Here is a 57,671-nt window from a genome sequence, read left to right on the forward strand (position 1 = left end):
GGACCTTCAATCTTCAAGTTGGTTATGAGGAAGCTGACGGTGAAGTCATTGAATTTACAAATGAAGCTAAAATGATTACAGGGGATGAAAACATTTTATTTGCTGATTTGGCTGTTCAATGGCGAATTACGGATCCAGAACTTTATTTGTATAGTACAGAAGATCCGCAGCAAATTCTCCATAATGCAACATCTGCTTCATTGCGTGGAGTCATTGGTAGCTCAAATATTGACGATGCTTTGACGGATCAAAGACCAGAAATTGAAGCAAAGGTATTTGAAAACTTAGTCGCGTTACTTGAAGTCTATCAAATTGGAGTTAGTATCCAAGACGTAAAGTTACAGGATGTTGAATTACCGACAGAAGAAGTTCGTCGTGCGTTTACGGAAGTAACAGATGCACGCGAAGAACGATTGACAAAAATAAACGAAGCAAATAAATATCGAAATCAAGAAATTAATGTAGCAGAAGGGGAGATAGACGCGATTATGTCTCGAGCTGAAGGGACGAGAACGGAGCGAGTCGAGCGTTCACGTGGTGATGTTGCCAAATTTGATGCACTATATGACGAATATTTAGTTAGCCCTGAAGTGACGCGCCAACGTCTTGTTCTCGAAACTCTAGAGAGTGTGTTACCTTCCACAGAAATCTATATTATGGATAGTAATAATGATACGGTGAGCTACTTACCTATTCGTCCGCTTGAGAGAAGACCAGAAGCGGCGGCAGAAGGAGGGAGTAACTAATGAGTGACGAAAATATTGTTGATTTAAATGAACGTCGTCCTAGTGAAGATTGGCGAAAATATATGAAGCTAGCAGCTATAGCCGTTATTTTAATAGCGATTATTGCCACGATTATGAGTAATCTCTTTATTGTGGAGCAGGGCGAGTATAAAGTCGTTCGTCAGTTTGGGGAGGTTGTACGTATTGAAGATGAGCCAGGTCTTAGCTACAAGATACCATTTATTCAATCGGTTACAACGTTGCCAAAATATCAAATGGTTTATGATATTCCACCAGCTGAAATAAATACAAGAGATAAAAAACGAATGTTGGCAGATCACTATGCTGTTTGGAGAGTTGATGATCCACAAATGATGATTGCCAATGCTCGGACAATTCAACAGGCAGAAGCCATTATGGGAGAGCTTATTTTCTCAGCTATCCGTGCGGAACTAGGTCAACTTGATTTTGACGAAATTATTAATGAAGAAATGACGCCAACTCGTGGGAGCTTTAACGAGCTTGTTCTTGAACGGGTAAACGAGGCGCTTGAACGAAATCAATATGGTGTTCTCTTAACTGATGTTCGGATGAAACGTACTGATTTACCTGAGGCCAATGAACAAGCGGTTTATCGCCGAATGATTTCTGAGCGTCAATCAACAGCTCAAGAATATTTATCACAAGGGGATGCAGAAGCTAATCGTATACGAGCTAATACGGATCGAGAAGTACAGGAAATGATTGCAACAGCGACAGCGGATGCAAATGAAGTGATTGGTGAAGGGGAAGCGGAGGCTGCGCGTATTTACAATGACGCATTTGGACGTGATCCTGAATTTTATCAGCTTTATCGTACTCTTGAATCGTATGAGCAAACGATTGGTGATGAGACAGTAATCGTATTACCTTCTGATTCGCCATATGCTCGAATTTTGATGGGTTATATTGATTAGATAGAGTGCTTGTGCCGAGATGATTCTCGGCTTTTTCTCATTTTTACCTGGCTATGCTACAATAAACATTAAGAACATATTGTATGAAGAGAGGGGTATTTCCGTTGAAAAAGCTTGTATTAATAGATGGAAATAGTATTGCTTATCGCGCATTTTTTGCCTTACCATTATTAAATAATGAAAAAGGTGTCTATACGAACGCAGTATATGGTTTTACGACAATGTTGTTGAAAATTATTGAAGAGGAAAAGCCAACCCATATGCTTGTTGCCTTTGATGCTGGGAAAACGACTTTTCGTCATAAAACGTACGGGGAATATAAAGGCGGTCGACAGAAAACACCGCCCGAGCTATCTGAGCAGTTTCCACTTGTTCGTGAGCTTCTTGACGCTTTTGGGATCGCACGATATGAAGCAGAAAATTATGAAGCAGATGATATCATTGGAACTCTTGCTAAGGAAGCAGCTGAAAAAGAGTGGGAAGTGAAAGTATTTTCAGGTGATAAGGACTTGCTTCAACTTGTGTCTCCCCGTGTCACGGTCGCTTTGACGAAAAAAGGAATTACAACAGTTGAGCAATATGATGAAGCTTTGATTGATGAAAAGTACGGGATTACCCCAAAGCAAATCATTGATATGAAAGGTTTAATGGGAGATAGCTCAGATAATATTCCTGGTGTACCTGGTATTGGTGAAAAAACAGCGTTAAAACTATTGAAGGAATTTGGCTCCGTCGAACAAGTATTAAAGTCAATTGATCAAATTTCCGGAAAAAAAATGAAGGAAAAATTAGAAGAAAATCAAGAGCAGGCAATAATGAGTAAAGAGCTTGCAACGATTTTCCTTGAGGTTCCTCTTGAGAAGTCGCTTGATGAACTGGTTTTTGGTGAATACGATTCAAAGAAGATCGTATCGTTTTTAAAAGAACTGGAATTTTCTTCACTTATCTCGAAGTTTGACCAAGATGGAGAGGCTACTGAAGAAAAAGAGTTGGATAAGATTTCATATGAGATCGTCGAAACGATTGAAGAGTCGCATCTCGCTAACCCTTCTGCTTTAATTGTCGAAGTGTTGAGTGAGAATTATCACCAAGCAAATATTGAAGGTATTGCCATTGTCAATGAGAATGGTCATTATTTTATTCCGACAGAGCAAGCGCTAGATTCACAGGTATTTATTCAGTGGGCCAAGAATGAATCGGCAAAGAAGTGGGTCTTTGATGCCAAACGTGCAGTCGTTGCTCTTGGCTGGCGTGATGTCTTGCTTGACGGGATTGATTTTGATGTGCAAATGGCTTCTTACTTGCTTGATCCCTCTCTCTCTTCTCATGAAATGAGTGATGTTGCTAAACGTAAAGGCAAGGGGCAAGTTCAAGAAGATGAAGTTGTATACGGAAAAGGCGCAAAGCAACGAATTCCAGAACTTGATAAGCTAGCAGAACATTTAGTTCGGAAGGCAGATGCGCTTTATCAACTCAAGCCAGTGCTTGAAAAAGAGCTGCAGGAAAATGAGCAGGGAAAGCTTTATCGTGAGCTGGAAATGCCGCTTTCAGTTGTTCTTGGTCGGATGGAAACAACAGGGGTGAAGGTCGACAAAGAGCAGCTTGAGCAAATGGGTGAGGACCTTGAAGGTAGATTAAAAGATCTTGAAGCAAAAATTCATGAGCTAGCAGGTGAAAATTTTAATATTAACTCACCGAAGCAGCTTGGAGAAATTCTATTTGAAAAGCTTGAGCTTCCGCCAATCAAAAAAACAAAAACAGGTTATTCAACCTCAGCTGATGTGCTCGAAAAGTTAGCGGGAGAGCACGAAATTATTGAACATATTCTTCACTATAGACAATTAGGAAAATTAAATTCAACTTATATTGAAGGTTTGTTGAAAGTAACTAAGAAGGAAACAAATAAAATTCATACTCGCTATAATCAAGCATTGACACAAACAGGTCGTTTGAGCTCTACGGATCCTAACCTACAAAATATTCCGATACGTTTAGAAGAAGGTCGGAAAATCCGCAAAGCCTTTGTACCGTCTGAAGAAGGCTGGAAGATGGTTGCAGCTGATTATTCGCAAATTGAATTACGTGTACTTGCTCATATAGCTGGAGATGAAAAACTGATTGAAGCTTTCAAGAATGATATGGACATTCATACGAAAACAGCGATGGATGTATTCCATGTGAAAGAAGAAGAAGTCACTTCAAATATGCGTCGAAGCGCCAAAGCTGTAAATTTTGGAATTGTTTATGGAATCAGTGATTATGGGCTTTCACAAAGCTTAGGCATTACAAGGAAAGAAGCGGCTTTATTTATTGAACGATACTTTGAGAGCTATCCAAAAGTAAAAGAATATATGGATAATATTGTAGATGAAGCAAGAGAGAAAGGATATGTCTCCACACTTTTGCAACGTAGAAGGTATTTACCAGACCTAACAAGTAGCAACTTTAACAAACGAAGCTTTGCAGAACGTACGGCAATGAATACACCGATACAAGGAACAGCCGCTGATATTATTAAAAAAGCGATGGTCGTAATGGCGAATGAATTAGAAAGTAAGCAATTAAAAAGCAGAATGCTCTTACAAGTTCATGATGAATTGATTTTTGAAGTACCTGAAGAAGAGCTTGAGCAAATGATTAAGCTCGTTCCTGAGGTTATGGAAAAAGCTATGGAGTTGGAAGTACCATTAAAAGCGGATGTCTCTTCAGGGGATACTTGGTACGATGCAAAGTAAGGAGAGAAAGAGAAATGCCAGAATTACCAGAGGTTGAAACAGTTAAACGAACGTTAGAGGTGCTTGTTCTTCATAAAACAATTGCTGCTGTTGAAGTAAGATGGGCCAATATGATTAAGCAGCCAGATGATATCGAGCAATTTAAGGATGCGTTAATTGGTCAAACGATCCATGAATTAAAGCGAAGAGGGAAATTTTTAATCTTTGTGCTAGATGATGTGACGATGGTGTCTCATTTAAGAATGGAAGGTAGATACGGGCTTTATCAAGCAGGAGACGAACTCGCTCCTCATACTCATGTCATTTTCACTTTCACTGATCAAACTCAATTACGTTATCAGGATGTAAGGAAATTTGGAACGTTTCACATTTATAGTAAGGGAACAGAGGAAGAGACACTTCCTCTTTCACAACTAGGAGTTGAACCATTCTCTGCTGACTTTTCGATCGATCTTCTTCGTGAAGCTTTTAAAAAAACAACGCGCAATGTGAAGGTTGTGTTATTAGATCAGAAAACGGTTGTCGGCCTTGGGAATATTTATGTGGATGAAGCTTTGTTTCGGTCAGGTATTCATCCACAAAGAGCTGCATCCTCGCTTACTGATGAAGAATTGACTCGTTTACACGAAGAGATTGTTTCAACTTTACAGGAGGCAGTTGATGTAGGTGGAAGCTCTATTAAATCCTATGTGAATGGTCAAGGTGAGATGGGGATGTTTCAACAACAACTTCAAGTGTACGGACGAAAAGAAGAGCCTTGCCATAAGTGCGGCACATTCATTACAAAGACAGTTGTGGGCGGAAGAGGTACACACTTCTGCTATAACTGTCAGAAATAATGTACATCGGATAAGCCCGAGCCATATACTAACGTATCGTTTGAATGGAAGGGGCTTATCACTATGATTGAGATTTTCTCCTTATTGGCACTTGCACTTGCTGTTAGCTTGGATAGCTTTGGGGTCGGACTTACGTATGGATTACGGAAAATGAAGCTGCCTCTGCGATCTTTATTCTTTATTGCAGGATGCTCTGCAATCTCTATTCTTATTGCTATGTTGTTCGGTACAATGATCCAAGCCTACTTATCACCGCGTGTAGCCGAATCTCTTGGAGGAATAATTCTTATTTTAATCGGTGCATGGGCTCTGTATCAGGTGTTTCGGCCAGCTAAAAGTACAGAGAAGACAAGAGAAGATGAAGTCATCCTTAATTTTGAAATTAAAATGTTTGGTGTTGTCATTCGAATTTTACGAAAACCGATGGTCGCAGATATTGATAATTCAGGGACGATTACAGGTCGAGAAGCAATCTTCCTTGGCATTGCCTTATCTTTGGATGCATTTGGAGCTGGAATTGGAGCTGCCTTAATTGGATTTTCACCAGTTGGAATGGCGATAAGTGTTGCGGTAATGAGTGCTTTGTTTGTCACACTCGGAATGAAAAGCGGATTTCGTTTTTCTGATTCAGAATGGGTGAAGAAATGTTCTTTTATTCCAGGCTTGTTACTTATCATACTTGGTGTGTGGAGTTTGTAGGAGGAGGGTAAGATGTTTATCGGGTTAACTGGTGGTATTGCTAGTGGAAAATCAACGGTCAGCAACATGATTAGAGAAAAGAACATTCCAATCATTGATGCAGATGAAGTGGCTCGCGAAGTTGTTGAGCCAGGCACAGCGACACTTCAAGCAATTAGCGAGCAGTTTGGTTCCTCTGTCTTAAATGAGGATGGGACGCTCGCCAGAAAAAAGCTGGGCACGATTATTTTTCGAGATCCATCACAAAGGGATATTCTTAATCAAATTGTTCATCCAGCAGTTCGGAAGCGTATGAATGCGCTAAAGGAGCATTATGTGGCAAATGGCGCCAAAACAATTGTTTATGATATCCCGCTTTTATATGAGAGCAACCTTTTTCACTTAGTTGATAAAGTGTTACTCGTTTATGTAGATGAAGAGACTCAATTATCTCGACTAATGGAACGTGATCAAGCAGGAAAAGAAGACGCTAAACAACGAATCGCTTCGCAAATGCCGCTCGCTAAAAAACGTGAGAGAGCTGACGCAGTTATTGACAACTCAGGGACAAAAGAAGAAACAAAAGCACAATTAGATGCAATCTTAGATAAATGGTTGAAAGAATCCTGCTGACAATAAGTAGGGTTCTTTTTTATCCATCATAATCAAAATTTTTTTATTTTTTATTAGAAAATAATGTATTCAATAATTAAATGTGATATACTAATTACAAGAAAAAAGATATAAAGTATAGCTTATTTCTGAGAGGAGTCGTTCTGATGAAGGCAAAAGTAGCGATAAATGGATTTGGTCGTATTGGACGAATGGTATTTCGTAAGGCGATGCAGGACAGAGATGTGGAGGTTGTCGCTATTAATGCCAGTTACCCTGCGGAAACATTGGCTCATTTAATTAAGTATGACAGTATACATGGGACGTATGATTTAGAGGTTGAAGTGAAAGGTCAGTCATTACTAGTTGGTGGGCAAGAAGTCCTTCTTTACCAATCACGTGATCCACGTGAGCTTCCGTGGTCTGACCTTGGCGTTGATATTGTCATTGAAGCAACAGGGAAATTTAAAACAAAGGAAACAGCTAATTATCACATTGAAGCTGGGGCAAAGAAAGTTCTTATCACTGCACCAGGTAAGGAAGAGGATATTACGATTGTCATGGGTGTAAATGATGGCGATTACAATCATGAAGTTCATCATATTATTTCAAATGCTTCGTGTACGACAAATTGCTTGGCACCTGTTGCAAAAGTGCTTGATGAGGCGTTTGGAATTGAAAGTGGTTTAATGACAACTGTTCATTCTTATACAAATGATCAGAAAAATATTGATAATCCGCATAAGGATTTGCGACGTGCACGAGCCTGCGGACAATCAATCATTCCGACATCTACTGGTGCCGCGAAAGCGCTCGCAAAAGTCTTGCCGCGTCTTGAAGGTAAGTTAAATGGAATGGCTCTTCGTGTACCAACGCCGAATGTATCACTCGTTGATTTAGTCGTTAATGTTGACGTTGATGTCACGACTGAAGAAGTAAATAATGTACTTGAATCTGCTGCAAATGGAGCATTAAACGGCATTCTTGGATTTACAAATGAACCACTTGTATCCATTGATTTTAATGGTGAGGATAAGTCGTCTGTTATTGATGGATTGTCGACAATGGTTATGAATAAACGTCAAGTGAAAGTACTTGCATGGTATGATAACGAGTGGGGTTACTCTTGCCGTGTTGTTGATTTGATGAATTTAGTTGCTGAAAAGCTCAGTGTGAAAGATACTGTTCATTCAGCATCTTAAGTGAAATTTTAAATAGATAACGTGCATAGTGTCCAGTTTAAAAAGACACCCTAAAAGAAATTGTTGTTTGCGATTATATCTTCAATGAGCTAATTGTGACAGTTATGCAAATGGACGAGTAAATAGAGAGGGAAGCTTCGTCTCCATTGGGTTTCTTTCTTTTTGGTAAAAATCGTCTAAAAAAACTTATACTAACTGTTGTAATCAATTTCTAAACGAAGTATATTTTTTTCGTAAACTTCAATTAGCAAATTAGGAATTGTTTTTACAGAAAGGGTTAGGACCTCTTTGGACTAACTTTCCCCCGTGTAATAAAGCATTCCTGCATGCTTGAGAAGGCATGATATTTTTTGAAGGGGGATTCAACTTATGGACACTATGGGTCGTCACGTCATTGCAGAACTTTGGGGATGTAACGTGGAGAAGTTGAATAATATGAGTTTTATTGAACAAGTGTTTGTTGATGCTGCGTTAAATGCAGGGGCAGAAGTACGCGAAGTGGCCTTTCATAAATTTGCGCCGCATGGTGTGAGTGGGGTTGTTATTATCTCTGAATCTCATTTGACGTTTCACAGTTTTCCCGAACATGGTTATGCGAGTATTGATGTGTATACTTGCGGAGACCGAATTGATCCCAATGTTGCTTCTAACTACATTGCAGAGGCATTAGGTACTACAACGAGTGAAGTTATCGAAGTACCAAGAGGTATGGGACCAGTTAAAATTGAGAAATCAAAAGTACAAGCGCTATAATACAGACAGTAGAGAGAGGTGGGTTCGCCTCTCTCTTTTCTTCGTCTCCTTTGCTTTTTGTTATAGTATAATATAGGTAATGAAAAGTGGATGGAAGAGGCAAAGTAGTTGGCTATAAAAAAAACTGATAGCAAGTGGTGAGCTATCGTACAGAAGCGAGTCAGGCTATTTTGTCATTCTATGAAAAGCTTGATAAGGAATTAATGTTTATTGGTTCAGGTCTAGGTGAGGAATTAATGTAATTAATGTAACTTAGCTTGTCAGACATCTTTTTTTTCTATATCATGGAGTATATCAATCAGAACGAACATTGTGCGGCAAGACGCACGATTTAGAAAGTGGAGATGATTTGATGCGTTGTCCAGCCTGTCATCATAATGGAACAAGAGTGCTTGACTCAAGACCAAGTCATGAAGGGCGTTCGATTCGTCGTCGCCGGGAATGCGAAGAATGTAACCAACGTTTTACGACTTTTGAGATGGTAGAAGAGGTTCCACTCATTGTCGTTAAAAAAGATGGAACACGTCAAGAATTTAATCGAGATAAAATTATCCGAGGTCTTATTCGAGCTTGTGAAAAAAGACCAGTTCCACTTGAAACACTTGAGAAAATCGTTATTGATGTTGAGAGAGAATTGCGTGGTCGAGGGAAAAATGAGGTAAACAGTCATGATGTCGGGGAGCTTGTGATGGAGAGGCTTGCTGATATCGATGATGTAGCATATGTCAGATTCGCATCAGTTTATCGACAATTTAAGGATATTAATGTTTTTATTAAAGAATTAACGGAATTAATGAATAAGAATTAAGGAATGAAAGAGGAGCTTAAAGCGTTTTATCGCTGCAAGCTCTTTTTACGCTGAACGAAGTGAGTAGGAGGGAGCAGAAGTGACTTGGCATTGGAAAGAGTTATTACCTGTTGATCGTTTTTCTGTGCGAACGAGTCAGTACATAACCGAAATGGATCGTCTGACGTTAACCTTGTTGTATCAACCGCTGACTGGTGCCTTAGCTCATAGCTTGTATGTTACACTGCTGTCTCAGCTTGAGCGAGATCAATATTGGAGTGGTGAGCAAACGCACAGGCAGTTAATGTTATTACTTGGCGTATCACTAGAAGTTATTTATGAAGAACGAAAAAAACTAGAAGCTATTGGGTTATTAAAAACATTTAAGCGTAAGGATGAAGAAGGTTCCACTTATTTATATGAGTTGCAGCCACCAATGACACCAAAGCAATTTTTTGTAAATGATGTGCTTAGTGTGTATTTGTTTAATCGCCTTGGGAAAACACACTACAAGCATTTACGTGAGCGCTTTATGCTAGATAGTATGCCTCGTGAGGAATACACAGAACTAACCTATGCATTTGATGAAGTTTATGCATCGTTGCATCATTCGGAAATGGTATCGAGCCATCAATCAGAGACAGGAAATGCGCTTAGAATAAACGGCGATAAAACGTTAGTATCACGAGACTATCATGAAGAGATTTCATTTAAAAATCAGCACTTCGATTTTGAATTACTCGAGAAAAGTCTCTCGAAATCAGTCGTTCCAGAAGGTTTTTTAACAAATGACACGAAAAAGTTAATAGGGAGACTTGCCTTTGTCTACCGTATCGAGCCACTTGAAATGAGTAGCATCATCCAACAGGTATTGATTCATGATGACAGGCTTGATCCAAATGAGTTACGAAAAAGAGCGCAAGAATGGTATAAAGTTGAACATGGAACAGAGCCACCTGCTTTAGGATTACAGACACAGCCAGAAAGACATCGAACCATTGCTGATAAAGAGCCAACAACAGAAGAAGAGCGAACAATTAAGTTTTATGAAACGACAGCACCTCTCGCCTTGCTAGAGATCCGTTCAGACGGAGCTAAGGTAGCTCCAGCAGATGTAAAAATTATTGAATCATTAATCATTGATTTTCAGTTGCTTCCAGGGGTTGTAAATGTGTTGCTTGACTTTGTTTTGTGGAGTCAAGATATGAAATTGTCGAAGGCGCTCGTTGATAAAATTGCTGGACATTGGTCGAGAAAGAAAGTACACACTGTTACAGAAGCGATGCAGCTTGCCCTTTTAGAACAGAAGAAAACAGCGAACGTCAAAGCGAAGACGAGTAAAAACTGGAAACAGTCTACAAATCGCCAAAAGCAGCCAAGGCGTGATAAACTACCGAAGTGGTTAGTAGCTGAAAAGCAAAAAGAACAGGACGAAACTGGTGAGATAAAAGAACAAGCAGCAGAGTCGAAACCTTCTTCTGATGAGAAGAGCTTTGAGGAAATGTTAGAGGAACTCAAGAGGAGTAAGGAAGAGAAAGGAGAGGCATAATTGGAACCGATTCAAAAATCGATGAAAGAGTGGGTTAGAAATAGCAATCTACAGGAACAATTGGATAAGGCAAAGCAAGAGCTTCTTTCTGATCCACTTGTTCAAACATTTTTGCAAAAGTATTCAGATGTGACAGACGAAATGATTGAGCAGGGATTAGTGAAACTATATGAATTTCAAAAGGAACGTCACCATTGTTTAGAATGTCCAGGTCTCTCTGCTTGCCCAAATATGATGAAAGGGTATCAGCCTGAAGCTGTTATCTCAAGAGGATCGATCGATTTACATTACCGTGCGTGTTCTTTGAAGGAAGAGGTAGAGCAACAGAAACTACAACAGCAGCTCATGAAATCATTATATGTTCCAAGGGATATTTTAGATGCGAGTTTTGAGTCACTGGATCGTTCTACAGAAAGAGAAGAAGCCAGTCGGAAGGCTCTTGCTTTTGCAATGAGTGCAAGTCCTGGAGAGGAAGGACAGGGTCTTTATTTTTACGGTAAATTCGGCGTAGGAAAGACCCATATGATGGGGGCGATCATGAATGCCTTAAAAAGCCGTAAAATTGAATCGTTGATCGTCTATACACCAGATTTCTTCCGAGAGATGAAGCAAGCTATTGGGGATGGAACGTTCCAAGAGAAGCTTGATATGGTGAAGCAAGCGAAGGTTTTAATCCTTGATGATATTGGAGCTGAAACGATATCAGGTTGGATTCGCGATGACGTGCTTGGAGCCATTCTTCAGCATCGGATGTTGGAAAAATTACCAACATTATTTACCTCAAATTATGATTATGAAGAATTAGAAGAACATTTAGCTTACTCGGAACGTGGAGGTATTGAGGAGTTAAAAGCAAAGCGGATCATGGAGCGGATTAAACATTTCACGACGTTTGTGAGAGTGGATGGTAAAAATCGTCGTGAAAAATAGTGACTTTTAAAGCTTCATAAAAAAACGTGTAAGGTGCCCTGTATGGGGTGCTACCTTACACGTTTTTTTGTACGTTAGGAAAGTATAAAATTCGCTGGTGTCTAGCGGCTGACCAAGGTGCTTGCGCTTTTTTATATTCTTTTCCGAAGAACAGCTCTATTCTTTTCGCCGTTACGTATCTGTGTTAGGATAAAAGTATCTTATTTTGATAGATTGCGGGGGTTACACATGAGCATAGATGCGATTTTGGAGCGAGCAGTTAACGGTGAGCGCCTATCAATGAATGATGCAATAGCTCTTTATGAAAGTGATGAAGTCGAAAAAATGGGTGAAGCTGCTAATAAGATAATGAAAAAGTGGCACCCTGAACCGATTACGACGTTTATTATTGGTCGTAACGTGAACTATACAAATTTCTGTGATACGTACTGTCGTTTTTGTGCGTTTTACCGTGCACCTGGTAGCAAAGAAGGTTATGTATTAAGCAATGAAGAAATTTTTAAAAAGATAGAAGAAACCATTGCAGTTGGTGGTACTGAAATATTAATGCAAGGTGGAACAAATCCAGACCTTCCACTAAGTTACTATACAGACCTTCTTCGTGAAATTAAAAAACGCTATAATATTTGGATGCATTCCTTTTCTCCGGCTGAAATTTGGAAAATTGCCGAAGTGTCGGGTCTTTCCGTTGAAGAAGTACTACGTGAGCTTAAGGAAGCTGGTCTTGACAGTATGCCTGGTGGTGGAGCGGAGATTCTTACAGAAGAAACGAGACTTCGTGTCAGTCGTCTAAAGGTTACATGGGAACAATGGATTGAAGCAATGGAAGCGACGAAAAAAGTTGGCATGCATGGTACAGCAACAATGGTAATAGGATTTGGTGAATCGTTTGAAGAACGTGCGCTGCACCTTCAGCGTGTGCGTGATGCGCAAGATAGGACACAATGTTTTACTGCTTATATCTCATGGTTATTACAACCAGAAAATACGGGTATGTATAAAACGAAAAAGCTCGGGCCGCGTGATTACTTGAAAAATGTTGCGATCTCCCGTTTATTTCTTGATAATATTCCTAATTTCCAATCATCTTGGGTAACGATGGGACCAGAGGTTGGAAAGCTTTCTCTTGAATATGGTTGTAACGATTTTGGAAGCACGATGATGGAAGAAAATGTTGTTTCGTCAGCTGGAACGACGCATAAGGTTAATACGAATGAAATTCTTCGCCTCATTCGTGAAGCTGGTAAAATACCAGCTCAGCGCAATACGAAATATGAGATTTTGCGTACATTTGATGGTGAGGAAGTCATAGAAAAAGATTTTATTATGCAAAATTAGCTTTCTTTTAGAAGCGGGTCTGACCCCAAGATTTATATAATATTGAGTTGTGACAATCTATCACGAAAGCTCAATGTTAGATAAATAGGGGTTAGACCTTTTTTTATTCATGTTTTTCGAACTTACACATAGGATGGAAGTAGAGCCTGTCTGAATACGGACTTACATTAAATCAGAGCGTAGAAGCTGTTCGTTAGACTGTAAGGGGGAGTATGCGTTGATAGCAATCCATTTTGAACAAGTTCACGATTGCAAGCAACTGTTTGTGCAGTTAAAAGCGTATATCCAGAAGTATGCGCCATACGGTTTAGGCGGAGCCGTAAGCGTGGAAGGAGACGATACGATTCTTCTCAACTATGAACACAGTCATGTGAATTTTTATGATTCGTTTCATCCCTTACTTACTTCTGTATTAACGGATTATGTGATAAGTACAAATGAAGATGATTGGTTACTTGATATTATTGAGACGATGTTTTACTTTACGGATGAAGAAGAACAGCAGCAAATTTTAACGATTGCACGTTCTATTTTAGAAGGTGATCGAAGTGATTTGCCTTCGCTTAAATCCTTTTTTAATCGCCGCAATTATATTTATCATGCATTTGCTAAACATTTAGAGGAAGAAACGACATTTTATTATGAACCTTTTCTCACTTTCCGTCTTAGGGATTATGGTGAAATGCTGATTGATTGTGTGGAGATTGCGATTGATGAATATATGCTTGAACAAGAATATCAAAATATGATAGAAGATTACAGGCAATATGTCAGGTGTAAGCCAGCAAAGCTCGATCTTGTACATCTTGTTCATGACGGGGCATTCACATTTTATGATGAGCACTTCCGTCTAATGACAAAGCAAGAGATCCTCTTTCATTTGCAAGATGATCTCGTGTTTGAGCAAGAGGTTGATATTGAAGAGATGGTGATTAGTCCGCTTGTCAGTATGGTGCCCCGTGTCGTTCGTGTGTTCTCAGATTATCCTGACCATGGAGTGATCATGTCTTTACAGGCCATTTTTCAAGAGAGGATGAAGCTTTATCCTTTAAAGGACTATGAAAAAGAATCGAAGTAACTTTTCAAAGCCACTTGATTTTCTTAACCGCGCTCCCTATAATACTACATAGTAACAGTCAAATAAGTTAGAGTATTGATGAGGACATGAGGGCGCGGGTATTCGGTTTTCAGAGAGAGAAGCATATGCTGAGAGCTTCTTAACACGGATTGCGGACTTACCACCTCTGAACTGCGCAAGGGAAACACTGTCAAAGTGGAGCAACTTAGTGCCGGTACGCAGCCGTTATCTTGCATGATGAGGAGAGCTGACTTACATGAGTCAATCTCAAACAAGGGTGGAACCACGAACTACACTCGTCCCTTCTTTTATGGAGGGATGGGTGTTTTTTTTATCTAATCAGAAAGTTTAAAAACCATGATAACTTTCTGAACGAATAAAAAATAAGGCTTTCGCCATTAAGGACTTGGCGATAGGCCAAGTTTTTCTAATGATAATTATGTAGAAGGAGTGGACAAGTATGACAGTCAAGATTACGTTTCCCGATGGTGCAGTGAAGGAGTTTCCTAAGGGAACGACAACAGAAGACATTGCTGCATCGATTAGTCCAGGATTAAAGAAAAAGGCACTCGCAGGTAAGCTTAATAATACATTACTTGATTTACGTACGCCGATTAATGAGGATGGCAAAGTCGAAATTGTGACACAAGATTCAGATGAAGCATTAGAAATTATGCGTCATAGTACGGCTCATATTATGGCTCAAGCAATCAAGCGTCTATACAAAAACGTGAAGCTTGGCGTAGGGCCTGTTATTGAAGGTGGATTTTATTATGATATTGATTCTGAAGATTCTCTTACTCCAGAGGATTTAACAAAGATTGAAAAGGAAATGAAAAAAATCATTTCCGAAAATCTTGAAGTGAAACGTGTTGAAGTAACACGTGAAGAAGCGATTCGCCGTTACGAGGAACTTGGTGATGAGTATAAGCTGGAATTAATTAGCGCAATTCCTGAAGGAGAAATGCTTACAATTTATGAGCAAGGTGAATTCTTCGACTTATGTCGCGGTATTCATATTCCTTCGACAAATAAAGTGAAAGAATTTAAATTGTTAAGTTTAGCTGGTGCTTATTGGCGTGGGGACAGTAAGAACAAAATGCTACAACGTATTTACGGAACAGCATTCTTCAAGAAAGCGGACTTAGATGAGCATTTGCGTTTACTTGAGGAAGCAAAAGAGCGTGATCACCGTAAATTAGGAAAAGAGCTCGGAATCTTTGCCCTTTCACAAAAAGTTGGACAAGGCCTGCCGCTTTGGCTGCCAAAAGGTGCAACGGTTCGTCGTATTATTGAACGTTACATCGTTGATAAAGAAGAACGTCTTGGTTATCAGCATGTCTATACGCCAATCTTAGGAAGTTCAGAGCTATACAAAACGTCTGGTCACTGGGACCATTATCAAGATGACATGTTCCCTGTCATGGAGCGTGACAATGAAGAGTTCGTTTTGCGTCCGATGAACTGTCCACATCATATGATGGTGTATAAGCAAGATATGAGAAGCTATCGTCAATTGCCACTTCGCATTGCTGAGCTAGGTTTGATGCACCGCTACGAGATGTCTGGAGCTGTTTCAGGTCTACAACGTGTACGCGGTATGACGCTAAATGATGCTCATATTTTCTGTCGTCCTGATCAAATTAAAGAAGAGTTCTTGCGAGTTGTTCATTTAATTCGTGAAGTTTACAAGGACTTTGGTCTAGAAAATTATAAATTCCGTTTATCTTATCGTGATCCAGCTGATAAAGAAAAGTATTTCGATGACGACGCGATGTGGGAAAAGGCACAAAGCATGCTGAAGGATGCAATGGATGAGCTTGGTGATGTTGAGTACTACGAAGCGGAAGGTGAAGCGGCATTTTATGGTCCGAAGCTTGACGTACAAGTACGTACAGCGCTTGGTAAAGATGAAACTCTTTCTACAGTGCAACTTGACTTCTTATTACCTGAACGCTTTGATCTAACATATGTTGGTGAAGATGGTCAGCAGCATCGTCCAGTCGTTGTTCACCGTGGTGTCGTTTCGACAATGGAGCGTTTTGTTGCCTTTTTACTAGAAGAATATAAAGGTGCATTTCCTACATGGCTTGCTCCAATTCAAACACAGATTATTCCTGTTTCGAATGATGTTCACCTTGACTATGCAAAGAAGGTTCAAGAAAGCTTACAACAAATTGGTGTTCGTGTGTCAATTGATGACCGTGATGAAAAATTAGGTTATAAGATCCGTGAGTCACAAATGCAAAAAATTCCTTACATGCTCGTTTTGGGCGATAAAGAAGTTGAAGTAAATGCTGTAAACATTCGTAAATACGGAGAACAGGATTCACAATCTGTATCACTTGAACAATTTATTGAGCAGATGAAAGTAGAATCAAAGAAGTAATTCGTACACTCTGTCGAAATTGATCATTGCATTATGATCAAAGAGACGGTAGAATAATAAAGTCGGTCGCTAAAACGAGTTGACACCTTTCAATGGCTATGATATAGTTGGCAAGTAAACAATTAAAAATTGGACACAAAGCAAGCAGAAGCGCCCGCTTCTCACCTGATTGACGCATTTTGCAGTTGCCAGGTATGATGAGATTCATTTAAACGAATGAACGAAGTGTGGGCGTAGTGCGCCTACACTTTTTTTGTACTTGAATGAGGTGCATCGGTGATCTGTTTACTTGAACAGTAGCCATGCGATATAGTGAAACTTACATTAGTAGAGGTTGTTTCCGCTGCTTTTGATTAGTTGAACAAATCGGGTTCTTATCACCCACTAACGGGATACATTGCTTTGATCCGTTAAAATCCTTTGGAGGTGGCTCATTATTAGTAAAGACATGTTGGTCAATGAAGGGATTCGTGCACGCGAAGTACGTCTTATTGGAGCAAACGGCGATCAAATTGGCGTTAAGTCAAAACAAGAAGCGCTTGAAATGGCGCAAAATGTTAACCTTGACTTAGTGTGCGTTGCTCCAACGGCGAAACCACCTGTGTGTCGCATCATGGACTACGGAAAATTCCGTTATGAGCAACAAAAGAAAGAAAAAGAAGCTCGTAAAAATCAAAAGATTATTAACGTGAAAGAGGTTCGTTTGAGCCCGACGATCGAAGATAATGATTTTAATACGAAGCTTCGCAACGCTCGAAAGTTCCTTGAAAAAGGAGATAAAGTAAAAGTTGCGATTCGTTTCCGTGGACGTGCTATTACTCACTCTCAAATTGGACGGAAAGTATTAGAGCGTCTTGCAAAAGAATGTGAAGATGTTGCAGTGATTGAATCAATGCCTAAGATGGAAGGACGTAGTATGTTCCTCTTGTTAGCTCCAAAAGCTGAAAAGTAACATCTACTAGTCTGAACAAGATTAAAGGAGGACCTGAGTTATGCCTAAAATGAAAACTCACCGTGGCGCTGCCAAGCGTTTTAAGAAAACAGGATCTGGAAAGCTTAAGCGTTCACACGCATTTACTAGTCACTTATTCGGTAACAAGTCACAAAAGCAGAAGCGTAAATTACGTAAATCTGCTGTTGTTCACTCTGGTGACTTCAAACGTATTCGTTCAATGTTAACGTACAAAAAATAATTGATTTCTTCGGATAGAAAAAGGAGGGAACTTCGATGCCAAGAGTAAAAGGCGGTTATGTCGCTCGTCGTCGTCGTAAGAAGGTATTAAAGTTAGCTAAAGGATATTACGGTTCTAAACATACGTTATTCAAATCAGCACAAGGTCAGGTAATGAAGTCATTACTATATGCTTACCGTGATCGTCGCAACAAGAAGCGTGACTTCCGTAAGCTTTGGATTACACGTATTAACGCAGCTGCACGTATGAATGGTCTTTCTTACAGCCGTTTCATGCATGGTTTAAAGCTTGCTGAAATCAACGTAAACCGTAAAATGCTTGCTGAACTTGCTATCACTGACGAAAAGTCATTTACACAACTTGCTGAAAAAGCAAAAGCAAGCCTTAATGCATAAGAAATAAAAAAAGAAGCGCGGCATGTTGTCGCGTTTCTTTTTTTATACGTTGGGAAAATATACATTTTTTAACACGGAATTTATCGAACTAGTTAAAAATATTAAGTACCAAGTATAAATGCAACTTTGGCTTTCATCATAAGGACTTGGTGATAAGCTAAAGTTGGTTTGTTTGATTGATAGAAATGCTGTGGAGGTTGTAGTTCAATGGAATGGGTTCTCTATTTTCTTGTCATAAACGTGATTGGGTTTGGTATGATGGGTGTAGATAAGCAGCGGGCTAAAAAAGGAGAATGGAGAATAAGCGAACGAACACTGTTTTTACTGGTCTTCGCGGGTGGTGCAGTCGGTATTTATATTGGAATGAAGTGGTTTCGTCATAAAACGAAGCATGCTAGTTTCACACAAGGGGTTCCGGGCATCTTTTTGCTTCAAATCATGATACTAGCCTTCATCATCTTTTTTAATTAAGCATAATGTAGAAAGAGAAAGAGGAGGCCATCAAATGGAAGAATTTCTTGAGCGTTCGACGCAATTTATTGAACAAAGTGGTTGGTTGGCCCCGTTGTTCTTCATTCTCCTTCACGTGTTTAGGCAAATATTCTTTATCCCTGTTTTGCTGGTGTGTCTTGTGGGTGGATATCTATTTGGTACGTTCTATGGTTCTCTTTATTCTATGATTGGCCTTACCACCGTAAGTCTCGTCTTCTACGGACTGATTCATCTCTTTCCAATGATGAGAGAGAAATTAGGAGGTTTAAAGAAGCGATTTTTAAAGGAACAGCATCGTCTAACGCTACCGCAAATGATGATTATGCGTTTGATTCCTTTTATTCACTTCCATCTCGTCTCATTATACTTAATGGAGACAACAAGAGATTTAAAGAGCTATGTAAAGAAATCATTTCTTGTGAGCATCCCACCTGCCATTGTCTATACGGCATTTGGAGATATGATTCATGACCTTCCGCTTACTGGGACGATTATATTTGCAATCTTTATGATCATTTTGTTTTTATTTTTTCGTAAAAAAAGAACGAATATCAGTTGGAATGATTTCTTTCAACCGAAAAACTCATAGAAAAACGTCGCTCATCGGAATGGAGGCGACGTTTTTGTTTTCTTTATTTCTCTGCGCGACGAAGGAGCTCTTTAATCGGACTTTTCCACTCGATCTTGGCGTTAGGATAACGTAGACGAATATCATCAGCAATAAACCCGAAATCTTCCTTCGAAAATCCAGTTAATTGATCAGTTTGTCTTGCCCATACATAGACAGAGACAATCTCAAAAGCTTGATCGGTTGTTCCTAAATATTTCTCACCTTCAAACATAACTCCTTTATACGTAATCAAAAAATTTTTTCGGACATCCTTTTCATCATCATAAAAGAAAAATTGTTTGCGATCGTGAGCTTGTTCGAGCTTACGACGGGGATGGAATAAATATTTAAAAGCAGAGTAAACAAGAATGACAAGAGCGATTAGCAGTAATAAGCGAAAAAGAATGACCATATCATTATACCTCCTTATGAGGTTATACGTTTACATTGTGTATCTAGATTTTGACACACTACCATAAAAAAAGTAAAGAACTTACTAGTAATACGACTCTCGTTTCACTTTGGTTGCGTGTTTATCATAAAAAATTGTTATAATTATCATAACAAGGAGGCGCATTATGGAGATAGAGAAGTTATTTTTGATTCAAAAACAATTAAATGATCGCATTATACAAGAACATCGGTTAGAAGGGAAAGACCTTTTTACTGAGGTACAGCTTGCTTTTTTAGTGGAATTAGGAGAGCTTGCTAATGAAACACGATGCTTTAAATATTGGAGCAGAAAGCCTTCTTCAAAACGAGAAGTCATTTTAGAGGAATACGTTGATGGGCTTCATTTTGTTCTGACGTTAGGTCTAGCCTTGAGGTACACAAATGTAATCATCAAACAAACATATCCTTACCTAGAAACCATGACTGAGCAATTTTTAGAAGTGATGAAGCAAACGCATGAGTTGAATCGAGAGCGTTCAAATGAGAACTATCAAAGACTAGTTGATTCATTTCTTGGTCTTGGTCAGCAGTTAGGGTTTTCCTATGAGGAGATTGAAGAAGCCTATTTAGCGAAAAATAAAGTGAATCATCAACGTCAGGATAACGGATACTAAACGTAAATAAAAGGTTTGTTCATTTGAGTGACGAAATAAATGACTGTATACTGAGATTGTAGAAGTAAAGAAGAAGGAGGTAATACATAATGACAAAATTAGATGAGCGTTTGCAAATGTTAAAAGATTTAACAGACGCTAATGGTGTTTCAGGTAATGAGCGCGAGGTGCGTGAGGTGATGACGAAATATATTGCCCCGTTCGCCGATGAAGTGACAACAGATAAGCTCGGCAGTCTTGTTGCTAAGAAAGTAGGTAAAGAAGACGGACCGAAAATCATGGTTGCTGGTCACCTTGATGAAATTGGTTTCATGGTTACAAGCATTGATGATAAAGGGTTCTTACGTTTTCAGACCGTAGGCGGCTGGTGGGAGCAAGTGATGCTTGCCCAACGCGTTACAGTTATGACAAGTAAGGGGAATATTCCAGGAGTCATTGGCTCAAAGCCACCGCATATTTTACCTCCAGAGGCACGAAAGAAACCTGTTGATAAGAAAGATATGTTTATTGATATAGGAGCACAAAGCAAAGAAGAAGCTATGGAATTTGGTGTGCGCCCTGGTGATTCTGTTGTTCCAGTTTGTGAATTTACAGTGATGAAAAATGAAAAATATTTAATGGCAAAAGCATGGGATAATCGGATTGGATGTGCGATTGCAATTGATGTTCTTCGTGAATTACAAGGGGTCGATCATCCAAATACAGTATACGGTGTTGGCACAATCCAAGAAGAAGTTGGTTTACGTGGAGCGCGTACGTCTGCCCATTTGATCGAGCCTGATATCGGTTTTGGCGTTGACGTTGGTATTGCTGGTGATACACCAGGTGTAACAGAAAAAGAAGCCCTTGCGAAGATGGGAGAAGGCCCACAAATTGTTCTTTATGATGCGTCGATGATCTCACATAAAGGCTTACGTGACTTTGTGACAGATACAGCAGACGAACATAATATTCCCTATCAGTTTGATGCGATGGCAGGGGGCGGAACCGATTCAGGAGCGATTCATTTAACAGCAAATGGTGTACCTGCATTATCGATCACGGTTGCGACACGTTACATTCATACACATGCCGCGATCCTTCATCGTGATGACTACGAAAACACAATCAAGCTCATTGTCGAAGTGATTAAGAAATTAGACAGCGACACTGTTGCAAAGATTACGTATAACTAAGAAAAGCGAAAGCTGCCTTGTTCAGCGAGCTGCAAGTGGTGGAAGCCTGTCAATGAGTTTCTAGGTTTTAGGAAGCCATTTACAGGTTGAAGCAACCTCGAGCGGCTAGGCGCTGTAGCTAGACATCATCGAGTTTTATGCTTTCTTATCTGTTAAAAAATGAAAACCCGCATGTGGCGGGTTTTCATTTTTTATCTCGATTGACGTATACGTATTAGTGATTATTGTAACCCTTGACTAATTTGCTCACAAAGCTGATCTCTTTGCTCTTCTGATGCGTTTTTCCAGTATACTTCGAAAAGAACACCCAACCCAGGCAACATCTTTTCTTCGCCACGCGAAATGGCATCTGTAATCGTTGCTTCTACATCATCTTCTGAGCTACCTTTTATGTTCGCCATGATGGCCCCACGTAAGTTAAATCCCATCGTCATACACTCCTTTTTAAGGTCAAAATTGGTTCTAGATGTAGTATGTCTGAGTTGAGACTAGATTATGACGAAAAAAATCGGTATGATGAGTGAAAGAAGGAACATGGATAAAGGAGCGCAGAATGAAACGAATAGATTCAATAAAAAACGAACAAGTGAAGACATGGAAAAAGCTACATACGAGAAAAGGTCGGGAAAAAGCAGGGAAATTTCTTGTGGAAGGCTTTCACCTTGTTGAAGAAGCGTTAAAGGCACCGATTCATGTTGAAGCTGTGATCATGACGGAAGAAACGGTTCTCCCATCTGCATGGTCATTATCAGATCATGAAATCATTCTTGTTAGCGAACAAGTTATGAAAGACATTTCAGAAACCGAGACGCCACAGGGTATCGCAGCAGTGTGTGATTTGCCAGCTCCACCAATTGTTGACGTGTTAGAAGGTCAGTATTTATTAATTGATCGTGTACAAGACCCGGGTAATGTTGGCACGATGATCCGAACAGCAGATAGTGCTGGCATGACAGGTGTTGTAATGGGAGAAGGCTGCGTTGATATTTTTAATAGTAAAGTTATTCGAGCATCACAAGGGTCAATTTTTCATTTGCCTGTTATAAAAGGAAATTTATTGACATGGATTGAGCGTTTTAAGGAGGAATCCATTCCTGTTTTTGGAACAGCTCTTGAAGGAGCAAGCTCCTATTCGGCTATTGAACCGCAAAGGAAATTTGCTTTGATTATGGGAAATGAAGGCGAAGGTGTGTCAGAAGATTTACTTGCTGTGTGTGATCAAAACATTTATATTCCGATTTTCGGACAAGCTGAGTCTCTTAATGTTGCAGTAGCTGCTGGTATTCTTCTTTACTATTTACGAGGGTAAATACAAATGACAGTTGCAACGATTGTTAAGATTCACTATAATATAGAAGCAAATTCATATTGGAAAAGCTAAGAAAGAGAGTAGTAAGCCCTACCCCACCATATAGGGAGGAAATGCCTTTGACTGGAAGCATTTCTATGGCAGGAATCGCTGAATTCACTCTGGAGCTGACATCGGACCACAGGGTTACTTGTGAAGGTGTTTCCGGCGCTGAGCCGTTATGACAATGAAGGATGTAGCGATTTTTTGATCGTTATGAATTAAGGGTGGTACCACGAGCCATCGTCCCTTTTATGGAGACGATGGCTCTTTTTTGTTTTGATTAGAAAGAACCATATTCATATTCGCTTTCTAAACGACAAAATAAACGAAGAAGCCACGTTTTCTAATGAAAAAGTTTGAGGAGGAAATAAGATGCGTGAAAAGTTAGAAGCCTTACGCGATGAAGCGTTAGCGAAAATTGCAGCTGCTGAAGATGTAAAGGCATTGCAAGAAGTAAGAGTCGCTTATTTAGGGAAAAAAGGACCAATCACAGAAGTTCTACGTGGAATGGGAAAGCTTTCAGCTGAAGAGAGACCGATCATTGGTCAAATGGCAAATGATGTCCGTGATGCGATTAAGGAACAAGTTGAAGCAAAAGAAGCAGTTCTTGAGGGAGCGGCAATTGAAGCACAGCTTGCTAGTGAAAGCATTGATGTCACATTGCCAGGCCGTCCAGTTCAAGCTGGTTCATCTCACCCTTTAACAGCCGTTATCGAAGAAGTAGAGGATGCGTTCATTGGACTTGGTTTTTCTGTTGCGGAAGGCCCTGAAGTAGAGACAGACTATTATAATTTTGAAGCATTAAATTTACCAAAGGATCATCCAGCTCGTGATATGCAGGATTCCTTTTACTTCACAGAAGAACTATTGCTTCGAACGCATACATCTCCAGTACAAGCGAGAACAATGGAAAAACATAAGGGTAAAGGACCAGTCAAGGTTATCTGTCCAGGAAAAGTGTTCCGCCGCGATGATGATGATGCTACGCATTCCCATCAATTCATGCAAATCGAAGGCTTATTTGTTGATGAAAATGTTCGTATGAGCGATTTAAAAGGGGTGCTTGAGGCTTTTGCTAAGTCATTTTTTGGTCCTGATCGCAAAATTCGTTTACGTCCAAGCTTCTTCCCGTTTACTGAGCCATCGGTAGAAGTAGATGTGTCATGTGGAATGTGTGGTGGAGAAGGCTGTCGCATTTGTAAACAATCAGGCTGGATCGAAGTACTTGGTGCTGGGATGATTCACCCACGTGTTCTTGAAATGAGTGGCTTTGATTCAAGTAGATATAGTGGTTTCGCATTCGGAATGGGTGTTGAGCGACTAGCGATGCTAAAGTATGATATTGACGACATTCGTCATTTCTATACAAATGATGTACGTTTTCTTAAACAATTCAATCGGATGTAAAGGAGGAGAATAAACATGCTCGTTTCTTATAAATGGTTACAGGACTATGTCAAAATAGAGGATATTTCTCCAAGAGATATCGCAGAAAAAATGACACGTGGTGGAATTGAAATCGATTTTGTCCACAAGCTTAATCAAGGAGTTTCAGGCGTTGTCGTTGGTTATGTGCAAGAACGTAAACAACATCCGAACGCTGATAAGCTAAGTGTATGTCAGGTTGATATCGGTGAAGAAGAGCTTGTGCAAATTGTTTGCGGGGCACCAAATGTAGCACAAGGACAATATGTAGCAGTTGCAAAAGTTGGAGCAGTACTTCCAGGCAACTTCAAAATTAAAAAAGCTAAGCTTCGCGGTGAAGTTTCTCAAGGGATGATCTGTTCACTGCAAGAGCTTGGCATTGATAGCAAGCTTGTGCAAAAAGAATTTACTGAAGGAATTTATACATTCCAAGGTAATGTAGAAGTCGGTAGCGATGCGTTAGCTGCATTAAATCTTGATGATGAAGTGTTAGAACTAGATTTAACACCGAATCGTTCAGATTGCTTAAATATGCTTGGGGTTGCTTATGAAGTAGGAGCTCTTTATGATCGTGACGTCATATTGCCAACGATTGAGCTTGCAACGAATGATGAACAAGCAGCTGACTATATTAGCGTTGCAATTGAAGCAGATGAAGATAATCCATATTACGGAGCGACGATTATTAAAGATGTGAAGGTCGGTCCATCACCGCTTTGGCTGCAAACACGTCTAATGGCTGCAGGAATTCGTCCAATTAGCAATGTCGTGGATGTCACAAACTATGTGCTGCTTGAGTATGGTCAACCACTCCATGCATTTGACTATGATCGTTTCGGCTCAAAGGAAGTTGTTGTTCGTCGTGCGAAAGATCAAGAGAAAATCGTAACACTCGATGATCAAGAGCGCATATTAACAAGTGATCATCTTGTCATTACAAATGGAAAAGAACCTGTAGCGATTGCTGGTGTGATGGGCGGAGCAACATCAGAGGTGCAAGCAGATACGACAACGATTTTACTTGAAGCAGCATACTTCCATCCTGTCACGATTCGCAGGGCATCTCGTGATTTAGGACTTCGCAGTGATGCAAGTGCACGTTATGAAAAAGGGATTGATCCAAGTCGTGTACGTGAAGCGAGCAAACGTGCAGCGAGCCTCATTGCAGAGCTTGCTGGTGGAACGATCGTTTCTGATGTCGTTGAAAAAGACACGTACAATCTAGAACTGGCAACCGTTCGACTTGATTTAGATCGTATGAACAATCGTCTTGGCATGAACATTTCAATGGATGAAGTGAAAGGCTTCATGACACGTTTAGGCTTTTCATATAAAGAAGATGGAAAAGTGTTAATGGTAACAGTACCATCTCGTCGCTTAGATATTCAAATTGAAGAAGATCTTGTGGAAGAAGTGGCTCGTCTTTACGGCTATGACCACATTCCAACAACTCTTCCACTAGGTGCAACGACACAAGGTGGATTAACAGAGTATCAACAAAAACGCCGCCATGTTCGTCGTGTGCTTGAGCGTGCAGGCTTATCTCAAGTTGTGACCTATTCGTTAACAAGCCCTGAAAAAGCGAGAGGCTTCGCAAATGAGTCAACACAAGAGACTGCTGTTCGCTTAGCAATGCCAATGAGTGAGGACCGTAGTACGATGCGTACAAGTCTGATTCCTCATTTATTTGATGTTATTAGCTATAATTTAAATCGTAAAAATCAAGCCGTTCATATTTATGAGATTGGTTCGATTTTCTTAAGTGAAGAAAAGGAGCTAACGACGCAACCAACAGAGAAAGAAATGGTTGCTGGTGCTCTAACAGGACTATGGCATGAGCATGCATGGCAAGGTGAGAAAAAAGCAGTTGATTTCTTTGTTGTAAAAGGTATTCTTGAAAGTCTATTTGCTGAATTAGGTCTTGACGAGCAAGTGACGTTCCATCAAACGAAGAAGCCAGATATGCATCCAGGTCGTACAGCTGAAGTGAGGCTTGCAGGTCAAGAAATTGGTTTCGTTGGTCAAGTTCATCCAAAGGCTCAAAAAGAGAAGGATTTACGTGAGACATATGTCTATCAACTTGACTTAGAAGCAATCCTTAATTACGAATCAGATGCTGTCGTATACCAAGCATTGCCAAGGTTCCCAGCAATGGTACGTGATATCGCGCTTGTTGTTGATGCAACTCGTTTTGCGGGGGATATTGAAGCAGTCATTCGCCAAGCAGGAGGAGATCTCTTAAAGGCTGTTCATCTCTTTGATTTGTATCAAGGTGAGCATATGGAAGAAGGGAAGAAATCCCTTGCTTTCTCACTCACATATCTCGATCCAGAGCGTACATTAACAGATGAGGAAGTCACAAAAGCACATAGTCATGTGTTACGACAGCTAGAAGAACAAGTTGGAGCAAGTTTGCGAGGATAATATTCAAAATAGGCAAACGCTCTGACAAAACAGACCTTTTTTAGAAAGCAGTCGCATACGAGTGACTGCTTTCTCTTTTTTTCTCATAATCACTGTATTTCCATAAAGATCCCTTCATGTTATGATAGAATGTAGGATTTTGTTGGAATAAACATTCGATCAGTTTGAATCATGCAGATAGGAGGCTTTTCAGTGTCAAAACAAAATGAAAAGCAGCGGACAACTGTTACAATTTATGGTCAACAATATACGGTTGTCGGTCAAGAGCCTCCGACACATGTCAAAGAAGTGGCTCAACTCGTTGATCAAAAAATGAGAGAAATAAAAAAGCGGAACCCGTATTTAGATACAACCCGTTTGGCTGTATTAACGGCAGTAAATGTCGTCGATGATTATATGAAGCTACTAAAGGAGAATGAAATTTTAGCCGAAAAGGAAGAACGGGAACGAACGACAGGAGACGAGTAGCATGCTTAGTTTTGTGATTTTATTTTTGTTATTTTGTAGCTTCTTTATCGGGCGAAGAAGAGGATTTATTCTGCAAATTGTTCACCTTGTAAGTTTCGTCGTAGCGATTTTCGTTGCGTACACGTACTTTCGAGAGTTGGCGACATTTATTCGCCTATGGATTCCGTATCCACAATTTTCACAAGATAGTACCGTAGGGATGATTATAAGTACATTTGATGGGGAAAGTGTCTATTATTCAGGTATTGCTTTTGCGATTCTTTTCTTTGGAACAAAATTGGTTCTTCATTTACTAGGATCAATGCTAGATTTCCTCGCTCATTTACCAATTCTGAGATCTTTTAATCAATTACTCGGTGGTGTGCTTTGTTTTGTTGAGACGTACTTGATTTTACTAGTACTCATGTTTGTAGCAGCACTGCTCCCAATCGAAGTGGTCCAGGATGTCATGCAGCGTTCCATTGTTGTCCAACTGATGATGAATCACACCCCATTTATTTCAGAATGGATTAAATCCCTATGGGTGGAGAACCCATTATAAACAAGAGTCTGACCCAAATGGAAACGAAGTGATAGGCCGCATGCATCAGTTGTTCTTTTGCGCTAAAACTTCAGCCTTTTGGGCAGACTTTTTGTGTTGTTAAAGTGATCACAGGGTGTCGGCGTTGATTTTCGATGCAAGCTATCGGTATGATAGGAGTAAGAAGAAGGAGAAGATGATCATGAATAAGAAAGATGTCATTCGTACACTTGAGAAAATTGCGATTTACCTTGAAATTAAAGGAGACAATCCTTTTAAAATATCTGCTTACCGTAAAGCTGCCCAAGCACTTGAATCAGATCAACGCACATTAGATGAGATTGATAATCCTGCTAGCTTAAATGGCATTGGTAAGGGAACGGCAGAAGTGATTGTCGAAATGAAAGAGAGCGGCGAATCAACATTATACAATGAATTAGCAAATAGTCTCCCAGCAGGTCTTTTGCCTTTATTAAAACTACCAGGACTTGGTGGAAAAAAGGTTGGGAAATTGTATCAAGAGCTTGGTGTTGTGGATATGAATACCTTGAAGCAAGTATGTGAAGAAGGGGAAGTACAGAAACTCGCTGGATTTGGAAAAAAGACCGAAGAAAAAATTTTGGTTGCGATTGAAGAAGCGAGTACGCGTCCAGACCGTTTAGCTCTTCCAATCGTTTTACCAATTGCTCTGCAAATTGAGCAAGCTCTTCGCACAATGAAGGGAGTCGAACGTTTCTCACGTGCAGGAAGCTTACGTAGAATGAGGGAGACAGTTAAGGATTTAGATTTTATTATTGCCACAACAGAGCCTGAGCTTGTTAGGGATCAACTTTTATCAATGGAATCGATTAGTAACGTTATTGCAAGTGGAGACACAAAAGTATCCGTTGAGATCACAACTGAGTTTCCGATTTCCATTGATTTTAGATTAGTTGAGCCAAAGGCGTTTGCGACAACACTCCACCATTTTACAGGTTCAAAAGACCATAATGTAAAGCTTCGCCAGCTTGCCAAAAAAAGAGGCGAAAAAATAAGTGAATATGGTGTTGAGTCCGTTGAAACAGGTGAAGTGAAGACCTTTGAAAGTGAAGAAGTATTTTTTGCCCATTTTGGCTTAGCTTATGTTCCACCAGAAGCAAGGGAGGATCAAGGAGAGGTCGAGTTAGCAGAAGAATCAGCTTCGCCTCATTATCTCACAAATAAAGATATCCGTGGCGATTTGCATATGCATACGACATGGAGTGATGGTGCCCATTCGATAATAGAAATGGTCGAAGCAGCAAGAGAGCGAGGCTATCAATATATTGCCATTACAGATCACTCAAGGTACTTAAAAGTTGCTAATGGACTGAGTATTGAACGTCTAAAGGATCAGCATGCACAAATTCGAGCGTTAAATGAAAAATATGATGATTTCACGATTCTAACTGGAATTGAAATGGATATTTTACCAGATGGCACATTAGACTATGATAATGAAATATTAGCGGACATTGATTTTGTCATCGCATCGATCCATTCCTCTTTTCAACAAGATAGAGAGACGATTATGAACCGATTAAAGACTGCTCTAGAGAATGTTCATGTTGATTTAATTGCTCATCCAACAGGGCGCTTACTTGGTCGAAGAGAAGGCTATGATGTGGACCTTGAAATGCTGATCGATTTAGCAAAAGAAACAAATACAGCATTAGAGCTTAATGCTAATCCGAATCGGTTAGATTTATCAGCTGAATGGTTGAAAAAAGCGGAAGAAGCTGGAGTGGTCATAGCGATTAATACGGATGCGCATCATATAGAAATGATGGATGACATGATGTATGGCACAGGTACTGCTAGACGGGCAATGCTAAGTCCAGACACTGTGATGAATACATGGACAATCGATCGTCTTTGTAATTTTTTAAAAAGACATGAGTCCTAATGCATCCAATGAATGAGAATAGACGTAAGAGATAAAGAAGGAGTTACGTATATGGAGCGAGTTATTCGAGTGTTAGAATATGAGAAGATGAAGCGACAGTTGCAAGAGCATGTCTCATCTTCTCTAGGTAAACAGAAAGTGAATCAGTTATTGCCTTCTGTAGAATTGGACGAAGTGAAAAGGTGGCAAAATGAAACAGCAGAAGGAGCGACTGTTCGCAGGCTAAAAGGGCATGTCCCTCTTGGTGGCATTTCGGATATAACTGCACATGCTAAACGTGCCAAAATCGGTGGATCTCTTTCGGCAAGTGAGCTAATTGAAATTGCAAGCACGATTTATGGTGGACGGACACTTAGGAAGTTCATCGTTACAATGGTAGAAGAGGAAGAAATTGAATTGCCGCTATTGTATGAATATGCTGAACAAATTGAGCCATTAACGGATGTTGAACGCGAAATTAAGCAGTGTATTGATGATAACGGACATGTTCTGGATTCAGCAAGCCCTGCTCTAAGAACGATTCGTCAGCAAGTACGTAGCTATGAATCAGGAGTTCGTTCGAAGCTCGAGAGCATCACACGTTCTTCAAGTACCCAGAAGATGCTATCAGATGCCATTGTGACAATCCGTAATGATCGTTTTGTTATTCCTGTTAAGCAAGAATATCGTAGTTCATTTGGAGGGATTGTTCACGATCAATCGTCTTCGGGGGCGACTCTTTTTATTGAGCCACAGGCCATTGTCACATTAAATAACCAGCTAAGAGAAGCAAAGGTGAAAGAAGCAAGAGAGATTGAACGCATTTTAGCAGAGCTATCTAGTCATGTTGCACTTGTTGCAGATGAACTATTAACGAATATTGATTTACTAGCAAGTCTGGACTTTATTTTTGCTAAGGCACACTATGCCAAATATTTAAAAGCAACAAAACCAAAGCTTAATGATACAGGCTATGTCCTTTTAAAACGTGCTCGTCATCCTTTATTAGATGCAGACATTGTCGTTCCAATTGATGTGGAGCTTGGCGGAGAATACCGTTCATTGATTATTACGGGTCCCAATACGGGTGGTAAGACGGTGACGTTAAAAACGGTTGGCTTACTTACGTTAATGGCGCAGTCAGGCTTGCATGTTCCTGTAGACGACGAGTCAGAAATGGCGGTCTATAAGCAGGTTTTTGCTGATATTGGTGATGAACAATCGATTGAGCAAAGCTTAAGTACGTTCTCTTCTCATATGACAAACATTGTTAGCATTTTAGATAAAGTCGATTTTCAAAGCCTGGTGCTATTTGATGAGCTCGGAGCTGGTACTGATCCAACTGAAGGTGCAGCTCTGGCGATTTCGATTTTAGATGATGTGTATAACCGCGGGGCATGTGTCGTAGCTACAACGCATTACAGTGAGCTAAAAGGTTATGCTTATAATCGTGAAGGAGCAATCAATGCGAGCGTCGAATTTGATGTTGAGACCCTTCGCCCAACGTATCGCTTATTAATCGGTGTACCAGGACGAAGCAACGCGTTTGCGATTTCTCGCCGCCTGGGCCTAAGTGAACGTATTATTGAAAAAGCGAAAGAACAGATTGATAGTGAGACAAATCAAATTGAAAATATGATTGAATCTCTTGAAACAAGCCAAAAGTCTGCTGAGTCAGAATGGGAAAAGGCTGAGAAAATTCGTGCAGAAGCTGAGCAACTACGGTTAGATCTTATTCGTCAATTAGAAGAATTTGAAAAGCAAAAAGAGCGATTGATGAAAGAAGCGGAAGAAAAAGCAGAAAAAGCTGTGAGTAAAGCGAAGGAAGAAGCAGAATTCATTATCGAAGAACTTCGCGAAATGCAAAAGGAAGGTCTTTCTGTTAAGGAGCATCAGATTATTGATGCGAAGAAACATCTTGAACAAGCAGCGCCGAAGTTGACTGCTCAACAGAAAAAAGTGAAGAAGGCCGCTGCAAAAGCGAAGCAAAATATTAAAGCTGGTGATGAAGTAAAAGTGATCAGCTTTGGCCAAAAAGGCTTTGTTGTCGAACAAATCAGTGAGAGCGAGTTTCAAGTACAAATGGGTATTATGAAAATGAAGGTCAATAAGGATGACTTGCAACTTATCGATCGACCGAAACAGGTTGAAACAAAGCCAATAGCAACGTTACGTGGTAGTGACCATCACGTGAAATCTGAATTAGACTTGCGCGGAGAACGATATGAAGATGCGATGCGCCTTGTAGAAAAATATATTGATGATGCTTTGCTTGCTGGTTACCACAGTGTGTCGATCATTCACGGAAAAGGCAGTGGTGCATTGCGCAAAGGTGTGAAGCAGCTTCTGAAAAAGCATCCACATGTAAAAGGTGAACGTGATGGTGGTATGAATGAAGGTGGGCTCGGTAATACAGTTGTTGAATTAAAATAAGGCGAGGAGAAATCAATGGAAACATTTTTTGAATATGAAATGATTCGGACAGCGGCTTATTATAGTGTCTCTGTTTTAGCTCTGATCGTATTTCTTGCCATTTTTGAGCTTGTGACAAAGTATAAAAATTGGGTTGAGATCAAAAAGGGAAACGTAGCAGTTGCATTAGCAACTGGCGGAAAGATCTTTGGAGTCGCCAATATTTTCAGGCACTCAATTGAACAGTCAGACTCATTATTAATGATGCTTAGCTGGGGTGTAATTGGTTTCTGTTTATTGCTAGTTAGTTATTTTATTTTTGAATTTATCACACCGAGTTTCAAAGTGGATGAAGAAATAGCTCGTGATAATCGTGCAGTTGGCTTTGTATCGATGATCATTTCAGTTGGGCTTTCCTATGTCATCGGTGCAAGTATCATTGCAAGATAGAGCTTAAAAGGAGAGTAAAGCATTGGAAACACTCATGAAAATTCTTTATGTCTGTTGTGGCGCATTTATATTGTCGGGCATCATATACATGTTTTTCTTTGCTGCATCATAAGAAGATAAAAAGCTGGATCTTACTTAAGTGATTCAGCTTTTTTGAAAATAAATAACTAAAAATTCAAAAAATTATTTATTTACGTAAGCGATTACAATAAAATAGTAATAGAGGAGAATGGAATATAAGAAAGGAGCAAGTGAGCATGAATAGGAGGAGATGAATATGATGACTGTTGAGAAAGTTTGGCTACAACATTATCCAAAGGAAATTCCTCATTCGATTGAGTATGAAGAAAGGTGCTTGCAAGATTATTTAAAGCAAGCAGCAACAACCTATCCTAACAATGTCGCACTGCACTTTCTAGGCAAGGAAATGACGTACTCCGAAGTGTACGAACAAGCCAAACGATTTGCTAATCAGTTAAAAACGTTGGGAGTTGAGAAAGGTGACCGTGTCGCCATTATGCTTGCCAACTCTCCACAATCGATTATTAGCTACTACGGTGCATTAATGCTAGGCGCAATTGTTGTGCAAACGAACCCTCTTTATGTTGAAAGAGAGCTTTCGCATCAGTTAATTGATTCCGGAGCAAAAGTCATCATCTGTCTTGATCTAGTCTTCCCACGTGTCGAAAAAGTTCGTTCAAAAACAGACTTAACTCACGTGATCGTAACCAGTATTAAAGATTATTTACCATTTCCAAAGAACTTGCTCTACCCATTTGTTCAAAAGAAAAATACGGGTATAAAAGTCGATATCGTTTATGATGAGAAGACGATTGCCTTTAAGTCATTTCTACAAAAGGGTGACTCTAGCGAAGTGCAGGTTGAATTGAACCCATCCACAGATTTAGCTCTTTTGCAGTATACAGGTGGTACAACAGGTCCTGCAAAAGGAGTTATGCTTACTCATCGAAACCTCGTTGTCAATACAACTCAATGTATTCACTGGACATATAAGACAAAGCCTGGCCAAGAAAAAATGCTAGCAGCTCTTCCCTTTTTTCATGTGTATGGGATGACAGTTATTATGAATCTAGCTATTATGAGTGGATTTACAACTGTAATCCTTCCAAAGTTTGAAACTAAAGATGTCCTTAAAACGATTGATAAGCAGAAAATTACTTTATTTCCAGGTGCACCAACGATGTATGTGGCATTGATTAACGATCCAAATATTAATGATTATGATTTATCTTCAATTGTCGCTTGTTTAAGTGGTGCAGCCGCGCTACCGCTTGAAGTTCAACAAACTTTTGAAAAGCTATCAGGTGGGAAGCTCGTTGAAGGGTACGGTTTGACAGAAACGTCTCCTGTAGCAATAGCCAATCCAATATGGGGCAATCGGAAATCAAGTAGTGTTGGTATCCCTTGGCCTGATACAGAAGCAACGGTTATTTCTGCCGAAACAGGTGAAACTGCTGAAATTGGTGAGGTCGGAGAAATTGCGATTCGAGGTCCTCAAGTCATGAAAGGTTACTGGAACCGTCCAGAAGAAACGGAAAAGGTTTTCAAGGATGATTGGTTTTTAACTGGTGATATGGGCTATATGGATGAGGATGGCTATTTTTATATCGTCGATCGAAAAAAAGATATGATTATCGCTGGTGGATTTAATATTTATCCACGTGAAATTGAAGAAGTTCTGTATGAACATGAAGCAATTCAAGAAACCGCTGTTATTGGTGTGCCAGATGAATATCGTGGTGAAACAGTAAAAGCATTCATTGTATTAAAAGAAGGGAGAAAGCTGTCTGAAAAAGAATTGGAAGAATTTTGTCGCAAGCATTTAGCAGCCTTTAAAGTTCCGAGATTATTTGAATTTCGTGATGAATTACCCAAGACGCTTGTCGGAAAAATTCTTCGCCGTGTTCTTGTAGAAGAAGAAAAACAAAAACGTGAAAAACAAAAATCAAGTAATGAATAAGCATTAAAACTAGGGGGAGCTGATATAAGCACCTCCTTTTTATTGATAAAAGTAAGAAAATTTCAAAAAATGATAAAAATCTATTTAAAAATGAATGGACATTCATTACAATAGAGGAGAGAGGATGAAATGATTGAAAGGAGAGGCTTAAGGAGGCCATTCAATTGATAACTGTCATGGAAAAGAAATGGGTAGAGCGTTACCATAAAGAAATTCCTGCTTCAATTGATTATCCGAAGCACGCGTTACACGAGTTGGTAGAGCAAGTTTCCGTGCGTTATCCTGATCATGTAGCACTAGAGTTTCTAGGAAAGTCGCTTACATATAAGGATTTTGACACAAAGGTTAGACGTTTGGCCAATCATTTGCAAGCCCTTGGTCTTCAAAAAGGGGACCGAGTTGCGATTATGCTTCCTAACTGTCCGCAAAGTGTGATCACATACTTTGCTACACTAATGGCTGGAGGGATTGTTGTACAGACGAATCCACTTTATGTGGAAAGAGAACTTGAGCATCAACTCGTAGACTCAGGAGCAAAAATGATTATTTGTTTAGATCTCTTGTTTCCAAGGGTCATGAAAGTGAAGCAAGCAACAAAACTTGAACACATCATTGTAACCGCTATCAAGGATTATTTGCCATTTCCTAAAAATTTATTTTATCCATTTATTCAAAAGAAAAATACAGGTCTATCAGTAAATATCATTTACAATGAAACGATTCATCGCTTTATGCCACTTGTTCAAACTGGCTCGGATAAACGAGCAGATGTTGAGGTGTCACCAGAAGATGTTGCTCTTTTGCAATATACAGGTGGGACGACAGGTTTGGCAAAAGGTGTGATGCTTACTCATCGAAATTTGGTTGCTAATACCATTCAGTGTAGGCATTGGATGTACAAAATGCATGACGGTCAGGAACGGACACTCGCTGTCTTACCTTTTTTTCACGTGTATGGTATGACTGTATCGATGAATTTGACCTTGTTAACAGGTAGTGCACTCCATATTTTGCCGCGCTTTGATGCAAAACAAGTGTTGAAATTGATTCATCAAAAGAAGATAACGATTTTTCCTGGTGCGCCAACAATGTACATTGGCTTAATTAACCATCCAAACATTAAGAATTACAATCTATCTTCTATCGAAGCGTGTATTAGCGGGTCTGCCTCTTTGCCAGCTGAAGTTCAACAGCGTTTTGAGGAGTTAACAGGTGGCAGGCTTGTAGAAGGTTATGGGTTAACGGAGGCAGCACCTGTTACTCATTGTAATTTATTGTGGGGAGAACACAGAAAGTCTAGTATTGGTCTGCCATGGCCTGATACAGAGGCGGTTATTTTATCACTGGAAACGGGTGAACGAGCTAAGGAAAGAGAGGTAGGGGAACTTGCGGTTCGTGGACCTCAAATTATGAAAGGCTACTGGAATAGACCTGAAGATACAAAGGCCACGATGCGAGATGGCTGGCTTCTTACAGGAGATATGGGCTATATGGATGAAGACGGCTATTTTTATATCGTTGATCGAAAAAAAGATATGATTATTGCTGGTGGATTCAACATTTATCCACGTGAAATTGAAGAAGTACTGTATAACCATCCAGACATTCAAGAAGCTGTAGCCATTGGCATTCCTGATGAGTATCGTGGTGAGACCGTGAAAGTGTTTGTTGTCAAAAAAGAAGGCTCAATACTTACAGAAGAGGAGCTTAATACGTATTGTCGGGCGAATCTAGCTGCTTATAAGGTTCCGCGCAAATATGAGTTTAGAGAAGAACTACCGAAAACAATTGTCGGCAAAATTTTAAAGCGAGTCTTAATAGAAGAAGAGAAACAAAAGAAAATCGAGCAGAAAACGAGTTAAAGAGAAGGTGATTGACAGTCTTGTTCTTTTTCACTAAAATAAGTGAAATGAATGAATAATCATTCAGTTCAAAGGAGAGACAGCGGTGGGAAAGAAAAAAGGACCAAAATACAACCAGATTATCGAAGCTGCGGTGACTATTATCGCAAAACACGGTTACCACCAAGCTCAAGTGTCAAAGATTGCAAAAGAAGCTGGCGTAGCTGATGGAACGATTTATCTATATTTCAAAAACAAAGAAGACATTTTAACTTCCTTGTTTGAAGAAAAAATGGGTAGCTTCGTTGGGAAAATTCGTGATCGCATAACAGATGATTTATCGATTGAAGAAAAATTACTTGTTTTAATAAGCATGCATTTTGAGCAATTGCAAGCGGATAAGCAGCTTGCAATTGTTACCCAACTCGAACTTCGTCAATCTAATACTGATCTTCGTTTGAAAATTAATGAAATTCTTAAAGGGTATCTAACCCTTATAGACGAATTACTAACAGAAGGGAAAGAGAAGCAATTCTTTAAGCCTAATCTGGATAATCGTCTTGCTCGTCAAATGATATTTGGTACAGTAGATGAGATTGTGACCAACTGGGTAATGAAGGATTGTAAGTACGATCTCTTAGCCTTAGCGAAACCAGTTCATCAAATGATACTTAGTGGATTTCGCGTCTAACTCAATAATGACGAGGAGTGAGAAAGTGGATCATTTACGTATAGCAGTTGAAGAGAAAGTAGGGACAATTACCCTGCAGAATCCTCCAGCAAATGTGTTAGCGAAAGCCCTTTTAAAAGAGCTCGATCAGGCATTAACAGAGCTTGAAAATGACAAAGACGTGCATGTGATTATTTTGCATGGCGAAGGTCGATTCTTTGCTGCGGGAGCAAATATTAAGGAATTTACCGAAGTGAAAGATGGTGCAGAATTCACTAAATTTGCTAGGGAAGGTCAACAACTATTAGATCGAATCGAATGCTTTCCAAAACCAATTATTGCAGCTATTCATGGTGCGGCTCTTGGCGGTGGATTAGAGCTAGCAATGGCTTGTCATATCCGTCTGGCAACCGAGGATGCTAAGCTTGGTTTACCAGAGCTGCAGCTTGGTCTCATTCCTGGTTTTTCGGGTAGTCAGCGACTCCCCCGCTATGTCGGAAAAGCAAAAGCGACAGAAATGCTTTTAACAAGTGAGCCAATTTCAGGTAAAGAAGCGAAAGAACTCGGTCTTGTTAATTCGATTCATTCTGAGCAAGCGCTCATCGAAGACGCCAAAGCACTAGCTAAAAAGATTGCCCAAAAAAGCACCATTACCGTTAAGATGACGCTTGAGCTCCTCCGTTACTATGATCCGACTACTCATACAGAAGGTTCAACTCGTGAAGCTGATATGTTTGGGCTCGCGTTTGATTCAGAAGATGGCAAGGAAGGCATACAAGCCTTTATCGAGAAACGCTCACCAAATTTTAAAAATCGATAAAATGATAAATCCATAGGAGGGACGAATATGAACATTTTTGTCATCATGAAACGTACGTTTGATACTGAGGAGAAGATTTCCATTAGTGGTGGTCGGATTGATGAGAGTGGTGCAGAATTTATCATTAATCCATATGATGAATATGCGATTGAAGAAGCGATTGTGCTGCGAGATGAGCATGGTGGTGAAGTAACGGTTGTGACTGTAGGAGAAGAAGAAGCCGAAAAAGAATTGCGTACAGCCCTTGCGATGGGAGCAGATAAAGCGGTACTCATTGATAGTGAGGAAATTGATGAGTTAGATCAGTTTACAACAGCAACGCTTCTTGCTACTTATCTAAAAGATCAAGAGTATGACATTATTCTTGGCGGAAACGTGGCCGTAGATGGAGGCTCTGGTCAGGTTGGGCCAAGAGTGGCTGAACTTTTAAGTATTCCGCAAGTGACAACGATTACAAAGCTTGAGGTAGCAGGTGGACAAGCGACGATTGTTCGAGATGTAGAAGGCGATCAAGAAACGGTTGAAGTCTCATTACCAGTACTTGTAACGGCACAGCAAGGATTAAATGAACCTCGTTATCCATCTTTACCAGGGATTATGAAGGCGAAAAAGAAGCCTTTAGATACGCTTGACTTAGATGATTTAGATTTAGACGAAGATGATGTAGAAGCAAAAACAACGACGTTGGAGATTTTCCTTCCGCCAGATAAGCAAGCAGGAAAGGTGTTAGAAGGCGAACCGGCTGAGCAAGTAAAAGAGCTTGTTTCTTTACTGAAATCTGAAGCGAAAGTCATTTAAATAGGAGGGATTATCATGGCGAAAAAAGTACTAGTTATTGGAGAAGTACGTGACGGAGAATTACGTAATGTATCATTTGAATCCATTTCAGCAGGGAAGACGATCGCTGATGGAGGAGAAGTAGTCGGTGTTCTTTTAGGTGAAAATGTAAGCGGTTTAGCTGATAGCTTGATTCACTACGGGGCTGATCGTGTGATTGTCGTCGATCATGCCGATTTAAAGAGCTATACGACAGATGCTTATCAACAAGCATTATTGCAAGTATTTGATACTGAAAGCCCTGAAGCGGTTATTATGGGACATACAGCGACAGGAAAGGATGTTTCACCACGTCTTGCGATGAAGCTAAATTCGGGATTAATTTCAGATGCGATTTCTGTTGAGGTTGACGGAGGAGAGCCTGTTTTTACTCGTCCAATCTATTCAGGAAAAGCATTTGAAAAGAAAAAAATAAATGAAGGTGTGATATTCGCAACAATTCGTCCAAATAATATTGCCCCACTTGAAGCAGATTCATCCCGTAGTGGAGATGTTCAGAAGGTAACCGTGGAGATTAAAGATTTGCGTACAACGATTCGTGATGTGGTTCGAAAAGCAACTGGCGGTGTTGATCTTTCTGAAGCAAAAGTGATTGTAGCTGGTGGACGAGGGGTAAAAAGCAAAGAAGGGTTTGAACCATTACAAGAGCTTGCTGATTTACTTGGCGGAGCTGTCGGAGCTTCTCGCGGGGCGTGTGATGCAGACTATTGCGATTATGCTTTGCAAATTGGGCAAACAGGTAAAGTGGTTACTCCAGACCTTTACTTTGCGATCGGAATATCTGGAGCGATTCAACACTTGGCAGGGATGTCGAACTCAAAAGTGATTGTAGCCATTAATAAAGATCCAGAAGCACCTATTTTTGAAGTAGCTGATTATGGAATCGTCGGTGATCTGTTTGAGATTGTTCCGATTTTGACAGAAGAACTTAAAAGTGCCTTAGTATCAAATTAATAAATACAATTTTTTTAACAAAGGGTCTGATGTGAGCTAGTCTGTGCACACTAGCGGTCAGCCCTTTTTGTTTCGTTTTTTTGTACTTTGGGTAGTCCTTTACAAGAAGGGTATAATAATTTTCGAGCAACTTAGTCGCCACTCGCGTCAGCGGATGGTATAATCATGATGAATCAAACTTGTAAAGTGATAAGGGAGGCTATTATTATGGCAATTGTTAATGTATCAGATCAAACATTTGCATCTGAAACAAGTGAAGGAGTTGTTCTTGCAGACTTCTGGGCACCTTGGTGTGGACCTTGTAAAATGATTGCACCTGTTTTAGAAGAGTTAGACTCAGAAATGGGCGATAAAGTGAAGATTGCGAAGCTAGACGTAGATGAAAATCAAGAAACTGCTGCTAAGTACAGCGTAATGAGTATTCCAACACTTCTTGTTTTCAAAGACGGAGAAGTCGTTGATCAAGTTGTTGGTTTCCAACCAAAAGAAGCACTAGCTGAGCTTTTAAACAAACATCTATAATCTCAAGCTTTATAGTCCACTTTCTCTTATGAGAAGGTGGACTTTTCTTCTAATCAGAAAGTTTAAAACCATGATAACTTTCTGATTAGAATAACAAAAGACTAAGGCTTTTGCTATGAAGAACGTGGCGAAAAGTCAAGTTTTTCTAATATGATTTTGTTCTAACTTGCATTTCTTTGTCTTCTCGCAAACAATAGATAGTGAGGTGGGAAGAGATGAGTCAATTAAAAGAGAAATTAGCGATCCTCCCTGACCAACCAGGATGTTATTTGATGAAGGATCGACAAGGAACTATTATTTATGTTGGTAAGGCAAAAGTATTAAAAAATCGAGTTCGCTCTTATTTCACTGGTTCTCATGATGGGAAAACCCAACGATTAGTTAGTGAGATCACTGATTTTGAATACATTGTTACATCATCCAATATCGAGGCGTTAATACTTGAACTCAATTTAATTAAAAAGCACGATCCGAAATACAACGTCATGCTTAAGGATGATAAAACATACCCTTATTTAAAAATTACCAATGAAGAACACCCTCGTTTGATTACAACACGTCAAGTAAAAAAAGACGGGGGGAAGTATTTTGGACCATACCCAAATGCGGGAGCCGCAGCAGAAACGAAAAAGCTACTTGATCGTCTTTATCCCCTGCGGAAATGCCGTACCCTTCCTGATAAAGTTTGTCTTTATTATCATATTGGGCAATGCTTAGCTCCTTGTGTGTATGAAGTCACAAAGGAACAAAATCAGGAAATGGTGCATGACATCACAAAATTTCTGCGATCAGGTCATGCTGAAATAAAAGAACAGCTAACAGAAAAAATGATGAAAGCGTCTGAGGAACTCAATTTTGAGCGAGCAAAAGAAATCCGAGATACGCTTCAACATATGGAAGCAGTTATGGAAAAACAAAAAATGACGATTAACGATCAAATAGATCGAGATGTCTTTGGCTTTGCTTATGATAAAGGGTGGATGTGCGTTCAAGTCTTTTTTATTCGCCAAGGAAAACTAATTGAACGTGATGTATCCATTTTTCCGTTTTATAAAGATCCACAAGAGGATTTACTAACGTTTATTGGGCAATTCTACTTGAAAAAAGAGCATATTAAGCCAAAGGAAGTTTTAGTGCCAGAACAAATTGATACTGAGCTTGTTGAACAATTACTTGGGGTAGGAACCTCGATACCAAAGAGAGGAAAGAAAAAAGAGCTAGTTGATTTGGCCAATCAAAATGCTGTGATGGCTCTTCGCGAAAAGTTTTCATTAATTGAACGTGATGAAGACAGAACGATTAAGGCGATTGAGCGACTTGGTCAAGCAATGGGCATTCATACACCATTCCGAATCGAGGCATTTGATAATTCAAATATTCAAGGTACAGATCCCGTTTCAGCAATGATAACATTTCTTGACGGCAAGCCAAGTAGAAAAGATTACCGCAAGTATAAGATCAAAACGGTAGAAGGGCCAGATGATTACGGCTCGATGCGTGAAGTGATCCGTCGCCGTTATCTTCGTCTACTAAAGGAGTCATTACCACTTCCTGATTTGATCGTGATAGATGGTGGGAAAGGACAAATAGCCGTTGCCCAAGAAGTGATTGAAGATGAGCTTGGGCTGTCCATTCCAGTCTGTGGTCTTGCCAAGGATGAAAAGCACAGAACTTCACAGCTGTTAATGGGTGATCCGCCAACAGTTATACCTTTAAAACGAGATAGTCATGAATTTTATCTTTTACAAAGAATTCAAGATGAAGTTCACCGTTTTGCGATTACATTCCATCGTCAAACACGCTCAAAAACATTTTTTCAATCCGTTCTTGATGACATTCCTGGTGTCGGCGAAAAGAGGAAGCGTCAGTTATTAAAACATTTTGGTTCTGTGAAAAATATGAAGGAAGCAACAGTCGATGATTTACAGAAGCTATCGATTCCCAAGAAAGTAGCGGAGGGAATAGTTGAAAAGTTAGGAGAAAAAGGATAATTTTCTTCTTGCGTGAATTAGCATCCTTTGTTAGAATGAAAACCAATTAAATATGCCGCACTTCATAAATGAAGTGATGGTAGAGGAGCGAAAACCATTAGTACAGTCTCGGAGGTTAATGAGGGCCTAAGAAGAGAAGAGAAAGGGGAATTCGCCGAAGTGTAAGAAAGGCTCATTTTTTCTTATGCTGGACCTATGTTGAAAAAGCATAGGGCTGTCACATACCTACACCCAGATGGTATGTGGAGAACTATCTCACGTGAGAGCAGGGAGCAGTGTGGTACCGGATTAGGTATGACAAGCAACAGTGAGGGGTTTTCCTTATTGTTGCTTTTTTGCATTCCTTCATGAACAGTGAGTCAGAGAGGATGAAGAAAATTGGCACGAATTGTACAGAAATATGGTGGAACATCGGTGGGCTCTGCCCAACGAATTGAACATGTTGCAGCAAGGATAGAGAAAGCAGTCGCACACGGGAATGAACTTGTTGTTGTTGTTTCAGCAATGGGCAAATCAACAGATGTACTTGTAGACTTAGCTAAGCAAATGACGGAAAGTCCAAGTAAGCGAGAGATGGATATGTTGCTTTCGACGGGGGAACAGGTAACAATCTCTTTGCTTGCCATGGCTCTACATAAACGTGGAATTGAGGCGATTTCCTTTACTGGTTGGCAAGCAGGGATCAAAACAGAAGAGAGTCACGGTAATGCGCGTATTTCAGACATTCAAACAGACCGAATGGAAGCTGAGCTTGGAAATGGAAAAGTTGTGATTGTAGCTGGCTTTCAAGGAGTCACACAAAGTGGTGAGATTACAACACTAGGTCGCGGGGGCTCTGATACGACGGCTGTAGCATTAGCTGCGGCGTTAAAAGCCAGTCGTTGTGAAATCTATACAGATGTTACAGGTGTATTTACGACTGACCCACGTTTTGTCAAACAAGCACGTAAACTACATTCGATTTCATATGATGAAATGTTAGAAATGGCCAATCTAGGAGCGGGAGTGTTACACCCACGCGCTGTTGAATTTGCAAAAAATTATGAGATCCCTCTCATGGTCGCATCAAGTATGGTTGATGAGCCTGGGACAATGATCGAGGAGGAAGTCACAATGGAACAAAATTTAGTTGTTCGCGGAATTGCTTTTGAAAATGATGTTACGAAAATAACGGTCGCTGGACTGCCAAACAAAATAGATGCGCTCTCAACTCTTTTTTCAACATTATCTAAAAATCAAATCAATGTTGATATTATTATCCAAAACCAATCGGATGATAAGCATGTCGATATCTCATTTTCTATTACGCAATCTTCTTTAAAAGAGACCATTGCCATTTTAGAAGAAGCAAAGTCAGAATTGGAGTTTAGTTCGATTCACTATGAGGAGGATCTCGCAAAGGTATCAATCATCGGTTCAGGTATGGTTTCAAACCCTGGTGTCGCAGCAAATATGTTTAATGTACTAGCGGAAAATGATATTTTCATTAAGATGGTTAGTACCTCAGAGATTAAAGTATCTGTCGTTGTAAAGGAAGAAGATATGGTTTTAGCTGTTGAGATGCTGCATCAAGCATTTCAATTAGCTGAGGAAGAAGCTGCGGTCGTTTAAGTCTAAACGAAACAAGCAGTCACACATTGTTGGATAGTGATAGATAGGGAATATTCCGATCTATCACTATCTTACTGTTAACTAAAAGTAAAAAGCAGCAAGAGGAAAGCTGCACCTTGCTAATATTATTCGGTTCGGTCATGACGATCTGATTCAACTGAAAAAAGAATAGAATCTTTTTTTACAGTGTATGTAGCTCCTGAGATCAAATTTAAAGAATGTTCTGCTTGTTGAGCTAGAAATCCTGCTTCTAATTGATAGCAACGTTCATCATGTTTACCCATCCACGGGCCCGTTAGTTCATATGTTCTTTCTTGTTTTTTTTCTTTTGTGAGCGTGAGAATTCCCCAGTTTGCTTTTTCAAAAAATGAAATGAGTTGCTCAGTTGTTTCAATTGGGTATTTGCGAGCAAGTGATTTGCCGATCCAATATAAAATAGAATCATGTTCTTTTCCTAAAATGTCCTTTAAGACATCATTTCGAATTAAATCATAACCAAATTGATTTGTCTCTTGATTCATGTTGATATAAACCTCTCCTTATTCGCGTGATTCAAGCTTTTCATAATTCTTAGCTTGTTCAAAGCGAAGTAGCTAAGTCTATTATAAAGAGTAAATGAGATTTTCTCTACCGCTTATAGCCTTGAATTTTTGAAAATGGTATACTAAGCGCGAATGCAAATGGAGGTATACCGTCAATGAAATATGGATTAAATCAATTTCTTTCTCCATTCCGAGTGATCCTCATTGCTTATGTGATTGCCATGGTAGTATTTAGCATCTTGCTTTATTTACCCATTTCACATCAGCAAGGAGTTGATGTTACATATTCTGAAGCGCTTTTTACATCTGTCAGTGCTGTAAGTGTGACAGGTTTAACAACTGTTAATATTTCAGAGACCTACAGCTATGTGGGGATTTTTTTTCTGGCGCTAGCAATTCAATTAGGCGGAATTGGAATTATGACGATGGGGACGTTCGTCTGGATGCTTTTCCGTAAAAAAATTAATCTTTCTCAACGTATGCTGATTATGGTCGACCAAAATCAATTTAAATTCTCTGGTCTTGTTAATCTTATGAGAGGTATTTTGATTGTGGCCTTGATTATAGAATTAATTGGCGCACTTATATTAGGTACATACTATATACGTTATTTTGATACCGTTGGAGAAGCGTATTACCATGGTATTTTTGCTGCACTAAGTGCTTTTACCAATGCTGGATTTGATGTGACGGGCGAGTCACTCATACCATTTTCGAATGATTATTATGTCCAGTTTGTCGTTATCTTACTTATTTTTGCTGGAGCAATTGGATTTCCTGTTTTACTTGAGCTAAGAGAATATTTTACTAAGAAAAATCCTAACTTTAAATTTAGTTTATTTACAAAAATCACAACGACTACCTATTTTACTGTTTTTGTGATTGGTGTTGTTGGTATCTGGGCATTAGAAGGTGGACATTATTATGTTGGTCTAGAATGGCATCAACAATTATTTTATTCATTGTTTAATTCTGCCACAACAAGAAGTGGCGGTCTTTCTATTATGGATGTTTCGGAGTTAAATAAAGCGACTTTGCTATTTATGTCTGCGTTGATGATTATTGGAGCAAGCCCTTCGAGTGTTGGTGGTGGTATCCGAACGACGACGATTGCGGTCATGTTCTTGACAATTCGTAGCTTTGCACTCGGAAAGGATGATGTGAAAGCATTTGGACGTGAAATTCATCCTGAGGACAAGCAAAAAGCATTTATTGTTCTATCTGTATTTATCGTTATGCTCTTTGCAGCTGTAACGTTAATTGTCGCGTTTGAAGAGGGAAACAATATTTCTATTATGGCGATTATTTTTGAAACGGCATCTGCTTTCGGAACATGTGGTCTTTCGATGGGGATAACACCAAATTTAACTGTTCCAAGTCAGGTTGTCTTAATGATTCTTATGTTTATCGGTCGCGTTGGATTAGTTGCCTTTCTTTTCTCAGTACGAAGACGGGAAACAAAAAGTCACTATAAATTCCCAACTGAGCGAATTATTATTGGATAAAAGTAAATTTTCCTTTTTACAGTGAATAAGACTTTGCGTCTCATCGTTTATATTAGCCAAAAATCGGTAATGGGACGCCGTCTAGTTCACATATTTTCATCGTATTAAGATATTTTAGAATCTTGAAAAGGTTGTATACGTTTTCTTGACTGAAATATCCGATGGGAGTACAATTAATTTGTCGGATTTTTTTCACAGAAACTTTGCAAAAGTTTCATAATTTAATTGATTTCCATATCTCGATGATTCGTGGTGGGGAGGTACAAGCTATAAGTAAAAAGAGAGAAGACAGACGCAAGCTTAGAAAATGGATAGGTTTAAAAACATTTGTGGGGGGAAAAAGGTATGGCTGGTAATCGAGAGTTTTTTAATCGTAAGTTACATTCATTACTTGGTGTCATTCCAGTTGGATTATTCTTAGTTCAACATTTGGTCGTTAACCATTTTGCAACACGTGGAGCGAGCGCTTTCAACCAAGCATCGCATTTTATGGAGAGCTTGCCTTTCCGTTACGCACTTGAAATTTTCATTATTTTTATACCATTACTGTATCATGCTATTTATGGTCTATATATCGCATTCCAAGCGAAAAACAATACAAGCCGTTATGGTTTCTTCCGTAACTGGATGTTTGTTCTTCAACGTATTTCTGGTGTGTTTCTTCTCATTTTTATCGCCTGGCATGTATGGGAAACAAGAATTGCAGCAGCATTCGGCGCCGAAGTTAATTATAATATGATGGCAGATATTTTGAGTAGTCCATTTATGCTAGTGTTTTACATTGCGGGGGTTATTGCAGCAACTTTCCACTTTGCTAATGGTCTTTGGTCATTCGCAGTTTCATGGGGAATCACTGTTACACCGCGCTCCCAGCAAATTTCAACATACGTGACATTGGCAGTTTTCTTTGCATTAACGTTTGTAGGTATCCGTGCGATCCTTGCATTTATTAATCCAGACTTAGCAAACATTTAAGGAGTGGGTCAAAAATGAGTAAAGGTAGAATTATTGTTGTCGGAGGCGGACTAGCTGGTCTGATGGCAACAATTAAAGCAGCAGAAAAAGGGGTACCTGTTGATCTCTTCTCTTTAGTTCCAGTTAAACGTTCACACTCAGTCTGTGCACAAGGTGGAATTAATGGAGCGGTTAATACAAAAGGGGAAGGCGATTCTCCATGGGAACACTTTGACGATACAGTATATGGTGGGGATTTCTTAGCGAATCAACCACCAGTAAAAGCAATGACAGAAGCAGCACCAGGAATTATTCACCTTATGGACCGTATGGGAGTTATGTTTAACCGTACACCTGAAGGACTTCTTGACTTCCGTCGTTTCGGTGGAACACAACATCATCGTACTGCGTTTGCAGGTGCAACTACTGGCCAACAGCTTCTTTATGCGTTAGATGAGCAAGTTCGTCGCCATGAAGTAAGTGGTCTTGTTACGAAATATGAAGGTTGGGAGTTCACTTCAGCAATTGTAGATGACGAGGGAACCTGTCGTGGAATTACGGCACAAGACTTGAAATCAGCTGAAATTCGTAGTTTCCCAGCAGATGCTGTTATTATGGCAACGGGTGGGCCAGGAATTATTTTTGGTAAGTCAACGAATTCTGTCATCAATACGGGATATGCGGCTGCAAAGCTATATAAACAAGGAGTTCATTATGCTAATGGTGAATTCATTCAAATTCACCCAACAGCCATCCCAGGAGACGATAAATTACGTCTTATGAGTGAATCAGCTCGTGGTGAAGGTGGACGTGTATGGACGTACAAAGATGGTAAACCATGGTACTTCCTAGAAGAGAAATATCCGGCTTATGGTAATCTTGTTCCTCGTGATATTGCGACACGTGAAATCTTTGACGTCTGTGTTGAGCAAAAGCTTGGAATTAATGGAGAGAACATGGTCTATCTTGATTTATCTCATAAGGATCCAAAAGAGCTTGATATTAAGCTTGGTGGAATCATTGAAATTTATGAGAAGTTCATGGGTGATGACCCACGTAAAGTTCCGATGAAAATCTTCCCAGCTGTTCATTACTCAATGGGTGGTATGTGGATTGATTATGATCAAATGACAAATATCCCTGGTTTGTTTGCTGCTGGTGAGTGTGATTATTCTCAGCATGGTGGAAATAGACTTGGTGCAAACTCACTTCTTTCAGCGATTTATGGTGGTATGGTAGCTGGTCCAAAAGCAGTTGAATATATGAATGGTCTAGAAAAATCTACTGATGCAATGTCATCACAGCTATTTGAAAATGAAGTGAAGAAAGAACAAGAAGCATACAATAATATCATGAGTATGGACGGAAAAGAGAATGCTTATATTCTTCATAAGGAGCTAGGTGAATGGATGACTGATAACGTAACAGTTGTTCGTTACAATGATAAGCTTCTTAGGACGGATGAAAAGATTCAAGAATTAATGGAACGTTACAATAACATTAACATTAATGATACAGCAAAATGGAGTAACCAAGGAGCTTCGTTCACTCGTCAATTAGACGGTATGTTAAACTTAGCGCGTGTTATCACATTAGGCGCATATAACCGTAATGAAAGCCGCGGAGCACATTATAAGCCAGATTTCCCTGAGCGTAATGATGAAGAGTTCTTAAAAACAACGATGGCTACGTTCAATCCAGCGAAAAACGGTCCTGACTTCACATATGAAGAAGTTGATACGTCGCTTATTAAGCCTCGTAAACGAGATTACTCACAAAAGAAGCAAGGAGCTGTTAAATCATGAGTGAAAAAACAATCAAATTTAAAGTGATGAGACAAGATGACCCAAACAGTACTCCTTATGAAGAAGAATTTGAGGTTCCATACCGTGCTAATATGAATGTCATCTCTGCTTTAATGGAATTCCGTCGTAATCCTGTCAATACAAAAGGAGAGTCAACAACTCCCATTGCATGGGATATGAACTGCCTTGAAGAAGTTTGTGGAGCATGCTCGATGGTTATTAATGGGAAACCACGTCAGTCATGTACAGCACTTGTTGATCAACTGGAACAACCAATCCGTCTTGAGCCAATGAAGACATTCCCAGTTGTTCGTGATTTAATGGTTGACCGTAGCCGCATGTTTGACTCACTCAAGAAAGTGAAGGCATGGATTCCAATTGATGGAACGTATGACCTTGGACCAGGACCGCGTATGGCGGAAACAAAGCGTCAATGGGCATATGAATTATCAAAGTGTATGACATGCGGAGTTTGTTTAGAAGCGTGTCCAAATGTCAATAGTAAATCAGAGTTCATTGGTCCTGCTCCTCTATCACAAGTACGCTTATTTAACGCTCATCCAACGGGTGAAATGAATAAAGCAGAACGCTTAGAGACGATTATGGGTGAGGGTGGTCTTGCAAATTGCGGGAACTCACAAAACTGTGTTCAATCTTGTCCTAAAGGGATTCCATTGACTACATCCATTGCTGCGTTAAATCGTTCAACAACATTACAATCATTTAAGAACTTCTTTGGTGCTTAATGAAAACTAGAGGGTCTGAGCCTAATTATTATAGGGTCAGGCCCTTTCTTTTAACGTTTTCTTCAAAATAACTATTATAGGATGTGAGAGTGTATGAAAGTTCCAGCATATATTACAGATATACAAGAATGGCAAAAATCTTTTCAGTTCTCAATTTCCATTCGTGTTCGTTTTTCCGAAACAGATGCTTTTGGTCATTTGAATAATACGAACGCTTTTGTTTATTTTGAACAAGCACGTACAGATTTTTATAAGTCTCTTGGATTTATGAAAAAATGGACAAACGAACAGGATGATTCAATGGTTGTGGTGGCGGATATGCAATGTGATTACTTACAACAGATTAAATTTGATGAAGAGCTTAAAGTTCAGGTGAAAGTTCATCGTCTTGGTCGTTCATCGGCCGACCTTCATTACGCAGCACAAAACGAAAAAGGAATTTTGTGTTTAACAGGAAGAGGAACTATTGTACAAATAAGCAAAGAATCAGGTCGCTCGCTCGCTTGGAATGAAGAAATGAGAGAGGTACTACTTACCCACACAATAGAAACATAAATGTATTTAGTAAAAATAAGATGCCGACGCTCTTGTCAGAAGAAAGTCGGCATCTTTTAATGGTTAAGACGACTAAAACATTGTGAGTAACGAAATGATGGAGGTGCTTTATATTTCAAGTTCTCCTAGTCGAATCAATTCAATAACTGCTTGAGAGCGCCCCTTTACTCCAAGCTTTTGCATCGTATTCGAGATATGATTTCGTACAGTTTTCTCACTTATGAAAAGCTGTTGTGCAATTTCTTTAGTTGTTTTGTCTTGGACAAGTAGTTCGAATACTTCGCGTTCCCTTTTCGTAAGTAAAGGTTTTGGTCCGAATTCTGCTCCTTTCAATGAGTTCACTCCTTCTTGCTCGGGCTGAGAGCGATGTGGGTACTCAAATCCCACGTTTTGAAGGGTTTTAGTCTCGATAGTATATGTGTAAATGAATTGACGTGTGTCACAACTAGCCTATCAAAGCAAGTGAAGAGTATACTTTTATGACTAGTAGTTGACGAAGTGAACATAAGTTCGCTAAGATAAAAGAAATTCGGTGTTGTTCACATGACATGAGCAACGCCAAGTACCCACTTTACGTGGGCAATGAGCGATTTTGTCAAATAGAGAGGGTGTCGTCATGTTTGACCAATATATCATTATGAAGATCTTGAATAACAATGTTGTGATTGCTAACGATCAAACTGGAGAAGAAGTTATTCTGATCGGAAAAGGGATTGGTTTTGGTCAAAGCAAGGGCGCGCTCATTAATCAAGCAGAGATTGATAAACTTTTTATTTTAGGGAACCCATTAGAACAAGAGCAGTATAAGCAACTGTTAACACTCGTAGATGAATCTTTCATTTCATTAATGGAAGATATTGTCGTCTATATTGTAGAAGAAAGCGGTAAGGCTCTTCATGAAAGAATTCACATTGCTCTTACTGATCATTTGCAATTTGCGATAAAAAGACTAGAGCAAGGGATTGATATCACAAACCCATTTTTAACGGAAACGGCTTTAATGTTCCCTGCAGAATATGAAATCGCAAGCAAAGTTGTCGACCGAGTAAATGATAGTCTTGGAGTTAAATTACCAGAATCTGAAATAGGATTTGTGGCTTTACATATTTATAGTGCACAATCGAATCGGTCGATTGCAGAGCTTGATGAGCATCCTCAGCTCGTTTTAGAGTTAGTTGAAATGATTGAATCAGGTTTTCAGTGTTCTATTGAAAGAAATAGTGTAACTTATATGAGACTTGTAACATTTCTTTGTGATGTCATTAATAGATTTAAAGAAAATCAGGCTGTTTCTTATTCAGAACAGTTAGCTAATCTATTGAAAGTCGAATTTCACTTATGCTATACTGTTACTGCTCAGATCGTAGAACGGCTTAATCAAACGTTCTTACGTTATTTTACAGTTGAACAACTACCAGACGTTGTCTTTTATATACGACGATTTTCTAAGCATCCATAATAGTTGCACTTAATTTACGTGTTACTGATTCGATCAGGCATGAGTAAGGAAGTGTATATGAGGTTCAGATGGGGTACTCTATACTTGTACATCATTTTGTTTTCATCATGTGCGTTTCTTTACTTGTGCCTGTTTTTTATTATGAATGTAATATGAATCGTTTTCAGCATAGTTAATACATGAAAAATAAGGCAACAAGATCAAAAGTTCATCGACTGTAGGGGTAAAGGTGATATTCACCTTTTGTTCATTAAATTTATTTGGAGAAAGAGGTAGATTTATTATGGCAGAAAAAACGTTCAAAATTACAGCAGAAACAGGAATTCACGCACGTCCAGCAACTCAACTTGTTAATAAAGCAGGTCAATATTCTTCTGAAATCACTCTTGAGTACAAAGGTAAGTCCGTTAACCTAAAATCTATTATGGGTGTCATGTCTCTTGGTGTTGGTCAAGGTGCTGAGGTAACAATCAAAGCTGAAGGTTCTGATGCAGATGATGCATTAAAAGCAATTGAAGATGTTATCAAAGAAGGGTTAGGAGAATAATGCAACAAAAATTAACAGGCATTGCAGCGTCATCAGGTGTTGCGATTGCAAAAGCTTTTGTTCATGCGGAACCAGATTTAACGATTGAATTACGCGAGATTCAAGATACAAATGCGGAAGTGAAGCGTCTAGAAGATGCTTTAGCCAAAGCAAAAGAAGAGCTTTCTGTTATTAAAGATAAAACAGAGGCAGAACTTGGTGCTGACAAAGCTGAGATTTTTGCTGCTCACTTACTTGTTCTTAGTGATCCAGAGCTTGTTGATACTGTTAAAGGAAAAATAACAGATGATAAGCAAAATGCAGAATATGCAATGAATGAAGTTTCATCAATGTTTATTTCGATGTTTGAAAACATGGACAATGAATATATGAAAGAACGTGCAGCAGATATTCGTGACGTATCCAAGCGTGTACTTGGTCACTTGCTTGGAGTGAAAGCGGGTTCACTTGCTACTATTTCAGAAGAGACGATCATTATTGCTGAAGACTTAACGCCTTCTGATACTGCTCAATTAAACCCTGTTTTTGTTAAAGGGTTTGCTACAGATATTGGTGGACGCACATCTCACTCGGCTATTATGTCTCGCTCACTGGAAATTCCAGCCGTTGTTGGAACAAAAGAAGTGACGTCTGTAATTGAAACAGGTATGACAGTTATTGTCGATGGTTTAGAAGGTCACGTGATCGTGAATCCTTCTGAAGAAGAAATTGCTTTCTATACGAAGAAACGTGAAGACTTTGCTAAGCAAAAGCAAGAGTGGGCGAAATTAGTCAATGAACAAACGACGACGAAGGACAGCCACCATGTTGAGCTCGCTGCTAATATTGGTACACCAAAGGATTTAGAGGGTGTTATTGATAATGGTGCAGAAGGTATTGGTCTTTACCGTACTGAGTTTCTTTATATGGGGAGAACAGAACTTCCAACTGAAGAAGAGCAGTTTGTTGCTTATAAAGAGGTTGTGGAGCGTATGGAAGGCAAGCCTGTCGTCATCCGTACACTTGATATCGGAGGGGACAAGGAGCTTCCTTATTTAGACCTTCCGAAAGAAATGAATCCATTCTTAGGATTCCGAGCAATTCGTCTTTGCTTAGAAGAACAAGATATATTCCGTACACAATTAAGAGCATTGCTTCGTGCAAGTGCATTTGGGAACTTGAAGATCATGTTCCCGATGATTGCGACTCTTGATGAGTTCCGCCAAGCCAAAGCGATTCTTTTAGAAGAAAAGGACAAGCTTGTCGCAGATGGTATATCTGTATCAGATGAAATTGAAATTGGAATGATGGTTGAAATTCCATCAACAGCAGTAGCTGCAGATCTCTTTGCTAAGGAAGTTGATTTCTTCAGTATTGGGACAAATGATTTAATCCAATACACAATGGCTGCAGACCGTATGAATGAACAAGTTTCTTACTTGTACCAACCTTATCATCCAGCTATTTTACGCCTTGTGAAAATGGTAATTGATGCCGCTCATAAAGAAGGAAAATGGGCAGGTATGTGTGGTGAGATGGCTGGAGATGAAATCGCGATCCCTCTTCTTCTTGGTCTTGGATTAGATGAGTTTAGTATGAGTGCGACATCGATCTTACCAGCTCGTAGCCAATTGCTAAAATTGTCTAAAGAAGAACTTGAAACATTTGCGAAAGACATGCTTTATTTAGATACGGCAGATGAAGTAGAACAACGTGTAAGAGAAGCTTTTCTAAAATAAAATGAAGCATGGGTGACTCAACCTTAAAGCATGATCAGCAAGCTATGTTTAATACTCGCATAGTGAACTGAAGCTTTAACAAAATGGGTCACCCTTTTTATTGTAAGGAAAAATGAAGTCTACGAAATTGTTACAGGTTGTTAATAAATCAGGTTAGTCTCTTGCTTTTCCCTAAGAAAACAGCGACAATAATGAAAGATAGCTTACTTTAATAAGCTAGGATATGGAGGTGCGTAAAGATGGACCATCGCCAAGTTGAACAAATTGAACGTTCATTAAGAAGAGTGTCAGACATGGTAAAGCAAAAGGGGCGAGAAATCTTGACGCAATTTCCTATTACCCCACCACAATTTGTTGCACTGCAATGGTTGAATGAATTTGGTGATATGACAATAGGCGAGCTTTCAACAAAAATGTATTTAGCTTGTAGCACCACTACAGACCTTGTTGATCGAATGGAAAATAATGAGCTTGTTGAAAGAGTAAAAGATAAAAATGACCGTCGTGTTGTACGCATTCATTTGTTAGATAAAGGACAGACCATTATCGAGGAAGTCATTAAAAAGCGACAAGAATATTTAGAAGGAATTTTAACAGATTTTTCACAAGAGGAAGTAGATTTCCTTGAGAAAAGCTTACAAGTTCTTCATGATGAAATGAAGGCGACGAAAGTAAGCCAGTAGTTCTACTAGTACTGTATAGAAATTGAGGGAAGATTGTTGGATAGACCAATTGGAGTTATTGATTCTGGTTTAGGTGGCTTAACAGTAGCAAAAGAGATCATGAGACAATTGCCAAAAGAAGAGATTGTCTATATTGGTGACTCTGCGCGCTGTCCATACGGCCCTAGAACACCAAAAGAAGTTCGCAAATTTACATGGGAAATGATTCATCGTCTTCTTGAAGAGAAGATGAAAATGCTTGTTATTGCTTGTAATACAGCTGCTGCTGTTGTTCTTGAAGAAGTAAAAGAAGAGTTAACAATACCTGTTGTAGGTGTTGTTCACCCTGGTGCTATTAGCGCATTAAAGGCCACAAAACGAGATCACGTTGCAGTTATTGGAACGACGGGGACGATTTCTAGTAGAGCCTATGAGAAAGCATTAAAAGATATTAATAGTGATGTGAAAGTTGATAGTCTTGCTTGTCCTCCTTTTGTTCCTTTAGTAGAGCGAGGTGTTTTTGAAGGAGAAGAGGCCAAAAAAGTCGTTGATGAAGTATTAAAGCCGCTTGATGACCGTGATTTTGATACACTTATTTTAGGATGCACCCATTACCCACTTCTTCGTGAAGTAATTAGTAAGCGTGTGGGGAAGGGGATTGAATTGATTTCATCTGGTGATGAAACAGCAAGAGAAGTTAGTAGTCTTTTATATCATAAGAATCTCCTTTTTACAGATGATCGAATTCCGCGTCACCGCTTTTATACAACTGGAGATGCCGAGCGCTTTAAAAAGTTGGCTGATCAGTGGCTAGAAATGAATGTTGGTCGTGTAGAAACCATTACATTAGGTCAAGAGAAAATGATTTAAACGAATTTGCCTAGAGTCTATGACTCAGGCTTTTTTTTTATTTTATTAATAAATTGGATAAAAAGATGGTCTATTCTCCTTGGAGGCTCGTATACATGTAGTACAAACCACCTTAGGAGGGAAAATAATGCGGAAAGTGTTACGAAAAGGGGTTCCCGTTCTTGTGCTATCACTGCTTACAATGACTGCTTGTTCATTTGGTTCAAATGAAGCGATGAATGAGATGGATACACCGCCAGTGAATTACGTAGATGAAGAGGAGTCGATTGATTTAGAAGAGGTTCCACTTCCAGGTGAGGAAGTACCTAAAGAAGAAGTGCCTGGTGAAGGTGCTGTTGAAGGAGAAGCTACAGTAGAAACTGTTCAGCGTGAACTTTACTTAATCGATTCAAATGGTCTTGTTGTTCCGCAAACATTGGCACTGCCCAAAACAGACGGTGTGCTTAAACAATCACTTGAATATTTAGTTGAGGGAGGACCAGTCAGTCAGATCCTACCAAATGGTTTTCAGGCTGTATTACCTGCTGGTACGACGGTCGATGTAAACTTAACAGAGGATGGAATGGCGATCGCAGATTTTTCAAATGAATTTAAAGAGTACAATCCAAGCCATGAGAAACAAATTTTACAAGCCATTACGTGGACGCTAACTCAATTTGAAAATGTAAACAAGGTTCAAATTCGTATTAACGGATACGAACAAGAGATGATGCCTGTAAATGGAACACCTATTGGAGAAGGTGTAAGTCGGGCGGACGGGATTAATATTGAGGCTGATTCTGTAACGGATGTTGTAAATAGTGAAGGGGTTACCCTTTACTTTCTTGCCCAAAATGGGGACAACACCTATTATGTACCAGTAACACGTCGCGTTTCTTTAGGAGAGGAATCGTTAGCAGTTGCTGTTAACGAGTTGATAAAAGGTCCTTCTCATCAATCGCAGCTCTTAACTGATTTTCGTCAAGGAGTCGCGTTATTAGAGAAACCAACAAGCGAAAATGGTATTGTAACACTCAATTTCAATGAATCGATTTTAAGTCAGCTTCAAGCGACGGCTGTTTCCGAAGAAGTGATAAATATGCTGGCACTTACTTTAACAGAACAAGAGGGGATTGAAAAAGTATCGATTGAAGTCAACGGTGAAGCGAATGTTTTAACTGAATCAGGTCAGGTTGCTGAGCCTGTATCAAGACCAAATGTTGTAAATACAGGGACTTATTAAATGATGGGGATTGGACTAAGTTAGTGAAATTCTTTATACTTATATAGAACGTGTAAAAAGGAGGAGCATGATTGCTTCCTCCTTTTTATCCTTACATATGAACGAGATTCTTTATATACACTAACTGGGTTCCTGGTGAATGCAGGATGGGAAGTATAAACAAGTTATTTTTTAGGAGGCAGGACATGAGAGTTGATGGACGAGCTAAAAATGAATTACGCGAAGTGGTATTTCAACCGCATTTTGTAAAACATCCAGAAGGATCGGTGCTTATTGCAATGGGGGAGACAAAGGTGATATGTACAGCTAGTATTGAAGATCGTGTACCTCCATTTATGCGAGGACAAGGAAAAGGGTGGATCACGGCGGAGTATGCAATGCTACCACGAGCAACTGAACAACGAAATATTCGCGAATCATCAAAAGGAAAGGTCAGCGGGCGGACGATGGAGATTCAACGTTTGATCGGGAGGTCGCTTCGTTCGATAATCGATCTTAGTAAAATTGGAGAGCGTACGATTTGGATTGATTGTGATGTGATCCAAGCAGATGGCGGAACGCGTACAGCATCGATAACTGGGGCTTTTGTGGCGCTTGCATTTGCTGTTAATAAGGCTATGAGCGAAGGCAAAATAAAAGAATGGCCGATTCATGATTTTTTAGCAGCGATTTCGGTTGGGGTTGATGAGAAGGAAGGAGAAATCCTTGATTTATGTTACCAGGAGGATGCAGGAGCAGAAGTCGATATGAATGTGGTTATGACGGGGAATCATCAATTTGTCGAACTTCAAGGTACTGGAGAAGAGGCAACGTTTTCGAGAGAGCAATTAAATAAGCTGCTTGACATTGCCGAGAATGGAATTGATCAACTGATTACGATGCAGCGTGAGGTTTTAGGAGATATCGCTGAACGAATAAAATAAAAGTATCAAGTAGTAGGGAGGAGTTTGACAGTGAAGAAGGAAGTTATTATTGCGACAAAGAATAAAGGGAAGGTAAAAGAATTTGAACAACTGTTTGCAAAAGTCGGTTGGACTGTTCGTTCTTTGCTTGATTATCCCGATATCCCAGATGTGATTGAAGATGGCGTAACGTTTGCTGAAAACGCAGCAAAAAAAGCTGAAACGATTTCAAATGCCTTCGATCAAATGGTCATTGCTGATGACTCTGGATTAATGGTCGATGCATTAGACGGTCGTCCAGGAATTTATTCAGCTCGTTATGCAGGTTCAGATAAAAGTGATGCAGCAAACAATGAAAAAGTACTATTGGAATTACAGGATGTTCCAAGTGGTGAACGAACGGCTCGTTTTGTTTGCACAATAGCTGTTGCAAGACCCAATGCTAAAACGATCTTTTACGAAGGGACTTGTGAAGGTGTGATTGCAAGAGAAAAAGCTGGA

General features: G+C 39.6%; 55 protein-coding genes, 1 riboswitch and 1 other annotated feature (2 of these 57 only partly in view). Of the genes, 51 read left to right on the plus strand and 4 right to left on the minus strand.

Translation table 11 applies throughout. The features are described from left to right. The 19 genes from hflK to IQ10_RS08360 all read left to right on the plus strand — a co-directional run. Window positions 1-746 carry the 3' portion of an FtsH protease activity modulator HflK gene (gene hflK / locus IQ10_RS08270; RefSeq protein WP_144450021.1) on the plus strand. It extends 208 nt beyond the left edge of the window, so 746 of the gene's 954 nt are visible here — the last part of the coding sequence; its start codon lies beyond the left edge, outside the window; its stop codon occupies window positions 744-746. After that, window positions 746-1,681: a protease modulator HflC gene (gene hflC, locus IQ10_RS08275; RefSeq protein WP_144450022.1), complete on the plus strand. Its 936-nt coding sequence runs from the start codon at window positions 746-748 to the stop codon at window positions 1,679-1,681. The genes hflK and hflC overlap by 1 nt, the downstream gene beginning before the upstream one ends. A gap of 83 nt (window positions 1,682-1,764) precedes the next feature. Continuing rightward, window positions 1,765-4,416: a DNA polymerase I gene (polA, locus tag IQ10_RS08280; protein ID WP_144450023.1), complete on the plus strand. Its 2,652-nt coding sequence runs from the start codon at window positions 1,765-1,767 to the stop codon at window positions 4,414-4,416. Between the two features lie 14 nt (window positions 4,417-4,430). Further along, on the plus strand, window positions 4,431-5,255 hold the full coding sequence (mutM, locus tag IQ10_RS08285) for a DNA-formamidopyrimidine glycosylase (protein ID WP_144450024.1): 825 nt from the start codon (window positions 4,431-4,433) through the stop codon (window positions 5,253-5,255). A 63-nt stretch (window positions 5,256-5,318) separates the two neighbouring features. Further along, window positions 5,319-5,954, plus strand: coding sequence for a sporulation membrane protein YtaF (gene ytaF, locus IQ10_RS08290; RefSeq protein WP_144450025.1), 636 nt, complete (start codon window positions 5,319-5,321; stop codon window positions 5,952-5,954). A 12-nt stretch (window positions 5,955-5,966) separates the two neighbouring features. Further along, window positions 5,967-6,566: a dephospho-CoA kinase gene (gene coaE, locus IQ10_RS08295; RefSeq protein ID WP_144450026.1), complete on the plus strand. Its 600-nt coding sequence runs from the start codon at window positions 5,967-5,969 to the stop codon at window positions 6,564-6,566. A gap of 146 nt (window positions 6,567-6,712) precedes the next feature. Beyond that, window positions 6,713-7,747 carry a glyceraldehyde-3-phosphate dehydrogenase gene (locus IQ10_RS08300; protein WP_144450027.1) on the plus strand — a complete coding sequence of 345 codons (1,035 nt, stop codon included), beginning with the start codon at window positions 6,713-6,715 and terminating at the stop codon, window positions 7,745-7,747. Window positions 7,748-8,116: 369 nt separating this feature from the next. Then, on the plus strand, window positions 8,117-8,500 hold the full coding sequence (gene speD / locus IQ10_RS08305; protein ID WP_144450028.1) for an adenosylmethionine decarboxylase: 384 nt from the start codon (window positions 8,117-8,119) through the stop codon (window positions 8,498-8,500). Between the two features lie 352 nt (window positions 8,501-8,852). After that, window positions 8,853-9,308, plus strand: a complete 456-nt coding sequence (gene nrdR / locus IQ10_RS08310; RefSeq protein WP_144450029.1) for a transcriptional regulator NrdR — start codon at window positions 8,853-8,855, stop codon at window positions 9,306-9,308. Between the two features lie 79 nt (window positions 9,309-9,387). Beyond that, the gene (locus IQ10_RS08315; protein ID WP_144450030.1) at window positions 9,388-10,836 is read left to right on the plus strand and encodes a replication initiation and membrane attachment family protein; all 1,449 of its coding nucleotides are present in this window, start codon (window positions 9,388-9,390) and stop codon (window positions 10,834-10,836) included. Beyond that, window positions 10,837-11,766, plus strand: a complete 930-nt coding sequence (gene dnaI, locus IQ10_RS08320) for a primosomal protein DnaI (RefSeq protein ID WP_144450031.1) — start codon at window positions 10,837-10,839, stop codon at window positions 11,764-11,766. A 228-nt stretch (window positions 11,767-11,994) separates the two neighbouring features. Continuing rightward, window positions 11,995-13,104, plus strand: a complete 1,110-nt coding sequence (gene mqnC / locus IQ10_RS08325; RefSeq protein ID WP_144450032.1) for a cyclic dehypoxanthinyl futalosine synthase — start codon at window positions 11,995-11,997, stop codon at window positions 13,102-13,104. 217 nt (window positions 13,105-13,321) lie between these two features. Beyond that, the gene (gene ytxC / locus IQ10_RS08330; RefSeq protein WP_144450033.1) at window positions 13,322-14,182 is read left to right on the plus strand and encodes a putative sporulation protein YtxC; all 861 of its coding nucleotides are present in this window, start codon (window positions 13,322-13,324) and stop codon (window positions 14,180-14,182) included. Between the two features lie 460 nt (window positions 14,183-14,642). Next, window positions 14,643-16,571 (plus strand): threonine--tRNA ligase, encoded by a 1,929-nt coding sequence (gene thrS / locus IQ10_RS08335; protein WP_144450034.1) that lies wholly within the window; start codon window positions 14,643-14,645, stop codon window positions 16,569-16,571. Window positions 16,572-16,707: 136 nt separating this feature from the next. Continuing rightward, window positions 16,708-16,831 (plus strand) — a sequence feature (ribosomal protein L20 leader region). A gap of 188 nt (window positions 16,832-17,019) precedes the next feature. After that, window positions 17,020-17,523 (plus strand): translation initiation factor IF-3, encoded by a 504-nt coding sequence (gene infC / locus IQ10_RS08340; protein WP_144450035.1) that lies wholly within the window; start codon window positions 17,020-17,022, stop codon window positions 17,521-17,523. A 40-nt stretch (window positions 17,524-17,563) separates the two neighbouring features. Beyond that, complete coding sequence (rpmI, locus tag IQ10_RS08345; RefSeq protein ID WP_144450036.1) at window positions 17,564-17,764, plus strand: 50S ribosomal protein L35; 201 nt, start codon at window positions 17,564-17,566, stop codon at window positions 17,762-17,764. Between the two features lie 35 nt (window positions 17,765-17,799). Beyond that, complete coding sequence (gene rplT / locus IQ10_RS08350; protein ID WP_144450037.1) at window positions 17,800-18,159, plus strand: 50S ribosomal protein L20; 360 nt, start codon at window positions 17,800-17,802, stop codon at window positions 18,157-18,159. Between the two features lie 207 nt (window positions 18,160-18,366). Beyond that, window positions 18,367-18,630 (plus strand): DUF1294 domain-containing protein, encoded by a 264-nt coding sequence (locus IQ10_RS08355; RefSeq protein ID WP_144450038.1) that lies wholly within the window; start codon window positions 18,367-18,369, stop codon window positions 18,628-18,630. A 34-nt stretch (window positions 18,631-18,664) separates the two neighbouring features. Continuing rightward, window positions 18,665-19,240 (plus strand): TVP38/TMEM64 family protein, encoded by a 576-nt coding sequence (locus IQ10_RS08360; RefSeq protein ID WP_144450039.1) that lies wholly within the window; start codon window positions 18,665-18,667, stop codon window positions 19,238-19,240. 43 nt (window positions 19,241-19,283) lie between these two features. Here the strand turns inward: IQ10_RS08360 and IQ10_RS08365 are convergent, their stop codons facing one another. Continuing rightward, on the minus strand, window positions 19,284-19,673 hold the full coding sequence (locus IQ10_RS08365) for a sigma-w pathway protein ysdB (protein ID WP_144450040.1): 390 nt from the start codon (window positions 19,671-19,673) through the stop codon (window positions 19,284-19,286). Window positions 19,674-19,839: 166 nt separating this feature from the next. On the opposite strand from IQ10_RS08365, the gene IQ10_RS08370 reads away from it, so the two are divergent. Together IQ10_RS08370 and IQ10_RS08375 are read left to right on the plus strand one after the other, a co-directional pair. Continuing rightward, window positions 19,840-20,328, plus strand: coding sequence for a dUTP diphosphatase (locus tag IQ10_RS08370; RefSeq protein WP_144450041.1), 489 nt, complete (start codon window positions 19,840-19,842; stop codon window positions 20,326-20,328). An 89-nt stretch (window positions 20,329-20,417) separates the two neighbouring features. Then, entirely contained in the window at window positions 20,418-21,503 is a 1,086-nt protein-coding gene (locus IQ10_RS08375; protein ID WP_144450042.1) for a M42 family metallopeptidase, read from the plus strand. A gap of 221 nt (window positions 21,504-21,724) precedes the next feature. Here IQ10_RS08375 and sspI read toward each other — a convergent pair whose 3' ends face one another. Beyond that, entirely contained in the window at window positions 21,725-21,931 is a 207-nt protein-coding gene (gene sspI / locus IQ10_RS08380; RefSeq protein WP_144450043.1) for a small acid-soluble spore protein SspI, read from the minus strand. A gap of 125 nt (window positions 21,932-22,056) precedes the next feature. On the opposite strand from sspI, the gene IQ10_RS08385 reads away from it, so the two are divergent. The 17 genes from IQ10_RS08385 (at window position 22,057) to IQ10_RS08465 (ending at window position 43,683) form a co-directional block, all read left to right on the plus strand. Next, complete coding sequence (locus tag IQ10_RS08385) at window positions 22,057-22,812, plus strand: TrmH family RNA methyltransferase (RefSeq protein WP_144450044.1); 756 nt, start codon at window positions 22,057-22,059, stop codon at window positions 22,810-22,812. Window positions 22,813-23,226: 414 nt separating this feature from the next. Continuing rightward, window positions 23,227-24,261: a phenylalanine--tRNA ligase subunit alpha gene (pheS, locus tag IQ10_RS08390; RefSeq protein ID WP_144450045.1), complete on the plus strand. Its 1,035-nt coding sequence runs from the start codon at window positions 23,227-23,229 to the stop codon at window positions 24,259-24,261. A gap of 15 nt (window positions 24,262-24,276) precedes the next feature. Next, window positions 24,277-26,703, plus strand: coding sequence for a phenylalanine--tRNA ligase subunit beta (pheT, locus tag IQ10_RS08395; RefSeq protein WP_144450046.1), 2,427 nt, complete (start codon window positions 24,277-24,279; stop codon window positions 26,701-26,703). Between the two features lie 192 nt (window positions 26,704-26,895). Then, window positions 26,896-27,171, plus strand: a complete 276-nt coding sequence (gene zapA, locus IQ10_RS08400) for a cell division protein ZapA (protein WP_242009794.1) — start codon at window positions 26,896-26,898, stop codon at window positions 27,169-27,171. A gap of 1 nt (window position 27,172) precedes the next feature. After that, a complete protein-coding gene (locus IQ10_RS08405; RefSeq protein ID WP_144450048.1) occupies window positions 27,173-27,712 on the plus strand; it encodes a CvpA family protein in 540 nt (179 codons plus the stop codon). Window positions 27,713-27,887: 175 nt separating this feature from the next. Continuing rightward, entirely contained in the window at window positions 27,888-29,615 is a 1,728-nt protein-coding gene (gene polX, locus IQ10_RS08410; RefSeq protein WP_144450049.1) for a DNA polymerase/3'-5' exonuclease PolX, read from the plus strand. 51 nt (window positions 29,616-29,666) lie between these two features. Next, complete coding sequence (locus IQ10_RS08415) at window positions 29,667-32,027, plus strand: endonuclease MutS2 (RefSeq protein ID WP_144450050.1); 2,361 nt, start codon at window positions 29,667-29,669, stop codon at window positions 32,025-32,027. Between the two features lie 15 nt (window positions 32,028-32,042). Then, window positions 32,043-32,456 (plus strand): DUF350 domain-containing protein, encoded by a 414-nt coding sequence (locus IQ10_RS08420; protein WP_144450051.1) that lies wholly within the window; start codon window positions 32,043-32,045, stop codon window positions 32,454-32,456. A 277-nt stretch (window positions 32,457-32,733) separates the two neighbouring features. Continuing rightward, window positions 32,734-34,437 (plus strand): long-chain-fatty-acid--CoA ligase, encoded by a 1,704-nt coding sequence (locus IQ10_RS08425; RefSeq protein WP_144450052.1) that lies wholly within the window; start codon window positions 32,734-32,736, stop codon window positions 34,435-34,437. 176 nt (window positions 34,438-34,613) lie between these two features. Beyond that, the gene (locus IQ10_RS08430; protein ID WP_144450264.1) at window positions 34,614-36,299 is read left to right on the plus strand and encodes a long-chain-fatty-acid--CoA ligase; all 1,686 of its coding nucleotides are present in this window, start codon (window positions 34,614-34,616) and stop codon (window positions 36,297-36,299) included. An 85-nt stretch (window positions 36,300-36,384) separates the two neighbouring features. Further along, a complete protein-coding gene (gene fadR / locus IQ10_RS08435; RefSeq protein ID WP_158640015.1) occupies window positions 36,385-36,969 on the plus strand; it encodes a fatty acid metabolism transcriptional regulator FadR in 585 nt (194 codons plus the stop codon). Between the two features lie 25 nt (window positions 36,970-36,994). Beyond that, window positions 36,995-37,768, plus strand: coding sequence for an enoyl-CoA hydratase (locus IQ10_RS08440; RefSeq protein ID WP_199757404.1), 774 nt, complete (start codon window positions 36,995-36,997; stop codon window positions 37,766-37,768). 27 nt (window positions 37,769-37,795) lie between these two features. After that, a complete protein-coding gene (locus tag IQ10_RS08445) occupies window positions 37,796-38,566 on the plus strand; it encodes an electron transfer flavoprotein subunit beta/FixA family protein (RefSeq protein ID WP_144450055.1) in 771 nt (256 codons plus the stop codon). Window positions 38,567-38,581: 15 nt separating this feature from the next. Then, the gene (locus IQ10_RS08450) at window positions 38,582-39,559 is read left to right on the plus strand and encodes an electron transfer flavoprotein subunit alpha/FixB family protein (RefSeq protein WP_144450056.1); all 978 of its coding nucleotides are present in this window, start codon (window positions 38,582-38,584) and stop codon (window positions 39,557-39,559) included. A 207-nt stretch (window positions 39,560-39,766) separates the two neighbouring features. Beyond that, window positions 39,767-40,081: a thioredoxin gene (gene trxA, locus IQ10_RS08455; protein ID WP_144450057.1), complete on the plus strand. Its 315-nt coding sequence runs from the start codon at window positions 39,767-39,769 to the stop codon at window positions 40,079-40,081. 215 nt (window positions 40,082-40,296) lie between these two features. Beyond that, window positions 40,297-42,072 carry an excinuclease ABC subunit UvrC gene (gene uvrC / locus IQ10_RS08460; protein WP_144450058.1) on the plus strand — a complete coding sequence of 592 codons (1,776 nt, stop codon included), beginning with the start codon at window positions 40,297-40,299 and terminating at the stop codon, window positions 42,070-42,072. Window positions 42,073-42,144: 72 nt separating this feature from the next. Next, window positions 42,145-42,333, plus strand: a riboswitch (Lysine riboswitch). 117 nt (window positions 42,334-42,450) lie between these two features. Next, window positions 42,451-43,683 carry an aspartate kinase gene (locus IQ10_RS08465; protein WP_144450059.1) on the plus strand — a complete coding sequence of 411 codons (1,233 nt, stop codon included), beginning with the start codon at window positions 42,451-42,453 and terminating at the stop codon, window positions 43,681-43,683. A 125-nt stretch (window positions 43,684-43,808) separates the two neighbouring features. Here IQ10_RS08465 and IQ10_RS08470 read toward each other — a convergent pair whose 3' ends face one another. Further along, window positions 43,809-44,204, minus strand: coding sequence for a YslB family protein (locus tag IQ10_RS08470; RefSeq protein WP_144450060.1), 396 nt, complete (start codon window positions 44,202-44,204; stop codon window positions 43,809-43,811). 176 nt (window positions 44,205-44,380) lie between these two features. On the opposite strand from IQ10_RS08470, the gene IQ10_RS08475 reads away from it, so the two are divergent. The 5 genes from IQ10_RS08475 (at window position 44,381) to IQ10_RS08495 (ending at window position 49,790) form a co-directional block, all read left to right on the plus strand. Then, window positions 44,381-45,730 (plus strand): TrkH family potassium uptake protein, encoded by a 1,350-nt coding sequence (locus IQ10_RS08475; protein WP_144450061.1) that lies wholly within the window; start codon window positions 44,381-44,383, stop codon window positions 45,728-45,730. 345 nt (window positions 45,731-46,075) lie between these two features. Beyond that, on the plus strand, window positions 46,076-46,705 hold the full coding sequence (locus IQ10_RS08480) for a succinate dehydrogenase cytochrome b558 subunit (protein ID WP_144450062.1): 630 nt from the start codon (window positions 46,076-46,078) through the stop codon (window positions 46,703-46,705). A 14-nt stretch (window positions 46,706-46,719) separates the two neighbouring features. Then, entirely contained in the window at window positions 46,720-48,489 is a 1,770-nt protein-coding gene (gene sdhA / locus IQ10_RS08485; protein WP_144450063.1) for a succinate dehydrogenase flavoprotein subunit, read from the plus strand. Next, a complete protein-coding gene (gene sdhB, locus IQ10_RS08490; RefSeq protein WP_144450064.1) occupies window positions 48,486-49,235 on the plus strand; it encodes a succinate dehydrogenase iron-sulfur subunit in 750 nt (249 codons plus the stop codon). Before sdhA ends, sdhB begins: the two co-directional genes overlap by 4 nt. A gap of 93 nt (window positions 49,236-49,328) precedes the next feature. Further along, window positions 49,329-49,790 (plus strand): acyl-CoA thioesterase, encoded by a 462-nt coding sequence (locus tag IQ10_RS08495; RefSeq protein ID WP_144450065.1) that lies wholly within the window; start codon window positions 49,329-49,331, stop codon window positions 49,788-49,790. 108 nt (window positions 49,791-49,898) lie between these two features. Here the strand turns inward: IQ10_RS08495 and IQ10_RS08500 are convergent, their stop codons facing one another. Beyond that, window positions 49,899-50,123 (minus strand): helix-turn-helix domain-containing protein, encoded by a 225-nt coding sequence (locus IQ10_RS08500; RefSeq protein ID WP_144450066.1) that lies wholly within the window; start codon window positions 50,121-50,123, stop codon window positions 49,899-49,901. A 283-nt stretch (window positions 50,124-50,406) separates the two neighbouring features. On the opposite strand from IQ10_RS08500, the gene IQ10_RS08505 reads away from it, so the two are divergent. The 8 genes from IQ10_RS08505 to IQ10_RS08540 all read left to right on the plus strand — a co-directional run. Beyond that, on the plus strand, window positions 50,407-51,249 hold the full coding sequence (locus tag IQ10_RS08505; RefSeq protein ID WP_144450067.1) for a PRD domain-containing protein: 843 nt from the start codon (window positions 50,407-50,409) through the stop codon (window positions 51,247-51,249). A 283-nt stretch (window positions 51,250-51,532) separates the two neighbouring features. Next, a complete protein-coding gene (locus tag IQ10_RS08510; RefSeq protein ID WP_144450068.1) occupies window positions 51,533-51,796 on the plus strand; it encodes a phosphocarrier protein HPr in 264 nt (87 codons plus the stop codon). Further along, window positions 51,796-53,514: a phosphoenolpyruvate--protein phosphotransferase gene (gene ptsP, locus IQ10_RS08515; protein ID WP_144450069.1), complete on the plus strand. Its 1,719-nt coding sequence runs from the start codon at window positions 51,796-51,798 to the stop codon at window positions 53,512-53,514. Before IQ10_RS08510 ends, ptsP begins: the two co-directional genes overlap by 1 nt. Before the next feature lie 239 nt (window positions 53,515-53,753). After that, window positions 53,754-54,197, plus strand: coding sequence for a MarR family winged helix-turn-helix transcriptional regulator (locus IQ10_RS08520; RefSeq protein ID WP_144450070.1), 444 nt, complete (start codon window positions 53,754-53,756; stop codon window positions 54,195-54,197). 36 nt (window positions 54,198-54,233) lie between these two features. Beyond that, window positions 54,234-55,046 carry a glutamate racemase gene (gene racE / locus IQ10_RS08525; RefSeq protein ID WP_144450071.1) on the plus strand — a complete coding sequence of 271 codons (813 nt, stop codon included), beginning with the start codon at window positions 54,234-54,236 and terminating at the stop codon, window positions 55,044-55,046. A 127-nt stretch (window positions 55,047-55,173) separates the two neighbouring features. Next, the gene (locus IQ10_RS08530; RefSeq protein WP_144450072.1) at window positions 55,174-56,268 is read left to right on the plus strand and encodes a GerMN domain-containing protein; all 1,095 of its coding nucleotides are present in this window, start codon (window positions 55,174-55,176) and stop codon (window positions 56,266-56,268) included. Window positions 56,269-56,453: 185 nt separating this feature from the next. Then, window positions 56,454-57,191 (plus strand): ribonuclease PH, encoded by a 738-nt coding sequence (gene rph, locus IQ10_RS08535; protein WP_144450073.1) that lies wholly within the window; start codon window positions 56,454-56,456, stop codon window positions 57,189-57,191. A gap of 30 nt (window positions 57,192-57,221) precedes the next feature. Then, window positions 57,222-57,671: the 5' portion of an XTP/dITP diphosphatase gene (locus tag IQ10_RS08540; protein ID WP_144450074.1), read on the plus strand. 147 nt of this gene lie beyond the right edge of the window; 450 of the gene's 597 nt are visible here — the first part of the coding sequence; the start codon lies at window positions 57,222-57,224; the stop codon falls past the right edge of the window.

This window comes from Halalkalibacter nanhaiisediminis, from assembly GCF_007830185.1.
In the GTDB taxonomy this organism is placed as follows: Bacteria; Bacillota; Bacilli; order Bacillales; family Bacillaceae_D; genus Halalkalibacter; species Halalkalibacter nanhaiisediminis.

Coding starts and splice junctions, on each gene's coding strand:
- speD (WP_144450028.1), top strand. CDS start 8,117: ATGGACACTATGGGTCGTCACGTCATTGCAGAACTTTGGGGATGTAAC.
- uvrC (WP_144450058.1), top strand. CDS start 40,297: ATGAGTCAATTAAAAGAGAAATTAGCGATCCTCCCTGACCAACCAGGA.
- hflC (WP_144450022.1), top strand. CDS start 746: ATGAGTGACGAAAATATTGTTGATTTAAATGAACGTCGTCCTAGTGAA.
- rpmI (WP_144450036.1), top strand. CDS start 17,564: ATGCCTAAAATGAAAACTCACCGTGGCGCTGCCAAGCGTTTTAAGAAA.
- IQ10_RS08510 (WP_144450068.1), top strand. CDS start 51,533: ATGGCAGAAAAAACGTTCAAAATTACAGCAGAAACAGGAATTCACGCA.
- IQ10_RS08375 (WP_144450042.1), top strand. CDS start 20,418: ATGACAAAATTAGATGAGCGTTTGCAAATGTTAAAAGATTTAACAGAC.
- infC (WP_144450035.1), top strand. CDS start 17,020: ATGTTGGTCAATGAAGGGATTCGTGCACGCGAAGTACGTCTTATTGGA.
- sdhB (WP_144450064.1), top strand. CDS start 48,486: ATGAGTGAAAAAACAATCAAATTTAAAGTGATGAGACAAGATGACCCA.
- IQ10_RS08530 (WP_144450072.1), top strand. CDS start 55,174: ATGCGGAAAGTGTTACGAAAAGGGGTTCCCGTTCTTGTGCTATCACTG.
- ptsP (WP_144450069.1), top strand. CDS start 51,796: ATGCAACAAAAATTAACAGGCATTGCAGCGTCATCAGGTGTTGCGATT.
- IQ10_RS08475 (WP_144450061.1), top strand. CDS start 44,381: ATGAAATATGGATTAAATCAATTTCTTTCTCCATTCCGAGTGATCCTC.
- pheS (WP_144450045.1), top strand. CDS start 23,227: ATGCGTGAAAAGTTAGAAGCCTTACGCGATGAAGCGTTAGCGAAAATT.
- IQ10_RS08505 (WP_144450067.1), top strand. CDS start 50,407: ATGTTTGACCAATATATCATTATGAAGATCTTGAATAACAATGTTGTG.
- IQ10_RS08355 (WP_144450038.1), top strand. CDS start 18,367: ATGGAATGGGTTCTCTATTTTCTTGTCATAAACGTGATTGGGTTTGGT.
- IQ10_RS08365 (WP_144450040.1), bottom strand. CDS start 19,673: ATGGTCATTCTTTTTCGCTTATTACTGCTAATCGCTCTTGTCATTCTT.
- IQ10_RS08470 (WP_144450060.1), bottom strand. CDS start 44,204: ATGAATCAAGAGACAAATCAATTTGGTTATGATTTAATTCGAAATGAT.
- thrS (WP_144450034.1), top strand. CDS start 14,643: ATGACAGTCAAGATTACGTTTCCCGATGGTGCAGTGAAGGAGTTTCCT.
- polX (WP_144450049.1), top strand. CDS start 27,888: ATGATCATGAATAAGAAAGATGTCATTCGTACACTTGAGAAAATTGCG.
- IQ10_RS08430 (WP_144450264.1), top strand. CDS start 34,614: ATGGAAAAGAAATGGGTAGAGCGTTACCATAAAGAAATTCCTGCTTCA.
- IQ10_RS08300 (WP_144450027.1), top strand. CDS start 6,713: ATGAAGGCAAAAGTAGCGATAAATGGATTTGGTCGTATTGGACGAATG.
- IQ10_RS08450 (WP_144450056.1), top strand. CDS start 38,582: ATGGCGAAAAAAGTACTAGTTATTGGAGAAGTACGTGACGGAGAATTA.
- mqnC (WP_144450032.1), top strand. CDS start 11,995: ATGAGCATAGATGCGATTTTGGAGCGAGCAGTTAACGGTGAGCGCCTA.
- pheT (WP_144450046.1), top strand. CDS start 24,277: ATGCTCGTTTCTTATAAATGGTTACAGGACTATGTCAAAATAGAGGAT.
- rph (WP_144450073.1), top strand. CDS start 56,454: ATGAGAGTTGATGGACGAGCTAAAAATGAATTACGCGAAGTGGTATTT.
- IQ10_RS08420 (WP_144450051.1), top strand. CDS start 32,043: ATGGAAACATTTTTTGAATATGAAATGATTCGGACAGCGGCTTATTAT.
- coaE (WP_144450026.1), top strand. CDS start 5,967: ATGTTTATCGGGTTAACTGGTGGTATTGCTAGTGGAAAATCAACGGTC.
- IQ10_RS08480 (WP_144450062.1), top strand. CDS start 46,076: ATGGCTGGTAATCGAGAGTTTTTTAATCGTAAGTTACATTCATTACTT.
- rplT (WP_144450037.1), top strand. CDS start 17,800: ATGCCAAGAGTAAAAGGCGGTTATGTCGCTCGTCGTCGTCGTAAGAAG.
- ytaF (WP_144450025.1), top strand. CDS start 5,319: ATGATTGAGATTTTCTCCTTATTGGCACTTGCACTTGCTGTTAGCTTG.
- IQ10_RS08360 (WP_144450039.1), top strand. CDS start 18,665: ATGGAAGAATTTCTTGAGCGTTCGACGCAATTTATTGAACAAAGTGGT.
- nrdR (WP_144450029.1), top strand. CDS start 8,853: ATGCGTTGTCCAGCCTGTCATCATAATGGAACAAGAGTGCTTGACTCA.
- mutM (WP_144450024.1), top strand. CDS start 4,431: ATGCCAGAATTACCAGAGGTTGAAACAGTTAAACGAACGTTAGAGGTG.
- IQ10_RS08425 (WP_144450052.1), top strand. CDS start 32,734: ATGATGACTGTTGAGAAAGTTTGGCTACAACATTATCCAAAGGAAATT.
- sspI (WP_144450043.1), bottom strand. CDS start 21,931: ATGGGATTTAACTTACGTGGGGCCATCATGGCGAACATAAAAGGTAGC.
- IQ10_RS08495 (WP_144450065.1), top strand. CDS start 49,329: ATGAAAGTTCCAGCATATATTACAGATATACAAGAATGGCAAAAATCT.
- IQ10_RS08385 (WP_144450044.1), top strand. CDS start 22,057: ATGAAACGAATAGATTCAATAAAAAACGAACAAGTGAAGACATGGAAA.
- trxA (WP_144450057.1), top strand. CDS start 39,767: ATGGCAATTGTTAATGTATCAGATCAAACATTTGCATCTGAAACAAGT.
- polA (WP_144450023.1), top strand. CDS start 1,765: ATGAAGAGAGGGGTATTTCCGTTGAAAAAGCTTGTATTAATAGATGGA.
- IQ10_RS08445 (WP_144450055.1), top strand. CDS start 37,796: ATGAACATTTTTGTCATCATGAAACGTACGTTTGATACTGAGGAGAAG.
- IQ10_RS08370 (WP_144450041.1), top strand. CDS start 19,840: ATGGAGATAGAGAAGTTATTTTTGATTCAAAAACAATTAAATGATCGC.
- IQ10_RS08405 (WP_144450048.1), top strand. CDS start 27,173: ATGCTTAGTTTTGTGATTTTATTTTTGTTATTTTGTAGCTTCTTTATC.
- IQ10_RS08520 (WP_144450070.1), top strand. CDS start 53,754: ATGGACCATCGCCAAGTTGAACAAATTGAACGTTCATTAAGAAGAGTG.
- IQ10_RS08415 (WP_144450050.1), top strand. CDS start 29,667: ATGGAGCGAGTTATTCGAGTGTTAGAATATGAGAAGATGAAGCGACAG.
- sdhA (WP_144450063.1), top strand. CDS start 46,720: ATGAGTAAAGGTAGAATTATTGTTGTCGGAGGCGGACTAGCTGGTCTG.